Source organism: Micromonospora sp. S4605 (assembly GCF_003176715.1).
GTDB classification, from domain to species: domain Bacteria; phylum Actinomycetota; class Actinomycetes; order Mycobacteriales; family Micromonosporaceae; genus Micromonospora; species Micromonospora echinaurantiaca.
Map to the genome: position 1 here is coordinate 1 of NZ_QGSW01000485.1, position 55,753 is coordinate 55,753.

The following is a 55,753-nucleotide window of genomic DNA, read 5'->3' on the forward strand; positions in this document are numbered from 1 at the left end:
GAGCCGGTGAGGGTGTTGGCGGCGGTCCGGCGGGCGCGGTCGACGGCGGCGGGGAGAGCGGCGATCAGGGCGTCGACGTCGGCCGAGGTGCTGGTGTGGCCGAGGGTGAAGCGCAGCGAGGAGCGGGCCCGGTCGTCGTCGGCGCCCATCGCAAGCAGCACGTGCGAGGGCTGGGCCACCCCGGCCGAGCAGGCCGACCCGGTCGAGCAGGCGATCCCCTGGGCGTCCAGCAGGAGCAGCAGGGCGTCACCCTCGCAGCCCGGGAAGGAGAAGTGCGCGTTGCCGGGCAGCCGGCCGGCCGGGTCGCCGTTGAAGACCACCTCGGGCACCGCCTGCCGGACCCGCTCCACCAGGTCGTCGCGGAGGGCGGCCACCCGGGCCGCGTAATCCTGCTGGCCCTTCACCGTCGCTTCCACGGCGACCGCGAAGGCCACGATGCCCGCGGTGTCCAGGGTGCCGGAGCGGACATCGCGCTCCTGGCCGCCGCCGTGCAGCAGCGGGGTGGCCGGCACGTCCCGGGCGAGCAGCAGGGCACCCACCCCGGCCGGCCCGCCGAGCTTGTGCCCGGTGACGGTCAGCGCGGCGACCCCGCTGGCGGCGAAGTCGACCGGCACCTGGCCGACCGCCTGGATGGCGTCGGTGTGGAACGGCACACCGTACTCGGCGGCGACGCCGGCCAGTTCGCTGACCGGCTGCACCGTGCCGACCTCGTTGTTCGCCCACATCGCGGTGACCACGGCCACCCGGTCGCCGTGCTCGGCCAACTCAGCACGGAGCGCGTCGGGGGTGAGCCGGCCCGCCTCGTCGACCGGCAGCCAACCCACGTCGGCGCCCTCGTGCCCGGCGAGCCAGTCGACCGCGTCGAGCACCGCGTGGTGCTCGACGGCGCTGGAGACCACCCGGTTCCGCCGCGTGTCGGCGCCCCGGCGAGCCCAGAAGATGCCCTTGACCGCAAGGTTGTCGCTCTCCGTGCCGCCACCGGTGAAGATCACCTCGGACGGCCGGGCACCGAGCGCGGCGGCCACCCGCTCCCTCGACTCCTCCACCCGGCGACGGGCACGACGACCCGCCGCGTGCAGGGAGGACGCGTTGCCCACCTCGCGGGCGGTGGTGACGTACGCCTCCAGTGCCTCGTCGAGCATCGGCGTGGTCGCGGCGTGATCCAGGTAAGCCATCACGACTCAGCCTACGACCGCCGACGGATCGGCCGGACGCCGGAGGCCGGCCGGCACCGGGGCAGGGAGGGCGCACTCCCCGCCCCGGTGCCCCGGGCGGCCAGCGAACGCTCGGGCACGGCCGTGACGACGATGTTGTCGCGGTACCGCCGGACGCCGCCGGCGAGGCCCGGGTGTTCGACAACCGGCGGCTGCACCTGCACGTGGCGAATCTCCCGGCGGCCCCGGGGTACTACGAGGTCTGGCTCATCAACCCACGGACCATGGAGATGTTCTCGGTCGGTGTGCTCGGTGACCCGGCGGACGAGCTACTCCCGTTGCCACCGAACGTCGACCTTCAGGCATACTCGGTTGTCGACGTTTCCGCCGAGCGGTTCGACAACAACACCGCCCACTCCGGCGAGAGCCTGTCGAGGGGCACCCTGACGGGCTGATCGGCGGGCCGGCTCAGCTCCCCGGCCCGCCGATCAGCTCCCCACCGCCGGTCCCGCTCGGCTCAGCCCAACCGGCGGCCGAACCAGCCGAACCGCTTGTCGAGCGCCACGACGGCGGAGACCAGCGCGGCGATGCCGAAGATCCGCAGCCACGCCGTCCCGCTGATCGGGGCGGTCCGGAACAGGTCGTTGAGCACCGGCAGGTAGGTCAGCGCCAGCTGGGCGAGGGCCTGTGCCAGCACACCGACGATCAGCCAGCGGTTGCTGAACAGGCCGAGCCGCCACGGCGACCGGGTCAGCGAGCGGCAACTGAACAGGTAGCCGGCCATCACGACGACGAACAGGTTCACCGCCGCGGTGCGCGCCTGCGCCAGCTCCGACCCGGCGTTCAGCTCCCACTCGAACAGCCCCCAGGCGCCGACCACCAGCAGCGCGGAGACCAGCAGGACGCGGACCACCAGCGCGGCGGTCAGCAGCGGCTGTTTCGGGTCGCGCGGCGGGCGGTCCATGATCCCCGGTTCCTTCGGCTCGAAGGCCAGCGTCAGGCCGAGCGCCACGGCGGTGGTCATGTTGATCCACAGGATCTGGCTGGGCAGGATCGGCAGCACCGTGCCGAGCACGACCGCCACCAGGATGACCATGCCCTCGGCGGCGTTGGTGGGCAGCGTCCAGGTGATGAACTTGGTCAGGTTGGCGAAGACGCCGCGCCCCTCCTCGACCGCCGACTCGATGGTGGCGAAGTCGTCGTCGGTGAGCACGATGTCGGAGGCCTCCTTGGCCACCTCGGTGCCGCTGCGCCCCATGGCCACCCCGATGTTGGCCTGCCGCAACGCCGGGGCGTCGTTGACCCCGTCGCCGGTCATCGCCACCACCTGGCCGGCGGCCTGCAGCGCCTCCACCAGCCGCAGCTTCTGTTCCGGCGAGACCCGGGCGAAGACCGACGCCTGGCGTACCGCGGCGGGCAGCTCGGCCGCCGGCAACGTCGCCAGGTCCGTCCCGGTGAGCACGTCACCCGGGCCGGGCGCGCCCGGGAGCAGGCCGAGCCGGCCGGCGATGGCGGTCGCGGTGGCGCGATGGTCCCCGGTGATCATCTTCACCGCCACGCCCGCCCGCTGACACGACCGCACCGCGGCCGCGGCGGCGGCCCGGGGCGGGTCGAGCATCGCCTGCAGGCCGGTGAACACCAGCGTGCCGGGCAGTTCCTCCGCCACCAGCCCGTCGTCCGGGCCGACCGGGCGCATCCCGGTGGCCAGCACCCGCAGCCCGTCGGCGGCCAGCTCGTGCGCGGCGGCCAGCACGGCCTCGACGTCCAGCGGGCCGGTCGAGCCGTCCTCGCGCAGCGCCGCGGTGGACCACTCGACCACCCGCTCGACCGCCCCCTTCACCAGCACCACCCGGCCGTCCTCGCGCCGGTCGTGCAGGGTGGCCATGTACTGCCGCTCGGAGGTGAACGGGACGGTGGCCAGCCGGGGCAGTTCCTCGGCGACCCGGTGCCGGCTCAGCCCCACCTTGGCGCCCACCACCAGCATGGCCCCCTCGGTGGGGTCGCCCAGCACCGCCCAGCGGCCGTCCTGCTCGTCCAGCCGGGCGTCGTTGCACGCCACCCCGGCCAGCAGGGACCAGCGCAACGCCCCCGCCCCGGTCGGGGCCGGGCCACCCTCGGCGTCCCGGATCTCACCCGTCGGGGTGTAGCCGGCGCCGGAGACCTCGTAGCGGCCCTCTGGCGTCCAGAGCAGCTGGACCGTCATCTGATTCTCGGTCAGCGTGCCGGTCTTGTCGGTGCAGATCACCGTCGTGCTGCCGAGCGTCTCCACGGCCGGCAGGCGCCGGACCACGGCCCGCCGGCGGGCCATCCGGGACACCCCGATGGCCAGTGTGATGGTCACCGCGGCGGGCAGCCCCTCCGGGATCGCGCCCACGGCCAGCGCGACCGCGGCGGTGAAGGTCTGGCCGGCGTCCTGGCCGCGCAGCAGGCCGATGCCGAAGGTCACCGCGGCCAGCACCAGGATCGCCACGGTGAGCAGCCGGCTGAACCGGGCCAGCTGCACGGTCAGCGGGGTGTCCAGCACCCGCGCGCCGCCGACCAGCCGGTGGATCCGGCCCAGCTCGGTCTCCGCCCCGGTGGCCACCACGACGCCGGCCGCCGAGCCGCCGGTGAGCAGGGTGCCGGAGTAGAGCAGGTTGCGGCGGTCGGCCACCGGCGTCTCGGCCGGTACGACCAGCTCGTCCTTGCGGACCGGCAGCGACTCGCCGGTCAGCGCCGACTCGTCCGCGCGCAGCTCGGCGGCGTGCACCAGCCGCAGGTCGGCGGGGACCTTCTCGCCGGCCTCGACCAGCACCAGGTCACCGGGGACCACCTCGGTGGAGGGCACCCGCCGCTGGCGCCCGCCGCGCACCAGCCGCGCTTCGGTACGCACCATCGCCCGCAACGCGTCGAGGGCCGCCTCGGCCCGGGACTCCTGAAGGAAGCCGACCACCGCGTTGACCACCACCACCCCGAAGATCACGGCGGAGTCGACGTACTCGGCGAGCAGCAGGGTGACCACGCCGGCGGCGATCAGCACGTAGATGAGCGGGTTGTGGAACTGCCGCAGCAGCCGCCGGAACACCCCGCCCTGGGTGGCCCGAGGCAGCAGGTTCGGCCCGAACCGGCGGAGCCGGTCGGCCGCGTCCGCCTCGGTCAGCCCGTGTTCGACGTCCGTCCCGAGCAGCAGCACGACCTCGTGCGCGGCCAGGGCGTGGTGGTCACCCTCGGGCCTGGGGGCGGGCATGTCGCGCTCCTTCGTCCATCGGCGGGCGGGGGTGCGCGGGGGTGCTCCCCCGATGGTCCCAGTTCCGGCTACGCCGCGGGTCGTTCCCGGGAACGTGGAGGGTCGGGACCGGAACGCGGAAGGCCGGAACCGCGGCGCGGTTCCGGCCTTCCCTTGCTCGAGCCTCAGCTCACTTGCGCTTGCGGATCTCCTCCGCGGCCTGCGGGACCACCTTGAACAGGTCGCCCACCACGCCGAAGTCGGCCAGCTCGAAGATCGGCGCCTCGCCGTCCTTGTTGACCGCGACGATGGTCTTCGAGGTCTGCATGCCGGCCCGGTGCTGGATCGCGCCGGAGATGCCCAGCGCGATGTAGAGCTGCGGGGAGACCGTCTTGCCGGTCTGGCCCACCTGGAACTGGTGCGGGTAGAAGCCGGAGTCCACCGCCGCCCGGGACGCGCCGACCGCGCCGCCGAGCAGGTCGGCCAGCTCCTCGACCAGCTTGAAGTTGTCGGCGTTGCCGACGCCGCGGCCACCGGAGACGACCACGGACGCCTCGGTCAGCTCGGGACGCGAGCCCTTCTGCTCGGCGACCCGGTCCACCACCTTGGCCAGCTTGTCGGTGTCGGCCACGGTGACGGTGAGCTGCTCGACCGCCGGGGTGGCGGCGGCCGGCACCGGGTTGACCGAGTTCGGCCGGAGGGTGACCAGCGGCAGGCCGCGGGTGACCTTGGACTTCACGATGGTGGAGCCGGCGAAGGCCACCTGGGTGGCGGTGCCGTCGGCGTCCAGCGCGACCACGTCGGTCAGGATGCCGTTGTCCAGCTTGACCGCCAGCCGGGCGGCGATCTCCTTGCCCTCCTGGGAGGAGGCGAGCAGCACGGCCGCGGGCTCGACCCGCTTGACCAGCTCGGCCAGCACGGTGGCCTTGGGCGCCACCAGGTAGCCGTCGATCTCCTCGCTCTCCGCGGCGTAGATCTTCGCCGCGCCGTACTCGCCCAGCTTGGCGCTCAGCGCCTCGGCCGCGCCGGCGCCGCCGAGCACCACCGCGCTGGGCGTGCCCAGCTCGCGGGCGAGGGTGAGCATCTCCAGGGTGACCTTCTTGACGCCGAATTCCCGGGTGGCTTCGACGACGACGAGAACCTCAGACATGTCCGGACCCCTCACACGAACTTCTCGGTGGCGAGGAACTCGACCAGCTTGACGCCGCCCTCGCCCTCGTCGGTGATCTTGGCGCCGCCGGAGCGCGGCGGCCGCTTGCTGTGCTCCAGCACGGCGCTGGTCGCGCCGTCGAAGCCCACCTCGGCCGGGGCGACCCCGAGGTCACCGAGGGAGAGCGTCTGCACCGGCTTCTTCTTGGCGGCCATGATGCCCTTGAAGGACGGGTAGCGCGGCTCGTTGATGGTGTCCCAGACGGAGACAACGGCCGGGGTCGAGGCGGTGACCACCTCGTAGCCCTCCTCGGTCTGCCGCTCGACGGTGAGCGTGCCGCCGTCGACGGTGAGCTTGCGGGCGCCGGTCAGCGCCGCGACGCCCAGCCGCTCGGCGATCATGTGCGGCAGCACCTGGACCCGGCCGTCGGTGGACTCGGCGCCGCAGATGACCAGGTCGGCGTTGAGGGTGCCCAGCGCGGCGGCGAGCACCTTCGAGGTCGCCACGGCGCAGGACCCGTGCAGCGCGTCGTCGACCACGTGCACGGCCTTGTCCGGCCCCATCGAGAGCGCCTTGCGGATCGACTCGGTCGCCCCGCCCGGACCCATGGTCAAGATGGTGACCTCGCCGCCGTGCGCCTCCTTGATCTTCAACGCCTCTTCGATGGCGTACTCGTCCATCTCGTTGATGACGTTGTTCGCCGAACCGCGGTCGACGGTGTTGTCGTCAGTACGCAGGTTGCGGTCCGCGCCCGAGTCGGGCACCTGCTTGACGAGTACGACGATGTTCATCGCGCTTCGACGACCCTCCTGTTTGGTGTAGCGATCGCTCGCCCGGTCTGGGGCGCAGCCTCGCGCGTCGGGTGACGCCGGTCAACCGCGGGCTGCTGTGCGGTTGCCCACGACGCCATGTTACCTGCCAGTAGCATCGCACCTCCGGCCACTCAGAGTGACACAGCTCACCGACCGCCCCGGAGCCGGGTAAGCTGGCAAATTGGGAGGTATCGGGACATGCCAGGACAGCGCGTGCCGGGGCGGACGGCTGCGACCCGGCTCGGCTGCCGGCGGACGCTGCCCGAGTCGTACCGCTGCGCCTGCGGCCGGATCCGCGACCGCTGTGTGCGGGCGGCCGTCCGGGCGCTCTGGTCTTCGGCGCCGTCCGCCGGCCCGCTCAGGCCGGCTCGTCCAGCGCGTCCCTGATCCGGTCGATGACCGCCGCCTCGGCCGGCGCGACACCCCGGTGGGCCTGGGCCACCCGGTCCGCGGCGGCCAGCACCACCGAGCGGTAGACCGACACGTCCTGCGGGGCCTTCTCGCGCAGGATCCCCATCGCCCGGCCCAGCGCCGGCAGCACCACCGACTCGACCTCCAGCGCCGAGTCCCGGGGTAGCTTCGGCAGCGGACCGGTGGTCAGCGCCTCCTTCACCACGCCGCTGGCGCCCGACATCGCCCCGGAGGCGGCGAAGCTCTCCCGGAACAGCGCCAGCATGCCGGGATCGGCGTTCGAGACCAGGAAGACCGCGCCGAACGCGCCGGTCTTGAGGGTGAGTAGCTCCTCGGCCGTCAACCGCTGCTGCATGATCACGGAGTGTAGACGTACGGCGTGGTGGTGGTGACCGGGACGAGGCCGAGCCGCTCCAGGATCGGCCGGCTGTCCGGCGAGGCGTCCACCTGCAGCAGGGTCCGGCCGCGCTGGGCGGCCAGCCGGGCCCGGTAGGTGACCAGCGCCCGGTAGATGCCCCGCCCCCGCCACCCCGGCAGCGTCGAGCCGCCCCACAGGGTGGCGAAACCGGTGTCCGGCACGTACCGCACCCAGCCCGCGCAGACCACCGTGTCCGCCGCCTCCGCCACCACCACGGTGATCGACTGCGGGTCGGCGGCGATCTCCTTGGCCAGCCCGTCAGCCAGGTGGCTCCGGTCTGCCTGCCAGACCTCCTCCTCCATCGCCACGATCCGGTCCAGGTCCGCCCGGGCGGTCACCTCACGCAGGCGTACGCCCTCGGGCAGCACCGGCAGCGCGGCGGCGAGCGGCGCGGCCGGGCCGATCACCACGGTCTCCAGCTCCTCCGGCACGAAGCCGGCCGCGCGCAGCCGGTCCGGCAGGTCCGCGGGCTGGTCGTGGCCGTGCAGCTTCCACTCCACCTGCTCGCCCCGGCGCCGGAAGAACTCCACCTGGCGGGCGATCAGCTCGTCCAGCGCCGCGCCGGTCAGCCCGCCGAGGTCCCGGTAGGTGAGGAAACCGCCGTGGTCGAGGCCGAGGATCCGCACCAGGGGGCCGTCCCGCTCCACCGTCACCCCGGCCGGCAGCGGGTCCGGCACGGCGGCGCGCAGCTGGTTGTCGTACGCGTTCCGCAGGGTCGTCACATCAAGATCCGTCACCTGTCCAGGCTAGGCCGGGCCGCCAACGGATAATCGGGGTGTGTGGCAGTCGATCAGGCGGTGGTTCGACCCGCGGGAGTTGCGGTCCGTCGGCAGCACCCCGGACTACCGGTTCTCGCTGGCCAACGAGCGGACCTTCCTGGCGTGGCTGCGCACCGGGCTGGCGCTGGTGGCCGGCGGGCTGGCCGCCGCGCAGTTCCTGCCGCCGCTGCCGGTGGCGCACCTGCGCGAACTGATCGCCGTGGCGCTGCTGCTGCTCGGCGGCGCCGTCGCCATCCACGCCGTCGACCACTGGGCGCGCACCGAACGGGCCATCCGGCTCGGCGAGGAACTGCCCGCCTCCCGCTTCCCGGCGGTGCTCGCCCTGACCATCGGCCTCGGCGCGGTGCTGCTGGTGGCCGCTGTGCTCGCCCGGGCCTTCGGCGACTCGTGAGCGCCGACGACCGGGCGCCCGACCCCTCGGAGCCGCCGACGCCGGCCGGCGCGGCGGGGCCGCCGGCCCGACCGGTCGGAGCGCGTGACCCCGGGCTGCAACCCGAGCGGACCCGGCTGGCCTGGCGGCGGACCGCGCTGACGCTGACCGTGGTCCTGCTGCTGACCCTCCGGCTCGCGTTCCCCGCCGGCCTGGTCGGCGCGCTGCTGGCCGGGGCGGCGCTGCTCGGTTGGGGCGCGGCGGTCACCGTCTGCTGGCCCCGGGCCGCCGCCGCCGGCCCGACCCGCACCGGCGGCCGGACGCTACCGCTGGTCGCCCTGGCCACCGCCGGATTCGCGCTGGTCGGCACCGCGCTGGTGCTACGCGGGCTGTGGTGACCGGCGCCCGTGCGCCATCATTGACGCATGGCCCGGCTGTACGTCCTCCTCTTCCTGGCGCAGATCGTCCTCGCCGTCTGCGCCCTGATCAGCTGCCTGTCCGCCGAGGAGGGCGAGATCCGCGCCCTGCCCCGGATCGCCTGGGTGCTGATCATCCTGTTCTTCCCGCTGCTCGGCTCGATCGCCTGGTTCGTCGCCGGCCGGGAGACCGCGGGCGCCCGCCCCCGGCCGGCCTGGCCGGTGGGGAACGGCAACGCCTCGCGGAAGCCGGCCCGGCCGGTCGCTCCCGACGACGACCCCGAGTTCCTGCGCTCGATCGAGGAGCGCTCCCGGCGGCAGGATTCCGAGCTCTTCCGCCGCTGGGAGGAGGACCTGCGCCGGCGCGAGGAGGACCTGCGCCGCCGCGAGGGCGAGGAGGACCGCCCTCCGGCGTAGCGCCGGCCAACAGCCGCGGGTGAGAACGCGCGGCCGCCGCCGTCACCGGGCTCCCGGCGACGGCGGCGGGCGGTGGATCAGGCCAGGTTCGACGAGCGGGGGTACGCGTCGGCCGGGTCGGTGAGCACGTTCACCAGGTAGGGCACCCCGGCGTCGAAGGCCCGCTGCAGGGCCGGCCCGAGGTCGGCCGCCTTGGCGACCGTCTCGCCGGCGCCGCCGAGCGCCGCGACCACCTGGTCGTAGCGCAGCTCGGGCTGAAGGTCGGCGGCGACGTCGTAGCCGTACATGGCGCGCATCGGGTGCTTCTCCAGCCCCCAGATGCCGTTGTTGCCGACCACGATCACCACCGGCAGCCGCTGCCGCGCGAGGGACTCCACGTCCATCAGCGAGAAGCCGGCCGCGCCGTCGCCCATCAGCACGCAGATCTGCCGGTCCGGGTGGCTGACCCGGGCGCCCATCGCGTAGCCCATGCCGGTGCCGAGGCAGCCGTACGGGCCGGGGTCGAGCCAGGTGCCGGGCTGCGCCGGCTCCAGGTAGCGGCCGGCGTACGAGACGAAGTCGCCACCGTCGCCGATGGTGATGGCGTCACGGGCGAGCACCTTGCGCAGCTCGCCGTAGACCCGGGCCGGGCGGATCGGGTCGGTCTCGGCGGCCATCTCCTCGGCGTCGCGGGCCTTCGCGGCGTCCTCGGCGGTGCGCAGCTCGGCGATCCAGCCGGCGTGGTCGGCCCGGTCGCCGGGGTGCTCGGCCAGCGCGCTGAGGATCAGCCGCAGGTCACCGGCGGGCGCGGCGGCCGGCTGCACGTGCCCGGCCCGCTGGCTCGGCGCGTCGACGATGTGCACCACCGTGGCGTCGCCGAAGTCGCCGAAGCTCAGCCGGAAGTCCAGCGGGGTGCCGATCACCACGACCACGTCGGCGCCCTTGAGGGCCACCCGGCGGGCCTTGGCGAAGGCGAGCGGGTGTTCCGGCGGCAGCGCGCCCCGGCCCATCCCGTTGGTGAAGACCGGCACCTGCAACGCCTCGGCCGCGGCGCGCAGCGCGTCGACCGCGTCGCCGGCGTAGACGTCGGAGCCGGCGATGATCACCGGGCGGCTCGCCGCCGCGATCAGCTCGGCCGCCGTGCGCACCTCGTCCGGGTCGGCTTCGACGGGCGCGATGCCGGGCAGCGCGGGCAGTTCCGCGTCGGCGACCGAGAAGACCGCCTCCAGCGGGAAGTCCAGGAAGACCGGGCCGCGGTGCGGGGTGAGCGCGGTGGTCAGCGCCGCGGTCACCGCGCGCGGGATGTCGTCGGGGCTGAACACCGTCTCGGCGTGCTTGGTGACCGGGGCGACCAGCGGCAGGTGGTCCATCTCCTGCAGGCTGCCGGAACCCCAGCGGAACTGCGGGGCCCGACCGCCGAGCACCAGCACCGGTGAGGCGTTGAAGTACGCGCTGGTCAGGCCCGAGATGCCGTTGGTGACGCCGGGGCCGGCGGTGAGCACGGCCAGGCCGGGGCGACGCTGGAGCTTGGCCACCGCCTCGGCGGCGAAGACGGCGGACTGCTCGTGCCGGACGTCGTAGATCGGGAAGTCGTTCTTGTGCGCGGCGTCGTAGAGCGGGAAGACGTGCCCGCCGGAGAGGGTGAACATCTCCCGCACCCCGTACGCGCGCAGCGCCGCGAGCGCCAGCTCGCCGCCGTGACCTTCGATCCGCTCCGTCATGCCGCTTCCCTTCGTCGCCCGGCCGGAGTCACACGCTACTGGCCGGTAGGCCGAATGTGAACCGCCGCCTGCCGGCGGCGGTTCACCGGCGCAGGGGGTCACCGGCCGGTGAAGTCCGGCTTGCGCTTCGCCACGAACGCGGCCATGCCCTCGCGCCGGTCGTCGGTGGCGAACAGCGCCGCGAAGAGCTGGCTCTCCCAGGCCAGGCCGGAGTTGAGGTCCATGTCCAGGCCGCCGTCGACGGCGAGCTTCGCGGCGCGCAGCGCCTGCACCGGGCCGGTGAGGTACGGGCGCACCAGCTCGACAGCGGTGTCGTAGACCTCGGCGGCCGGGGCGACCCGGTCGGCCAGGCCGATCCGCAGCGCCTCCTGGGCGTCGACCATCCGGCCGGACATGATCAGATCCTTGGCCCGGGCCGGGCCGACCAGCCGGGCCAGCCGCTGGGTGCCACCCGCGCCGGGGATGATGCCGAGCTTGATCTCGGGCTGGCCGAGCTTGGCCTCTTCGGCCACCACCCGCCAGTCGCAGGCCAGCGCCAGCTCGCAGCCGCCGCCGAGGGCGTAGCCGGTGATCGCCGCGACGACCGGCTTGGGGATCCGGGCGATCGCGCCGAGCGCGCTGGACAGGTCGGCCGCCCGCGCCGCCATGTCCACGTAGGACATGTCGGCCATCTCCTTGATGTCCGCGCCGGCGGCGAAGACCTTCTCCCCGCCGTACACGATGACCGCGCGGACAGCCGGGTCGGCGGTGGCCGCCGTCGCGGCGGCGCGCAACTCCTCCTGCACCTGGGTGTTCAACGCGTTCATCGGTGGCCGCTCCAGGCGGATGGTGCCGATCCCGTCCTTGGTCTCCAGCCGCACGAACTCGCTCACGCGCACCCTCACTTCCTCGTCGAAGTCGCGAGCCAACCTTACGGCGCGAGGCGGCGGGGTAAGTAGTCTGGTATCAGCCCCGCTCAGGGAGTCCAGCGATGAGACCAGCGATGATCACGTACTACGACGACAGGTCGGTCCAGGTCACCTCCACCGCCGTACGGGTGGACGGCCGGACGTTTCCGCTCACCGAGATCAGCCTGGTGTGGCACCAGCGTGGCAGCCGGTCCTGGCGGGTGCTGGCCGGTCGGGGGGCGATCGGCGCGGCGCTGGCCGGGCCGCTGGTCGCGGCCGCGCTCGGCATCGCGCTGGCGCTCTGGCTGGACCGCTCGCCCACCGTCACGATCGCGATCGTCGGCGCCTCGGTGCTGGTCGGGCTCGCCGTCGGGCCGGTCGCCGACTTCCTCTTCGAGCACCTGGACCGCTCGTACGCCCGGGGCAGCCGGCAGCTGGAGCTCTGGGCGCGCTGGCGCGGCCACCCGGTACGGCTGCTGCGGACCGGCGACGCGCTGCGCTTCGGCCAGATCTACCGCGCGGTGCAGCGGGCGGTGGAACGCAGCCAGCCGGCGGCGGCCCGCCGCGGTTAGCGCTCAGAACTCGATCGGACCGTCCGGCAGCATGCCCAGCCCGCGCAACAGGCCGAACAGGTCCTGCTCGCCCCAGAACTGGACGATGACGCCACCGGCCAGCCGGTACATCTTGCAGGCGCTCTGCACAGCGGTCGCGCCGGTGGCGTCCCGCCGGTAGGTCTGCGCCAGCGAGACCACGACCCGGTCACCCGCGGCGAAGAGTTCGACGATCTCCTGGTCGAGCACGGTCAGCCCGGGCGAGGCGACCGCCTGCTCGACGAAGTGCCGGCCCCGCACCGCGGTGCCGGAGCCGTGGATGGCCACGTCCTCGGCCACCACCGCGCGTACCTCGGCCAGGTCCTTCGTCACGAAGGTCCGCAGGTAGCGGCGGACCGCCTCGATGTTGCGCTGCTGCTCGGTCATCCGACCGGACGCTACCCGACCCGCGCCCGTTCGGCGGACGGCGGCACGGGCGCCACGTTGCCGGGAAGTGCTAGAGCTTAGTGATGACCCTCTATTACCGGGACGACGCGGTGCAGGTGACCTCCGAGTCGATCCGGGCGGGTGGCCATACCGTGGCGATCGCCGACCTGACGTACGTCTGGCATGACCGCGGACGGACCACGGCGGCGGTCCGGGGGCGGGTGCTCGGCCGGGGCGTGCTGGTCCTGCTGTTGTCGCTGCCGCCGCTGCTCGCGGTGGTCTGCGTGCTCTCGCTGGCCTGGTCGGCGCAGAACCGGGGCGAGTGGCGGCTGGCGCTGGTCATCCTGGCCGCGTGCGCGGTCGCCGCGCTGGCCCTGACCCCGTTCCTGGAGGTACCGCTCGGCTGGCTGGACCGCTCCTACGAGCGCGGCAACCGGGTACACGAGCTCTGGGTGCAGCACCACGGGCGGGAGGAGCTGCTGCTGCGGACGCCGGACGCGCTGCGGTTCGGCCAGATCTACCGCGCCGTGCAGCGGGCCGTCGAGCAGCACGGGCCGGTCGGCTGACGCCGGGCGGTTGTCGCGGCGACGACGCACACTTGGTGCCATGGCGATTCCCCTCCCCCGGCCGGCCGCGGTCGTCGGTCTCACCCGCTCCGCCCTCGACCAGGCTCTCGGTTCGGCCGCGTCGTTCGCCGCCGTGCCCGTCCGCGCGTTCGCGGTGCTCGACGGGGTGGAGGCCCTGCTGGCGCGGATCAACGGCGTGGTGGACCGGATCGAGCAGACGCTGGACCGTACCGACCGGGTGCTCACCGACGCCGAGGCCGCGGTCCGCGAGGTCGCCGTGATCAGCGCCGCCGCGACCGCCGCGATCGACACCGCTACCGAGGTGGCCGCCGCGGCCACGGTGGTGGTCAACGAGGCCGACAAGGTGGCCCGGACGGCCGCCACGGTGGTCGCCGAGGCCGACTCGGTGGCCGGTCGGGCGACAGCCACGGTGGGCACCGCGGCGGAGGCGGCGGCCACCGCCGCGGAGCTGCTGGCCGCGTACGAGCCGGCGCTGCGCCGGGCCGCGCCGATGGCGAACCGCTTCGTCGAGCAGCTCAGCCACGAGGAGGTGACCGCCGCGATCCGGCTCATCGACGAGCTGCCGAAACTCAAGCAGCACCTGACCTCGGACATCCTGCCCATCCTGGCCACCCTGGACCGGGTCGGCCCGGACCTGCACGACCTGCTCGACGTGACCCGCGACCTGAAGCTCGCCGTGGCCGGCATCCCCGGGCTGAACATGCTCCGGCGGCGGGGCGAGAAGCTCACCGACGACGCCGACGGGTGACCGGCCCGGCGGCGGTCAGCAGTCGCAGGTGGCGGTGGCCCGCGGCGCGGTCAGGTCGTCGACCGGGCGGCGGGTCAACCCCGTCGCGGTGACCACCGGCAACCCCTCGCGCACCCAGTACTCGTACCCGCCGAGCAGTTCCTTGACCGCGAAGCCGAGCCGGGCGAACTCCAGCGCGGCCCGGGTGGCGCCGTTGCAGCCCGGGCCCCAGCAGTAGGTGACCACCCGGGACCCGGCCGGCACCAGGCCGGTGGCCCGCCCGGCGATCTCGGCGGTCGGCAGGTGCACCGCGCCGGGCAGGTGCCCCTGGGCCCAGGCGGCGGCGCCCCGGGAGTCGACCACCACCAGACCGGGCGTCCCGGCGGTCAGGTCGGCGTGCACGTCGCTGACGTCGGTTTCGAAGGTCAGCCGGGCGCGGAAGTGGGCGGCGGCGACCGTCGGCTCGGCGGCCGGTACGGCGAAGGTCTGCGTCATGCCCACGATCCTCCGGCGATCTGGGCCGGCCGGGCGAGTGGCGGGAACGACGACGAGCGCTAACATCCCGCCATGTCCCTGCGCGCTCCGGCCGACCGCAGCGTCGCCGTGCTGGCGTACCCGGGGATGTCGGTCTTCGAGACCGGCATCGTCACCGAGGTGTTCGGGCTGCCCCGGCCCGAGTTCGACGTCGACTGGTACCAGCTCACCGTCTGCGCCGAGCGTCCCGGCCCGGTGCCGGTCGTCGGCGGGGCCAGCCTGCACACCCCGTACGGGCTGGACGTGCTGGCCGGCGCCGCGACGGTGATCGTGCCCGGGGTGCCGGACGTCACCGTCGACCCGTCACCGGAACTGGTCGCCGCGCTGCGCCGGGCGCACCGGGCCGGCGCCCGGATCATGTCCATCTGCTCCGGCGCGTTCGCCCTGGCCGGCGCCGGGCTGCTGGACGGCCGGCGGGCCACCACCCACTGGCGGTACGCGGACCTGCTGGCCCGCCGGTACCCACGGGTCGAGGTGGACCCGGACGTGCTCTACCTCGACGACGGTGACCTGCTCACCAGCGCCGGCAGCGCGGCCGGCCTGGACCTCTGCGTGCACCTGGTCCGCCGGGACCACGGTGCGGCCATCGCCAACGCGGTCGCCCGCCGGCTGGTGATCCCGCCGCACCGCGACGGCGGTCAGGCCCAGTTCATCGAGGCGCCGGTGACCGTCGACCCGGACGACGACCGGATCGCCGGGAGCATCGCCTGGGCCCTGGCGCACCTGGCGGAGCCGGTCACCGTCGACCGGCTGGCCCGGCAGGCGCACATGTCGCCGCGCACCTATCTGCGGCACTTCGCCCGGGCCACCGGCACCAGCCCGATCCGCTGGCTGGTCGACCAGCGGGTCCGGGCCAGCCTGCCGTTGCTGGAGGGCACCGACGCGCCGGTCGAGGAGATCGCCACGGCGGTCGGGTTCGACAGCCCGGTCACCTACCGCCACCACTTCGGCCGGGCCATGCGCACGTCGCCGTCGGCGTACCGCCGGGCCTTCCGCAGGAGCACGGCGGTCCGCCCACCCGGTACCCCGTGAACCGGGCCGGGTCCCGCCCGGCCGGGCGGACGGGCGGGACCCGGCCGGGCGGCAGGCTCAGTCCACGTCGGTGCAGACGTCGTGCGTGGTGCCGCGCACCATCGTGATGGTCTTCTCGAACGTCGGGGTGAACTCGACCCGGAACACCCCGTCCACCAGCCACAGGCCGCGCGGCAGCGAGCCGGCGTTCTCCCGGAAGCCGAGCAGCACCGGCCCGACCACGTACCAGGTCATCGAGCCGTCCGTGCCATGGACGACGAGCGCGGAACCACTGGCGTCCGCGAAACTGGTGGCCCCGGTCTCCAGGTTCTTCACCTCGCTGATCAGGGCGCCGGTGTAGATCTCCCGCTTCGGCGAGCCGTCCGGATAGGTCTCCAGCACCAGCTTGCGTACCTCGTCCACCACGGGCTGGACGCGGACGGCGAAGTCGCACCGCGCCCCGGCGGGCAGTTCGAACGGCTCCTGCGGCGCCGGCACCCAGCCGCCGAGCCGGCTCGCCTCGGCGAGCGCGGCCGCCAGTTCGGCCGGCACGGCCGGCGCGCCGGCGGGCGCAGCCGCCGGCTCGGCCGGCACGGTCGGCGGGTTGGCGGGAGCGGCGGACGCCGCCGTCGCCCCACCCCCGACGAACATCGCAGCCGCCAGGACCGTTCCGACACTCGTTCTCCAACGCATGTTCTCTCCATCTGTTCTCGGACGGTCGGACCGGACCAGGGTCGTCGGCACCACTGACCACGTCCTGACCGTCACGGCCCCGGCCGCCCGGCCCGGCCCGGCCGAGCCGCCCGCCGGTACCCGGGAAATCACCAGCCGCTCACCGGACCGGCAACCGTCCACGGCGGCCAGATGGTCTGACCAGGTATGGACTTCCGACTGCTCGGCCCCTTCGAAGCGCGTCAGGACGACCGGCCCGTCGAGTTCGGCAGCCGCCGGCAGGAACGGTGCATCCTCGGCGTTCTCCTGCTCGACCCGGGTCGCCTGGTCAGCACCGACCGGCTCATCGAGCTGCTGTGGCACGGCCAACCGCCCGCCTCGGCCCGCGGCGCCGTGCACACCTACATCGGCCGGCTCCGCGCGTCGCTGGCGCCCCATCGGGTCCGCATCACCACGCGCGGTGAGGGCTACCTCGTGGAACCCGACGGGCACCGGATCGACGTCGAGGAGTTCAGCGGTCTCGTCCACCAGGCGAGCGGCACCGCTGATCCGGCCGAGCGCGTACGTCTGCTCGACGAGGCACTGGGGCTCTGGCGGGGGCCGCTGCTCGCCGACACGGCCGACGACGAACTGCGCGGTCGGCTGGGCAGGCCGATCGAGGAGCTCCGGCTCACCGGCGTCGAGCTAAGGGCCGAGGCGCGGCTCGCGCTGGGCCACCAGGTTCGCGTGATCAGCGAGTTGACCCCCATGGTCACCCGGTACCCGACCCGGGAGCGGCTGGTCGCCTCGCTGATGACCGCGCTGTACCGGGCCGGCCGGCAGGCCGAGGCGCTACAGCTGTACCGGACGACCCGGCGGACGCTCGTGGCCGAGCTCGGCGTCGAGCCGGGGATGCGGCTGCGGGAGGTGCACCGGCGGATCCTCCGTGCCGACCACCGGCTCGACCGGCCCGACCTGCCCGTCTACGAGGTACGCGTGCGTGGCGAGAGCCTGCCGTGGAGCGTCGGCGGGCATCCGGCGTTGGAGTTCTGCAACACCTTCGCCGGCTGGGGACACGAGCCACCGCTGCCGGGGGCGGAGTGGCTCCGCGGCTACCCGACCCTGGCGGTCTGGGCCGGCCACGTGGGACTGATCGACGACGTGGCGGTGCGGCGACTGCTCGATCTGGCCCGGCGGAGCCCGGGCGAGGCCGCCGCCGCGCTCGACGAGGCCCGCGCGCTCCGCACCCGGCTGTACGCCTGCCTGACCGATCCGGAGGACCGGAGTGCCTTCGACGCCGTCGCGCGGGCCGCGGAGGCGGCCGCGAAGGTGATGGTGCTCCGGCGGGAGCCGGACGGCCGAGGGCGGTGGTGGCCCGATCTCTCGGCCGGGCTCCGGCTGCCCGTGCACGCCGCGGCATGGAGCGCCGCCGCGCTGCTGGCCGATCCACGTCGACTCACCGTCCGCGCGTGCCCGGACGAGCGGTGCGGCTGGCTCTTCCTCGACGAGAGCGGCCTACGCCGCTGGTGCAGCCTGGCGACCTGCGGCCGGTCGGCCGGGCAGGCGCCGTGCAGCGCCTGAGCGGGTCCGGAGCGGCCAGGCTGGTGGCGGGAACGGCGCGGTCGAACCGGAGCTGGACGCCCCTGGTCCCTACCTGATCAGGCGGGAACGTACAGCTCGTCGATCTCGGCCCGGCGGGGCAGCGCCACCGATGCGCCCAGCCGCCGGGCGCACGCCGCGCCGGCGGCGGCCGCCCAGCGCACCGCGTCGACCAGGTCCCGACCCTCGCCCCAGGCGACCGCGAGGGCGGCCGTGAACGCGTCGCCGGCGCCGGTGGAGTCGACCACGTCGACCTTCACCGCCGGCACGTGCACGTCGGCGCCGTCCCGGTCGCCGTACCAGGCGCCCTCGGCACCGAGGGTGAGCACCGCCCGGGGCACCACGTCGAGCAGGGCCCGCGGCTCGTCCCGGCCCCGGCCGGTGAGCGCCCGGGCCTCGTTCTCGTTGACCACCAGCAGGTCCACCGCGGCCAGCAGCTCGGCGGGCACCGGCCGGGCGGGCGCCGCGTTGAGCACCACCCGGGTGCCGGCCGCGCGGGCGGCCAGCGCCGCGGCGGTCACCGTCTCCACCGGCACCTCCAGCTGGGCCACCAGCACGTCCGCGTCCCGTACGGCGGCCAGTTCGGCCTCGGTGAGCCCGGTGAATGCGCCGTTCGCGCCAGGGGTGACCAGGATGGCGTTCTCCCCGTCGGCGTTCACCATCACCAGGGCGACGCCGGAGGCCCCGTACACCACCCGCAGCTGGCCGGTGTCCACGCCGGCCGCGGTGATCCTGGCCCGCAGGGTGACCCCGAACGAGTCGGAGCCGATCGCGCCGAGGAAGGCGCAGGCGGCGCCGGCCCGGGCGGCGGCGACCGCCTGGTTGGCGCCCTTGCCGCCGGGCACCGTCACGAAGTCCGTGCCGAGCAGGGTCTCGCCCGGCCGGGGCAGGGCTGGAGCGGTGGCCACCAGGTCCATGTTGGCGCTGCCGACCACGACCACCCGGGTCTGCCGCACGCTGGCCTCCCTACCGCGGCCCTCAGGCCGCGCGAGCCGTGTACCGGTCGCCGGACCGCTGGACCACCAGCGGCAGGCCGAAGGTCTTGGAGAGGTTGTCCCCGGTGAGCGTCTCGCCGAGCAGCCCCTGCGCCACCACACCACCCTCACGCAGCAGCAGCGCGTGGGTGAAGCCGGGCGGGATCTCCTCCACGTGGTGGGTGACCAGCACCATCGCCGGGGCGTCCGGGTCCTGCGCCAGCTCGGCGAGCCGGGCCACCAGGTCCTCCCGGCCGCCGAGGTCGAGCCCGGCCGCGGGCTCGTCGAGCAGCAGCAGCTCCGGGTCGGTCATCAGGGCACGGGCGATCTGCACCCGCTTGCGCTCCCCCTCCGACAGGGTGCCGTAGCTGCGCTCCGCGAGGCCGCCGACGCCGAGCTGGCCGAGCAGCGCGCGGGCGCGGGCCTCGTCGGTGGGGTCGTAGCTCTCCCGCCAGCGACCGACCACCGACCAGGCGGCGGTCACCACCACGTCGGTGACCCGCTCGTCGGCGGGCACCCGCTCGGCGAGCGCGGCGGTGGAGAGGCCGATCCGGGTGCGCAGCTCGGTCAGGTCGGTACGGCCGATCCGCTCGCCGAGCACGTGCGCGACGCCGGTGGTCGGGTGCAGCCGGCCGGCCGCGATGTTGAGCAGGGTGGTCTTGCCGGCGCCGTTCGGGCCGAGCACGACCCAGCGCTCGTCCAGCTCGACCCGCCAGGTGAGGTCGTGCAGCAGGGCGGTGCCGGACCGGCGTACGCCGACGCCGTCGAGGCTGACCACCAGATCCGCGTCCACGGGCGGGGGTGCGGGTGCGGCGCCGCCGGCGCCGGGGATCAGGTCACCAGTCACCCGACCATCCAACCACGCAGCGCCGCGGTGCCCCCCATGGGCGGCGGGCCGGCCGTATGGTGGGGCGCCGTGTCGTTGGTCACCCCACCCGGAGGACGGTTCATGGCCGGTCGGAGCAGGGAGCCGCGCGGATGAGCGCGGTCATCGAGATCGAGGGTCTGCGCAAGACCTTCCACAGTCTGCGGCACGGCCGCCGGGTCGCGGTCGACGGCTTCGACCTGCTCGTGGAGCCCGGTCAGATCCACGGCTTCCTCGGCCCGAACGGCTCCGGCAAGACCACCACGCTGCGCGCCCTGCTCGGCCTGGTCCGCGCCGACGCGGGGCGGATGACGGTGCTCGGCGCGCGGTCGCCGGAGCAGCTGCCCCAGGTGTCCGGGCGGGTCGGTGCGATCGTGGAGAGCCCGCAGTTCTTCGGCAACTTCACCGCCCACCGCACGCTGCGGCTGCTCGCCCGGGCCGGCGGCGTTCCGGTCTCCCGGGTCGACGAGGTGCTGACCCAGGTCGGCCTGTACGACCGCGGCCACGAGCGGGTCAAGGGCTACTCGCTCGGCATGAAGCAGCGCCTCGCCGTCGCCTCCGCCCTGCTCAAGGACCCGGAGCTGCTGATCCTCGACGAGCCGGCGAACGGGCTGGACCCGGCCGGCATCCGGGAGATGCGGGACCTGATGCGGTCGCTGGCCGCCGCCGGGGTGACCGTGCTGGTGTCCAGCCACATCCTGGCCGAGATCCAGCTGATCTGCGACCACGTCACGATCATCTCCCGGGGCCGTCGGGTGGCGGCCGGCCGGGTCGACGAGGTGCTGGCCGGCTTCGACCGGCACGAGTTCCTGGTCCGGGTGGCCGAGCCGGCGCGGGCGGTCGAGCTGCTCGGCGCCGCCGGGCTGGCCGCCACGGCGCACGACGACCACCTGACCGTGGCCGACGTGACCGACCCGACAGTGGTCAGCCGCACTCTTGGTGAGCAGGGCATCTGGGTGAGCGAGCTGACCCCGCTGCGGCCGGACCTGGAGAGCGTCTTCCTGGAGCTGACCGGCACGGCCGGGCATCCGGGGGTGCCCCGGCAGGTGGACGACTCGGTGCTGCCCGCTCGCCCGACACGGGACGCGACGATCGACCTCGAGGCGGGGGTCGGCGAGACCAGAGGAGTGGACGCGTGAACCTGGTCCGTGCCGAACTGGAGCGGCTGAGCGCCCGGCGCTTCGTCCAGCTCATGGTCGTCCTGCTGGTGCTGGCCTTCGGGATCACCGCGGCGACCACCCTGGCCGGCTCGCACCGGCCCACCGCCACCGAACTGGCCGAGGCACAGCGGCAGGCGGCCGAGGAGCGGCGCAACCTGGAGGTCATCCACGAGCAGTGCCTCGCCCGCGAGCGCGGCGTGCTGCCGCCGGAGCAGGCCGACCAGTACTACCCGCCCAACTGCAGCGAGGTGGACCCGGCGCTGCGGGACCGGCTGCCGGTGGCCGCCGACTACCTGGTCGGGGTGTTCACCTTCGCCACGGAGGCCCGGCCGCTGCTCTACTTCCTGATCGCCTTCCTGGTCCTCTTCGGCTTCCTGGTCGGCGCCTCCTACATCGGGGCCGACCTGAACTCCGGCGGCGTGGTCAACCTGCTGCTGTGGCGGCCACGCCGGATGACGGTGCTCGGCGCCAAGCTGGGCACGCTGCTGGGCGGGGTGCTGGCGCTGTCGCTGGTCGCTTCGGTGGTGTACCTGGGCGCCTTCTGGTTCATCGGGCAGGCCGCCGGGCAGCCGGGCCACCTCGACGAGGAGTTCTGGCGGTCGCTGGGGACGCTCTGGGGTCGCGGGCTGGTGCTGGTGCTGCTGGCCACGGCGCTCGGCTTCGCCATCGCCACCCTGGGCCGGCACACCTCGGCGGCGCTCGGCGCGGTCGCCGCGTACCTGGTGGTGTGGGAGCTCGGCGCCCGGCTGGTGTTCGAGATCCTGGAGGTGGCCCGGCCCGACCAGCTGATGCTCTCCAGCCACCTGGCCGCCTGGCTGACCGGGCGGGCGGAGTTCTGGGACAACCGGGCCTGCGCCGGCGTCTTCGACGGCAGCTGCGACGGCTTCTACGCGTTGACCTGGGCGCCGGCGCTGGTCGTACTGGTCACGCTGACCGCCGCGCTCACCGCGGCGGCCTTCGCCCTGTTCCGCCGGCGGGATCTGATCTGAGCTGGCCGGGCACCCGGTCGGGGTGCGGCAAGACCTTGCAGCACCCCGACCAATGGTGAAGAATTCCTTCACATGACGGACGCCGGTTCAGCCGACGGTGGAACCGAAGACCTCGTCGCGGACGGCGTCCAGCGCGGTCCGCAGCGCACCGTTGAGGATCGGCTCCTCGGTCAGCCCGGTCGGCACCACCCGGGGCCGGACCAGGGTGATCGCCGCCACCTCGTGCTGCACCCGCTCGGCCAGCGCCGCACCGCCCGCCTGGCCGACCTCGCCGGCGAGCACCACCAGCGGCGGGTCCAGCACCACGCAGGTGCTGGCCACGCCGAGCGCCAGCCGCCGGGCCAGCTCGTCGAGCATCGGGCCGCCCGCCGTACCGTCCGCGATCGCCGCGCGCACCGCCGTGGTGGCGCTGTCGTCGGGGTAGCCGTGCTCGCGGGCCAACGCGCGCACCGCGTCCCCACCGACGAGCTGCTGGAAGGCCGGCTTGGCCCGGCGGGACACGTCACGCGGGATGGGCGCGCCGGGCACCGGCAGGTAGCCGATCTCGCCCGCGGCGCCGCTGCTGCCGTGGTGCAGCCGCCCGCCCAGCATGATCGCCAGACCGACGCCCGCGCCGACCCAGACCAGCACGAAGTCGGTCACCCCGCGGGCGGCGCCGGACTGCGCCTCGGCCACCGCGGCCAGGTTGACGTCGTTCTCGAAGACCACCGGGGTGTGCAGGTCCTCGCGGAGCGCGCCGAGCAGGCCGCTGTGCCAACGCGGCAGGTTGAAGGCGAAGGTGATGTCCCCGGTGGCCGGGTCGACCAGACCGGGGGTGCCGAGCACGATCCGCCGGACGCTCGACAGCTGGGCCTGCGCGCTGCTGGCCGCCTGGACCACCGCGTTGTGCACCACGCCGACCGGGTCGTCCGTGTCCCGGGTGGACTGCTCGACCCGGCCGATCACCGCGCCGGTGATGTCCGCGCAGGCGGCGACCACCCGGTCCGGGCCGACGTCCACCCCGACCACGTGCGCGCTGCCCGGCCGCACCGCATAGAGCTGGGCGTTCGGTCCCCGCCCGCCGGCCTGCTCGCCGACCCGGGTGACCAGCCCGCGCTCCTCCAGCCGCTCGACCAGCTGGGAGGCGGTGACCTTGGACAACCCGGTCAGCTCGCCGAGCCGCGCCCGGGTCAGTGGCCCCTGCTCGAGCAGCAGTTCCAGCGCGGCGCGGTCGTTGAGCGCCCGCAGCAGGCGGGGGGTGCCGGGCAACCGGGTCGCACTCATGCCACGTCCTTCTGCTTCTATAAACTTTGCTAACTGTAAACCGACCGGTGAGCGGGTAGCCGTAGCGTATCGGCCACCCGGCACCGGAGAACTCGGACGACCCGGCACCGCATCACCGCCGGGACGGCCGCCTCCGTCACGACGTCCGTGCCGTCCGGGCACCGGAAGGGGAGATCACGTGGGGCTCGATCCAGGACTGCGCCGGCTCGCGCTCGGCACGCTGCTGGCCGCGTACCCGGGCCCGGTGCCGCCGGACTGGGCGGTGGACCTGGTCGCCGAGGGGCTCGCCGGACACACCCTGTTCGGCACGAACGTGCACAACCCGGCCCAGGTGGCGGCCAGCACCGCCGCCCTGCGGGCCGGCCGCGCCGACGTGCTGATCGCCATCGACGAGGAGGGCGGCGACGTCACCCGGCTCGCCCACGCCACCGGCAGCCCCTATCCCGGCAACGCGGCGCTCGGCGCGGTCGGCGACGTGGCGCTGACCCGACGCGTCTACGAGGCCATCGGGGCCGAGCTGGCCGCGCTCGGTATCACTGTCAACCTCGCGCCCACGGTCGACGTCAACACCGCCGACGAGAACCCGGTGATCGGCACCCGCTCGTTCGGCGCCGATCCGATCCGGGTCGCCGCGCACTCCGCCGCCGCGGTAGCCGGGCTCCAGGCCGCCGGCGTCGCCGCCTGCGCGAAGCACTTTCCCGGGCACGGCGCCACGATCGCCGACTCGCACCACGAACTGCCCACCGTGGACGTACCGGTCGAGGTGCTGCGCGAGCGCGACCTGCCCCCGTTCGCCGCGGTGGTGGCCGCCGGCACCCGGGCGGTGATGACCGCGCACATCCGGGTGCCCGCGCTGACCGGCGACGGCCCGGCCACCTTCAGCCGGGCCGTCCTGGTGGACCTGCTCCGCGGCGAGTACGGCTTCACCGGCACCGTGATCACCGACGCGCTGGAGATGAAGGGCGCCGCGATCGCCGCGGGCGGGGTGGGGCCGGCCGCCGTCCGGGCCCTCGCCGCCGGCGCCGACCTGCTCTGCATCGGCGCCCAGGTGGACGCCGAGTTGGTCGAGCAGGTGGTCGCCGAGATCATCGCGGCGCTGGCCGACGGCCGGCTGGACCGCTCCCGGGTGGAGGAGGCCGGCGGTAGGGCCGCCGCGCTGGCCGCCTGGACCGGGGCCGCCGGCGGGATCTCCGCCGCCGCCACCGATCTGGGGTACGCGGCCGCGCGCCGCGCCGTCCGGGTGGAGGGCACCCTCACCGAGCTGGACCGGCCGCTGGTGGTCCAGTTGCACGCCGCCTCCACCATCGCGGAGGGCCGGGTGCCCTGGGGACTCGGCCCGCACCTGGCCGAGGCCGAGGAGATCCGGGTGGTCGCCGCGGAGACCGAACCGGCCACCCTGCGCGGGCTCGCCGGGTCCCGGCCGATCGTGCTGGTCGGCCGGCACCTGCACCGGCTGCCCGGCGGTCCCGAGCTGGTCACCGCGCTGGCCGCCGAGCACCCGGTGACCGTGGTCGAGATGGGCTGGCCGGCGAGCTGGCGGCCGGCCGGCGTCCGGGCCTTCGTCACCACCTACGGCGCCAGCCACGCCAACGGCCGGGCCGCCGCCGAGGCGCTCGGCCTGGCCGGCTGACGTCGGGCCAGCGGACCGCCCCGCCGGACGGGCGGACCAGGCGGGCAGCCCCACCGGGCGGGCGGACCAGGCGGGCGGACCAGGCGGGCGGGCCGGGCAGCCCCGGGACCGGGCGGACCCAGGCCGGGCATTGACCGGGCCGGCGCGGGGTATGCGGATCGGATGACCGCCTCCGAACCCTGGTACCGGGCACTGGCCGACCTCGCGTCCCGGTCGCACCGGCTGCCGCCGGACGAGCTGGCGGTGGCGGTCGGCACCGTACTGCGACCACTGGGTGCGACGGCCACCGTCTACCTGGTCGACGCCGAGCAGTGCGACCTACGTCCGCTACCCGAGCCGGATCGCCCGGCGCCGGACGCGCTGCCGATCGACACCAGCCTGGCCGGTCGCGCCTTCACCCACGTCGAGCCGCTCATCGGGCACGGGCCGCCACCCCGGCTCTGGATGCCGATCGTGAACGGCACCGACCGGCTGGGCCTGCTGGAGGTCTTCCCGGCGGCCGGCGTCGACCCGTCCGACCCGTCGTTCCAGGACGGCTGCCGGCTGATCGCCGGCCTGATCGGGCACCTGGTGTCGAGCAAGATCGCGTACGGCGACACCCTGCACCGGGCCCGGCGCAGTCGGCCGATGGCGGTCTCCGCCGAGCTGCTCTGGCAACTGCTGCCGCCGCTGACCTTCGCCGCCCCGGACACGGCGATCAGCGCCCTGCTCGAACCCTGCTACGAGGTCGGCGGGGACGCGTTCGACTACGCCCTGGACGGCGGGATCCTCTCGCTGGCGATCCTGGACGGGGTGGGTCGCGGGCTGCCGGCGGTGCTCACCACCTCGGTCGCGCTCTCCGCGCTGCGCGCAGCGCGGCGGGCCGGCAGCGATCTGCCCGGGCTGGCCCGCTCGGTGGACACCGCCATTGCGAGCCAGTGGAGCGACGCCCGCTTCGTCACCGGGGTGCTGGTCGAGTTCGACACCCGCACCGGCCTGCTCCGGTACGTCGTCGCCGGGCACCCGCCGCCGCTGCTGCTGCGTGGCGGGCGGGCGGTGCGGGAGCTGACCGGCGGCCGGCGCCTCCCGCTCGGCCTGGCCGACCAGGCCGTGCCGGCGCAGACCCGGCTGGAGCGGGGCGACCGGTTGCTGCTGCACACCGACGGGGTCACCGAGGCGCGCGGAACGGGCGGCGATCTGTTCGGCCTGCCCAGGCTGGCCGATCTCGCCGAGCGTCAGATCAGCTCCGGCCTGCCGGCGGCCGAGATCCTGCGCCGGCTGAGCCACGCGGTCACCGAGCACCTGGGCGGGACGGACCGCGACGACGCCACGCTGCTGCTGGTCGAGTGGTCGGCCGAGGCGGCCGCGAACGCCGAACCCTGACCGTCAGTCCGGCGCGGGCAAGCCCAGACCGGAGTGGTCTTCGGCGCCCCCGTCGGTCAACCCGAGCAGGGCATCGACCGAGGTGATCCGCAGCACCCGGGCCACCACCGGCTGCGGCCGGGCCACCCGGAGCGTCACGGCGCGCTCCCGGGCCACCACCGCGGCGTGGACCAGCACGCGAACCCCGCTGGAGTCGAGGAACGCGACGCCGGCCAGATCGACGAGGACTTCGTCGACATCGGCTGACCGCACCGCGTCCAGCAGTTCCCTCTCCAGCGCGTCGGCGGTGGACATGTCGATCTCTCCGGCCGGTCGCAGCACCACCTGCCGCCGCTCCGCGTCCTGCGCCCGCACGTCATTCACCGCCTCACCAGGGAGCCCGGCGCCCGTGCCGGTGCCAGCCGACCATACCCAGCCTGGGGTCGGGTGGCCATTCGCCGGCGCGGTCTTGAACGCGTTCAACTCGTCGTCTACGCTGAGTCCAATCGATTTGAACGTGTTCAAGAGAGGTTCAGGATGGACACGAAGGTCTGGATGTACCTGGTCTACCTGGCGATCAGCATCGGGCTGACCATCTGGGTGGCCCGGGCGCTCTCCCGCAACGGGCTGGTCTTCCTCGAGGAGGTGTTCGCCGACGAGCGCCTCGCCAAGGCGGTGAACAGCCTGCTGGTGGTCGGCTTCTACCTGCTCAACCTCGGCTACGTCACGGTGGCCATGCGGCACCCCGACCCGGTGGGCACGACCAGCGTGGCGATGGAGGAGCTGTCGCTCAAGGTCGGCCTGGTGCTGCTGGTGCTCGGCGTGCTGCACTTCTTCAACGTCTTCGCGCTCAACCGGTACCGCCGCAGCCGGCTCCGCCAGTTCGCCACCCACCCGCCGCTCGCCCCGGTCGGCCAGCTGCCGATGACGCCCGCACCGCACGCCGGCCACCCGGGCGGCCCGCAGCCGCACGCCGGCCCGTACGCCGGCGGCCCCCGCCCGCAGCCCGGTCCGACGGGCGGCGGCCAGCCGGGCACCGGACCGACCCCTCCCCCGTCGGCCCGATGACCGTCCCGCCCGCCGGAGCAGGCGGTCTCCCGGATGCCACCACGCAATCCGGTGGTGGCGTCCGGGGGTTCACCGTCCTGTTCGACGCGCACTGCCCGCTCTGCCGGGCCGCACGCGCCTGGCTGGCGTCCCGGCCGCAGCTCGTACCGCTGGAGTTCGTGCCGGCCGGCTCGGCGGAGGCCCGGCGGCGGTTCCCCGGCCTGGACCATGCCGCGACGCTGCGCAACCTCACCGTCATCGCGGACACCGGCGCGGTGTACGCGGGCGACGGCGCCTGGTTCGCCTGCCTGTGGGCGTTGGCCGAGCACCGGGCGACGGCCGAGCGGCTGGCCCGCCCGCACCTGCTCCCGCTGGCCCGGCGGGTGGTGGCGGTCGCCTCGGCGGTACGCGAGCGGGTCCGCGAGCCGTGGCCGGAGCCGACGCCCGACCCGCCGGGTTACGGTGGCCCCGATGACCGAGCAGACTGCGCCGACGACCGCTGCGGGTGAGCCGGCGACCGCCCGCGGCGAGCAGACGCGGCAGCTCATCCTGGACACCGCGATGCGGCTGTTCCGCGAGCGCGGATACGCCCAGACCACCATGCGCGCGATCGCCCAGGAGGCCGGGGTGGCGGTGGGCAACGCCTACTACTACTTCGGCTCCAAGGACCACCTGATCCAGGAGTTCTACGCCCGTGCGCAGGTCGAGCACCGGGCGGCGGCCCAGCCGGTGCTCGACCGCGAGTCCGACTTCGCCGCCCGGCTCGCCGGGGTGCTGCACGCCGGCATCGACGTGCTCACCCCCTCGCACGACTTCGCCGCCAGCTTCTTCAAGACGGCCGCGGAGCCGACCTCCCCGCTGAGCCCGTTCTCGGCGGAGTCCTCGGCGCCGCGCCAGGCGGCGGTCGCGCTCTTCGCCGAGGTGCTGGACGGCTCCACCGCCAAGGTGGACGCCGAACTGCGCCCCCAACTGCCGGAGCTGCTCTGGCTGGCGTACATGGGGGTGATCCTCTACTGGGTCTACGACCGGTCGCCGGGACAGGCCCGGACCCGGCAGCTGATCGACGGGGCGGTGCCGCTCATCGACCGGCTGGTGGCGCTGTCCCGGTTGCGGGTGCTCCGCCCGGTCACCCGCCAGGTCCTCGACCTGATTCGTACGCTGCGTCACTGAGCGACCGGACCGGCCTTGTCGACTCCGCTCCAGGTCAAGTCCGCTATTCGACACTCCGAGTCGAGCGCTGACATCTTGCCGTCGAGCCTGTCGATACGTAGCGTAATCAGCGTCGCCCGACCCGCGGGGACCTGGGGGAGGCTGCGGACCGTGGATCCGGCCCGGGATCCACGGTCCGCGTCCTGCGCCCGGCGGACCAGCCCGGTCGAGCGGCCCGGTCGGGCGGCTTTCGCGGGTCAGCTCGGGTAGACCCCGAACGACCGCCATCCCCGGTCCGGGAAGCCGGCGGCTTCCGCCACCCGGGCCGAGGCGACATTGCGGAGATCGTGCAGATAGGTCGGTACGGCGCCCTCGTCGAGCACCCGGCGGGCCGCCTGGGCGACCAGGCGCCGGGCCAGGCCGCGGCTCCGGGCAGCGGGCACCGTCCCCACCGCCAACTCGTGGCCGTACGCGTCGTGCCGCTTGATCCCCACCCCGGCGAGGTAGTGGCCACTGTCGTCGCGGACCACCAGCACCGCCCGGTCGAACAGCCCCAGCCAGGTCGGCAGCCCCGGTTCCTCCGGGGAGATCCACTCCCCCACGTCGGGCAGCGGGGCTGGCGCCGAACTCCACCGGAAGACGTCGTCGTGCAGCGCCCAACCCCGGTGGCCGACCGCCGCGGGCAGCTCCGGCAGCAGGCGCTTCGGCCGCCGGGCCAGCTCCCGAACCGCCGCGACCCGGTCCGGCGGCACCGACAGCACGGTGCTCGCGCCGGCCCGGACCGCGATCGCCGGGCGGAGCCGGCCGTCCCAGGCGGGGCGGGCCCGGCGGTGCGAGCCGACCACGTGCAGACCCGGGCCGGCGGGCCACTGCCCGAGCCAGCTGGCCAGATGCAGGTGGAGTCGCCGGTCGAGCACCGATCCACCTCCCTGCGCCGTCATCCACCGGACCGGAATCCGATCACGGTACGCCGGGCGGCTCCGCCCGGCGTACCGAACCGGTCAGCGCCGACCGCGCCCCGCGTCGTGCCCGGCGTGCTCGCCGTGGTCGGCATGCCCGGCGTCCGCGCCCTGCCCCGCGTCGTGCCCGGCGTGCCCGGCCTTCCCGCCATGCCCCGCGTGACCGGCGTGCTCGTCGTGGTCGGCATGCCCGGCGTCCGCGCGCCCCTCGTGCTGCCCCGCGTCGTGCCCGGCGTGCTGGCCGTGGCCGGCGTGGTACTGGTGGGTGACCGCGTGGCCACGGCCACGGGCGATCAGCGCGCGGTTGACCGGCACGGTGACCACGAAGGCCACCGCCAGGGCGCCGGCCAGGCTGGCCCAGAACAGCCAGCTGGTCAGGCCCGCTTCCATGGCGCCGGGGATGGCCAGCATGACGCCGTTGTCGACCACCTCCATCACGCCGATGCTCACCGTGTCGGCGATCAGCGCCACCTTGACCGCCGTGCGCAGCGGGACACCCGAGCGGAGCACCGGGCGGACGGTGAGCGAGTAGCCGAAGAGGAAGGCCAGGCCGACCGCCAGCGCGATGGTGCCGAGGTCGGACCAGCCGAGGGCGGTGCCGATGACCATGCCGAGCACCTCGCCGATGGCGCAGCCGGTGAGGCAGTGCAGCGTCGCGGTGATCGCCAGTCGGGTCAGGTTCGCGTTGCTCATGCCGCCGACCATATACCCCCCGGGGGTATTAGGGGAAGTGGTGCCCGTCACTGCGCCGGTCGAGCCGTAAGGAGATGGCAAGACCTGCGTCGGCGTACGTCTGGCTACGCTGGGCCGGCGCGAGGGAGGTGCCCGGTGACCCAGCGGGTGCTGGTCGTCGACGACGACCGGACGGTCAGCGACGTGGTCTGCCGCTACCTGGAGCACGCCGGCTACCGGGTCGACCACGTCGGCGACGGCGCCGCCGCGCTGGCCGCGGTCGCCGCGGAGCCGCCCGACCTGGTGGTGCTCGACCTGATGCTGCCGGTGCTGGACGGCCTGGAGGTCTGCCGGCGGCTGCGCTCCCGACCGGACGGCGTACCCATCGTGATGCTCACCGCGCGCGGCGACGAGGCCGACCGGATCCTCGGCCTGCAACTCGGCGCGGACGACTACCTGGGCAAACCGTTCTCCCCCCGGGAGCTGGTGCTGCGGGTCCGCTCGGTGCTGCGCCGCTCCGGCGGCGAGCCGGCCGGGACGGTGCCGCAGGTGCTCACCGACGGCGGGCTGGAGGTGCTCACCGGGCCCCGGGTGGCCCGGCTGCACGGGCACGAGCTGGCCCTGACGCTGCGCGAGTTCGACCTGCTGGCACACCTGATGCGACACCCGGCACGGGCGTTCCGCCGGGCGGAGCTGCTGGAGCGGGTGTGGGGCTGGAGCTTCGGCGACGAGTCGACGGTGACCGTGCACGTACGGCGGCTGCGGGAGAAGGTGGAGGCCGATCCCGCGGACCCACGGCGGATCGTGACGGTCTGGGGCGTGGGCTACCGGTACCAGCCGACCGATGCGTGAGCTGGCCCTGATCTTCGCGGCGGCGCTCGCCGCGGCGCTCTGCGTGGGCGCCGCCGGGGCGCTCGCCCTGCGGCTGCTGCGCGGCCGGTCGATCACCGTCCACATCGTGGTGCTGCTGACCGTGACCGTGACCGCGGTGGTGGCCGGCGTGGCAGTGGTCGCCGAGGCGATGTTCCTCTCCGCCCACGACCTCGAGGTGGTGCTGATCACCGTCGCGGCGGCGGCGACGGTCAGCCTGGCCGTCGGCTGGCTCTTCGCCCGCCGGCTCGCCGCCGCCGCGGTCTGGGCCGACCAGGCCCGGGAGCGGGAACGGCGGATCGAGCAGGGGCGGCGCGACCTGGTCGCCTGGGTCTCGCACGACCTGCGCACCCCGTTGGCCGGGCTGCGGGCCATGGCGGAGGCGCTGGAGGACCGGGTGGTGCTCGACCCGGAGACGGTCGCCGAGTACCACCGCCGGATCCGGGTGGAGACCGACCGGATGACCCGGCTGGTCGACGACCTGTTCGAGCTGTCCCGGATCAACGCCGGCGCACTGCGGCTGTCGCTGTCGGCGGTGCCACTCGGCGACGTGGTCTCCGACGCGCTGGCCGGCGCCGCGCCACTGGCCGCCGCCCGGCGGATCCGGCTGGTCGCCGCCGAGACCGGCTGGCCGACGGTGCTGGCCAGCGAGCCGGAACTGGCCCGGGTGGTGAGCAACCTGCTGCTCAACGCGGTCCGCTACACCCCCGAGGACGGCACGGTACGGATCGACGGCGGGCGCGACGCCGACGCCGCCTGGCTGGCGGTGGCCGACACCTGCGGCGGGATCCCGGAGGAGGACCTGCCCCGGGTCTTCGACGTGGCGTTCCGGGGCGAGCCGGCGCGTACGCCGCGGCCGGGCAATGGGCACCGCGCCGGGTCGGGCGGGTTGGGCCTGGCGATCGTGCGCGGGCTGATTGAGGCGCACGGCGGCCGGGTAGACGTACAGAACCTCACCGACGGATGCCGCTTCGTGGTCCGCCTCCCCGCCACGGGAACCTGATCCATCGATCCCGCGTCATATTCATTTCCATACATGTACAACTTTCTTTGGGACGGTAATGGTCATGCCGAATCAGCCGAATGACCGGTACCAGCAGGACACCGAGCGCCTCTGGCGGGCCCCCGGGGCCGCCGGACGGTTCCCGGGCCAGCCGCCGTACCGGGGCAACCGGGCCGCCGACGGCACCGACGCGCTGCCCTGGAGCGAGCTGAACAAGCTACCGGCCGGCGCCTCCGCCCGGCGCGGCCTCAACACCCGCTGACGCACCAACATCATCGCCGCGACGGCCGAGACGCACGGCGCGACGGTGCTCCACTGCTACGCCGTCTACGACCGGATCGCCGCGCTCACCGGCCAGCCCACGGAGTGGGTGGCGCCGAAGGGCAGCCTCTGACCCGGCGACACTCCCGGGCGGTCCAACGGGGGCTTTCGCACACCTGTCGGGTAATTTCTTGGGGTCCGGAACCCGGCCCACGACAGGAGAAGCTCAGCGCATGGGCAAGAAGACGATCCACGTCTCCGACTTCAGCGGCACGGTGCTGCGCCCCGACGACGAGGTGGTCCGCGTCGTCGTGCTGGAGCACCCTGACCTGGTGGCCGGGCCCGTGCAACTGGACGCCACCCCGATCGAGGTGGAGAGCATCGACGACGCGGCGCTGGACGTCGCGGTGGTCGAGATCCACGATCGGCACGGCGGCGGCGAACCGCGCCGGGTGGTGCTGACCGCCAGCGAGTTCGACGCGATGGCCACCGACGTGCCGATGGCACAGCTGCTGAGGACCGCCGAGCGGGTCCGCCCGCCCAAGTCCCGCCGCAGCGCCGAGCGGCTCGACTACGGCACCATCGAGCACGCTGGCAAGCCGCACCGGGGCCGGGTCACCGAGGAGGAGGCCCGGCTGGTGCGCGAACGGCTCGACGAGGTGAACAAGCGCCTCGCCGACGCCGGGATCCGCCAGATCGACCCGGCCGACCCGGAGCACGCCGCCCGGTACGGCTTTCCCACCACCGCCTGACCGGAGCGGTCAGGAGCCCTTCTTCGTCAGGGCCTCCAGCGTGGCGACGAGCCAGGTCTCGGCGGCGGCCTTGTCGACGCCGAGGCCGGCCAGCACACCGCTGCCGTGCTCCAACTCCAGCAGGGCGAGCAGGATGTGCTCGGTGCCGATGTAGTTGTGCCCGAGCCGGAGCGCCTCGCGGAAGGTCAGCTCCATCGCCTTCCTGCTCTGCGCGTCGTACGGAATGAGGTCGGGGACCTCGGCCGCCGACGCCGCCGGCAGCGCGGCGAGCGCGGCCTCGCGGACCTGCTCCAGCGATACGCCCTGCGCGACGATCGCCTTCGCGGCCAGCGCCTCCGGCTCGCTGAGCAGCCCGAGCGTGATGTGCTCCGGCCGGATCTCCGCGTGCCCGGTGGCCCGCGCCTCGTTCTGGGAGGCCATCGCCACGTTGCGGGCCCGCGGGGTGAACCGGCTGAAGCCCTGCTGCGGGTCCAGCGGCGCGTCGGCGGACTTCGGCACGAACCGCTTCTGCGCGGCCTGCTTGGTCACGCCCATGCTGCGGCCGATCTCGGTCCACGAGGCGCCGGAGCGCCGGGCCTGATCCACGAAGTGGCCGATCAGATGGTCGGCCACCTCACCGAGGTGGTCGGCGACGATGACCGCGTCGGCCAGCTGGTCGAGCGCGTCGGAGTGCGCCTTCTTGATCGCCTCGATCAGGTCGTCGAGCCGGACCGGGTTGTTCATGGGAAGTGGATTGGTCATGCGTCAACCGTAAGTTGACGATCCGCCTTCGTCAACCATCGGTTGACGATTGATGGTCGCCGGTCGTCCGGACGCGCGGGTACGGTCTCCGGGATGCCGGGCTCGGCCGAGACGGCGCCGGGACTCCTGGACTCAGTCGCGACGCGCGGCGGCGACGAAGAGCGGGACGGCGACCAGGGCGCGGTCCCGCTCGACCCGGCGCCGCTGGTCGGCGAGCCAACCCTCCGCCTGCGCCGGGCTGACCACTCCCGCCGCGACCGCGGGGCCGGCGAGCCCGGCCAGCAGCGGCAGAACCTCCTCGCCGGTGCGCACCCAGGTGTGCACCTCCACCTGCGGTGCCGCGAAGCCGGCGTCCAGCAGCAGGCCGCGGTAGCCGCGGGCGGCCCGCGGGCTGGCGATGCGGTCGGCCCGGGCCTGCACGATGGCGCGGGTCAGCGCGGGTTCGCCGGAGTCGACCACGATGGCGTCCCAGTCCTGGCCGACCAGCACGATCCGACCGCCGGGAGCGAGCACCCGCCACGCCTCCGCCAGCGCCCGGTCCGGTCGGGCGAGGTCGTGCAGGACCTTGTCCGCCCGGTAGCCGAGGACCGCGCCGTCCGGCAGCGGCAGCGCGCCGGCGTCCGCCACCCGCAGGTCCGCGCCGGGCTGCCGGTCCCGGGCCACCGCGATCATCCGCGGGTCCAGGTCGATGCCGACCGGCCGCGCCCCGAGCGCGGCCAGCTCCGCCACCGCCCGGCCGGTCCCGCAGCCGACGTCGACCACCGGCGCGCCGTCGGTCAGGCCCAGCAGGGCGTACGAGTGGGCGCGGAGCGCCGTCGCGTCCGGACTGTCGTCGCTGGCGTCGAGCAGCCGGATCAGCCGGTGGACCTCGTCGTACGTTGACATGCCGGCCATGGTGCGACTTCATGTCGACATGAAGTCAACCAGCGACCAGCCGAACCTGAGCATCGGCGAGATCGCCGCCCGATTCGGGCTGCCCACCCACGTACTGCGGCACTGGGAGTCGGTCGGGCTGCTCACCCCCGCCCGGGCGGTGGCCGGCCGGCGGCGCTACGGCACCGCCGACCTGTACCGGATCGCGACGATCCTGCGGGCCAAGGAGGCGGGCTTCAGCCTGGACGACGTCCGCGCCGTGCTCGACGAGCCGGACCCGGCCGAACGCCGGCGGATCCTGGCCCGGCAACGGTCCGCCCTGGCCGAGCGGATCGCCCGCGCCCAGGCGTCGCTGGAGATCATCGACGTCGCGCTCCGGTGCGAGCACGAGGACCTCGCCCGCTGCCCGCACTACCGGGCGAGCCTCGCGGCGCGGATCGGCGGGCGGTAGGCCGACCGGGCCGGTCCGCCAGCGGTGTCCGCGACCGGCCGGGCGGATCCCCGCCGGCGCCCGGACGGCCGGGCGGGTGCCCGTCGGCGCCCGCGACGGTCCGCCGTCGTCCTGCCGGGGCCACCGGCCCGGTCGGTGCGCCCGGTCAGGCCGCCCCTCGAGCAGCCGGTCGAGGTGGGTCGCGGTGCTGATCGGCGACAGGTTGCCCGCGAGGCCGTCGGGTGAGCCGCCCGAGGCCGAGGCCGGTCACGCCCGAACCACCGCGGCGGGCGGCGCGACGTCGACGCCGGCGAGGCCGAGCCAGGATGCCAACGCGTCCAGTTCGGCGCGCACGGCCGCGGCCACGGCCGGGGTGAAGCGGACGTCCTGGTGGACGGCGTCCACCCGGAGGAGCGATGCCCGGCGGTCGGCGGTGGCGTCCACCTTGCCGATCAGCTGGTCGTGGTGCAGCACGGGCAGCGCGAAGTAGCCCCAGCGCCGCTTCGCCTTCGGCACGTACATCTCCAGGCGGTAGTCGAAGTCGAACAGCTCCAGCGCCCGGCGGCGGTCGTGGATGAGCCGGTCGAACGGGGACAGCAGCGCGGTGCGCCCGGCGAACGGCTCGCCGACCGCCGCCGGGTCGACCCGCCACGTGCCCGACGTGCCCTCGACCTCCACCGGATCGCCGGCCTCGCCGACCAGCGACGGGCGGGCGACGCCCAGCGACCGCAGCAGCCGCTCGGCCCGGATCCGGCGGGCCTCCGGTGCCGGGACGACCGGCGTACCGGCCGGGTAGACCCGCTCCGCCAGATCCCACCGTCGCTGCCGCCCGACCCGGTCGGCGACGGCGATCTCGCCCCGGGCGGCGAGGAACTCCAGCATCTGGGTGACGTTGCGGTTGTTCGTCCAGCCGGTCGACGGCCACGGCACCACGCTGCGGTCCGGCACGTCCCGGGACAGCAGCGGCCCGGAGTCGCGCAACAGGTCGAGCACGTACCGGCGGAACGCGTCGTTGGCCCGCAACCACTCGCGCCGCCGCGCCTCCTGCGGCCACGCGGCCATCTCGGCGAGGTGGAGCCCGAGGTCGGACATCGGCCACACCATGGCCCGGTGCTCGAACAGGGCCCGATCGCGCTCCAGCGCCCGGCGCAGGTCGGCCGGCTGGTAGCCGGCGCCGAGGCGCCCCCACGCGACGAGGTCCGCGCTGGGCGCCACCGCGGCCGTCGGGTCCAGCTGCAGGAACGTCAGCTGGCGTACGACCGCGAGCAGGTCGGCCGGACGGCGCGCGTCGAGCAGCTGGGCGCGCACGGCGATGCGCCGCGCCTGCACGCGGGTGAGCCGGGTGAGCCACATGGCTGGAGGCTAGTGGGGACGACCGACACCGATCTCGGGTGATCCGCACGACATCCGCGATGTCGCGGTATCGACGACACCCCGACACCTGGTTGTCCGGGATACCGAGCGGATCAGCGCGCGGGAGAATGGAGCCCGGCGAGGGAGGCAGGCGATGAGCGAGGACCGAAAGCACCCCGACCGGTCGACGGACGACGAGTTCGAAGCCAAGCGGCACGGCCGGTTCGGCAAGCTGCCGGCGCGGGTCGCGCCGGAGGACCAGGTCGAGACGACCGACACGGATCCGCCGCCCGAGGGGCCGGGCGAGCCCCAGGTACGCCGCGAGTGGGGCTGAGCGCCCGCCCCGGGGCTGGAACGTCAACTGCGCACCGGTCCGGATGGTCTGGGTCACGGCTGGTTAACTAGTCATTGACAAGATTGCGGATGGCCGATAGTTTCGATCCCATCTTTACAGTGACTAGATGGGATCCGTCATGACACTCCCCGTCCTCCTCATCGCGCTGCTGGGGCTACGCGGGCTCGGCGCGCTCGGCGTCCGTCGGTTCGCCACCTGGCCCGCCGCCGCGGCCCACGCCCTGGCGATCATGCTCGTCATGACGGCGAGCGCGCACTTCGTCCCGGCCGGCGTCACCGTCATGCCGACCCACGACGACCTTGTCCGGATGGTGCCGCCCGTGGTGCCGTTCCGGTCGGCGACGGTCTATCTCACCGGCGTACTGGAACTCCTCGGCGCCCTGGGCCTTATCATCCCGCGAACCCGCCGCGCCGCCGGCTACTGCCTGGCGCTGTTGTTCGTGGTGATGCTGCCGGCGAACATCTACGCTGCCACCGCCGACGTGCCCCTCGCCGGCGAACCGGCCTCCCCGTTGTGGCAGCGCGTCCCGGAGCAGGTTCTCTACATCGCGGTCGCGCTCTGGGCCGCCCGCGGGGCTGGCGCCCGCACCCTTCGCCGGGCACTGCACGGCAGCCCCGCCGCCCCGTCCCGAAGCTGAATTCCGACCCCCGGCGGCTGGGGACGAACCGCTGGTGCGCCGCCGGCGACTCGAACCAGTGAGGGCGGCCGTCCGGCCGGAGGGATTCCGGGTTCCACCGCGCGCCGGGGTGGTGTGGGCTGCGATGGAAGGGTGACCGGAGATCGGAGGCGGTGGGGGCGCGGCCGTGCGGTCGAGCTGCTGCGCAGCGAACAGAGCGAGCAGCAGGCGAGCTACGTGGAACTCTTCTTCGACCTGGTCATGGTGTTCGCCCTCAACCGGCTGGTCGCCTTCGCGGTACAGGGCGCCGGCAGCGCCGACGGCGCCATCGACTGGGCATCCGTCGGGCGGGTCCTGCTGTTGTTCGTCCCGCTGATCTGGGCGTGGACGATCACGGCGTACATCACCGCGCGGTTCGACCCGAAGGCGTCCGGAACCCAGTCGTCGATCCTCCTGACGGCGTTCGCCATGCTGGTGATGGGGACGGCCCTGACGGGCGCCTTCGGCGGCGGCGGGCTCGTCTTCGCCCTCGCGTACGTGTTCGCCCAGACCTGCCGGGTCCTGGTCCTCGGCTGGTCCCTCGGCACGCATCCGCTGGCCGGGCTGTACTACCGGAACCTGGCCTGGTTCGGCGTGGCGGCGATGTTCTGGATCGGCGGCGCGTTGGCCGCCGACGGTGCCCGGGTGCTGCTGTGGGCCGTGGCGGTGGCCGTCGAACTCGGGGCGGCGCGGCTGGGTTGGCCGCTGCCCCGGCTCGGCCGGGAGCGGGCCTCGGCCTGGGCGCCGCGGCCGCACCACCTGGCTGAGCGGTACCAGCAGCTGCTCCTCATCGCCCTCGGGGAGACCATCCTGTCGGTCGGCGCCACGTTCGCCGTCGGCCGCGGTCGGGTCAGCGCCAACGAGATCCTCGGCCTGCTCGCGGCGTTCCTGACCGCGGTGCTGCTGTGGCGGATCTACTTCCATCGGGCCGGAGTGGTGCTGGGCGACGCGGTCGCCGCGGCCCGGGATCCGGCGGAGGTGGGCCGCTTCGCCGGCTCTGCCCACCTGGTGATGATCTTAGGAATCGTCGCCACCTCGGTCGGGCACGGCATCGTGCAGACCCACCCCACCGGGCAGAGCTACCCGCCGTGGCTTGCCATGATCCTCGGTGGTCCGGCGTGCTTCCTGCTGGGCCGGGCCGCCCTGGAGCGGGCCGTCTTCGCCCGGGTCTCGCCCCGGCGCTGGGTGGGCATCGCCGTCCTGCTCGCCGCCGGCGTGCCGCTGCTGTCCGCTCCGCCGCTGGTCGCGGCGGCCGCGGCCACCGCCGTTCTGTTCGGCATCGCGGTGGCCGACACCCGGCGGGCCGCACGCCGCCCACCCGAGGCGCCACACCCCGCCGGCAGCGAGGCCACCTGGCTGTGGCGCAGACGCCGTCCGGCAACCTGACGGTACGGCCCGGTATCCGCCGGTTTGCCGTCATTAATCCCGGGTACCGCCCCGCCATGCCTGGCGCCCAACGGGATGATCAGCGTCCTGCGCGGCGACGACGCGGAGGTCGAGTCTCCGGTGCGTACCTGACCCGGCGCCGACGGCCCGAGGGTGTTCGTGCTGGTGCGCCCAGCCACCGCCCGCCGCCGTCACGGTCGGATCACCACCCGCTTGCCGCGCAGCTCACCCTGTTCGCACCTGCGGTGTGCCTCCCCGATGGCCGACAGTGGCAGCGGCACCGTCTCGCGCGGGGCCAACCGGCCGGCGGCCAGCATCCGGTTCACCATGCCGGCGGCGTCGGCCAGCTCCGCCACCGTGGCGTGGGAGATCACGAAGCCGACGACGGCCCGATCGTTCTGGTAGAGCGCGCCGACCGGCAGCACCGGCCGGGCGGCGCCCCCGGCCAGCAGCACGATCCGTCCGCGCCGGGCGAGCAGGTCGACCACCGACTCCAGCTCGTTGCGTCCGGCGGTGTCCAGGTAGACGTCGACGCCGCCGGGGCAGGCCGACCGCAGCCGGTCGACGAGATCGGGAGCACGGTAGTCGAGCACCTCGGTGGCGCCGTTGCGCCGGCAGTAGTCGGCGTCGGCCGCCGAGGCGGTCGCCACCACCCGGGCGCCGGCCGTGGCGGCGAGCGCCACCAGCGCGGCGCCGACGTTGCCGGCGCCACCCGCCACGACCACCGTCTCCCCGGGCCGGAGTCGGCCGTGGACGAAGAGCGCCAGGTACGCCGTCGCCGCCGGGTGGAGCACGGTCACCGCGGTGGCCGGGGCGACGCCGGCGGGCAACCGGTACAGCCGGTCGACCGGCACCACGGCCTGCTCGGCGGCGCTGCCCTGCCGGCCGTCGTGCCCCAGGCTGTTGCACCAGACCAGGTCACCGGCCCGGAAGCCGGCCGCGCCCGGTCCCGCCTCGGCCACCCGGCCGACCAGGTCGCGGCCGACCACGAAGGGCAGCGGCAGCGGCGTGCGAAAGGCCCCGGAGCGTACGAAGGTGTCGACCGGGTTGACGGTGGTGGCGATCACGTCGACCAGGACGTCGGTCGGGCCGGGGCGCGGTGTCGGCAAGTCGCCGAACCGGATGTCCGCGGCGGGCCCGGGACGCTCGATGTACGCGGCGCGCATGGCCTCATTCTGCGCGGCCTCAGCGGCTCACGGCGGTCTCCCGCTCCACGCGCGACAGCTTCTCCGGGTTGCGCACGTGGTAGGCACCGGTGATGTAGCCGTTCTCGACCCGCACCGCCACCACGCCGTCGATCTCTCCATTGACTCGGACGAGCAGCCCCGGGGAGCCGTTGATCTGTACCACCTCGACCGACCGTCCGGCGTCGCGCTGCCACCAGCCGACGGCCAACAAGCGAGCCACCTTGCCGGCCCCCACGATGGGCCGAAGCAGGGCGTGTTTGATACCGCCGCCGTCGCTGAGGGCGACGACGTCCGGCGCCAGGATGTCGAGCAGGCCCTGCAGGTCGCCGGTTTCCACCGCGCGCTGGAAGGCCCCGAGCGCGGCCCGGGTCTCGGCTGGGGAGGCGACGCCGCGTGGCCGGCGCGCGGCGACGTGCGCCCGTGCCCGGTACGCGATCTGGCGGATCGCCGCCGGGGTCTTGTCGACGGCCTCGGCGATCTCGTCGTAGTCCACGTCGAACACCTCGCGCAGCACGAACACCGCCCGCTCGATCGGCGCGAGCGTCTCCAACACCAGCAGCATTGCCATCGACACGCTGTCGGCCAGTTCGACGTCCTCGGCCACATCGGGCGCGGTCAACAGCGGCTCGGGCAACCACGGCCCGACGTAGGACTCCTTACGCCGGTCGAGCGCACGCAGCCGGTCCAGCGCCTGCCGGGTGACGATCCGCACCAGGTAGGCACGCTTCTCCCGGACAGTGGTCAGATCGACGCCCACCCATCGCAGCCAGGTCTCCTGCAGGACGTCCTCGGCGTCGGCGGCCGAGCCGAGCAGCTCGTAGGCGACGGTGAACAGCAGGTTGCGATGGGCAACGAACACCTCGGTCGCCGAGTCCACGGGGTTCACGCGGTCGGGACGATCGAGCGGCTCGGCTGTGTCCGTCGTTCGTTCGCAGCGCTGGCTCATGCCTGGCTCCTGCCTGTTCGACCTGGATCCTGCCATGCGCACTAGACGCCGCTCCCCGTCGCCTCGTAACAGCCGATGGCGATGACCCACGTCATACACCCGAGCTGTTATCGGCCCCGGGGCGCCGGCGTCTCGTGCTCGTCAGGGCGCCGCGCGAACGATCCGCGCGGCACGCATCACCACGAGTGAGGACGAAGTCATGGCAACCACGAAGGCGCAGGCCCCGGCGGCCGATTCGCGCCGCTGGGCCGCGCTGTTCTTCATAGGGTTGGCCCAGCTCATGATCGTCCTGGACGGGACGGTCGTGAACATCGCGCTGCCGTCGCTCCAGGAGGATCTGGGCATCTCCGACGGCGACCGGCAGTGGATCATCACCGCGTACACGCTGGCGTTCGGCAGCCTGCTGCTGCTCGGCGGCCGGATCGCGGACTACACCGGCCGCAAGCGGACCTTCCTGATCGGCCTGCTCGGCTTCGCCGGCGCGTCGGCGCTCGGCGGCGCGGCGGACAACGTCGAGCTGCTGCTGAGCGCCCGTGCCCTGCAAGGCGGGTTCGCCGCGCTGCTCGGGCCGTCCGCACTGTCGCTGCTGACCGTGACGTTCACCCAGTCCAGGGAGCGCGCCAAGGCGTTCGGGATCTGGGGCGCCATCACCGCCGTGGGCGGCGCGATCGGGCTGCTCGCCGGCGGAGGGCTGACGGACTACCTGGATTGGCGCTGGTGCCTGTACGTCAGCGTCCCGATCGCCCTGATCGCGGTGGTCGGCGGGTACGCGACGCTGGTCGAATCGCGGAGCAGCGGCAGGGCCCGGTTCGACATCCCCGGCGTGCTGCTGGTGACCGGCGGGCTGGTCGCGATCGTCTACGGCACGAGCCAGGCGGAGACCGACGGCTGGGGGTCGACCACGGTCATCGGTCTGCTGGCCGGGGGCGCGGTGCTGCTCGCCGCGTTCGCCGTCGTCGAGAGCCGGGTGGCGCAGCCAATACTGCCGCCGCGCCTGATCGCCAACCGAACCCACGGCGGCGCCTATCTGAGCGTGGGACTGGCCATGGTCGGGATGTTCGGGGCGTTCCTCTTCATGACCTACTACCTGCAGGTCGTCAAGGGATACTCGCCAATGAAAACGGGAGTGGCCTTCCTCCCGATGACCGTGGCGGTCCTGATGTCGGCCGGCGGGCTCGCCACCCGGCTGCTGCCCAAGGTTCCGCCACGGATGCTGATCGTGCCGGGCATGCTGCTCATCGCCTCCGGCATGCTGTGGCTGCGCACCATGGAAACCGACACTTCCTACGTCGAGGGCGTGCTGGTCTCGGGGCTCCTGCTCGGCATCGGGGCGGGCATGATCATGCCGGTGGCCTTCAACTACGCCACCCACGGGGTCGACCAACGCGACGCGGGCATCGCCTCGGCCAGCGTCAACACCGCGCAGCAGATCAGCAGCTCGATCGGAACCGCGCTGCTCAACACCATCGCCACCAGCGCGACCGCGGACTACGTGGCCTCGCACGCCCGGCCCGGGAGGAGCCCGGCCTTCGCCAAGGAGGCGATGCTGGAAGGTTTCGTGACAGCCGGCACCTGGGCCGCGGGGATCCTCCTGGCCGGCGCGCTGATCGTCGCCGTCCTGATGAACACCCCGCGCCCCAGACAGCAGGCAGCCGTGGGCGCCGAGGACGCCGCGCCGGTGCTCGCCCACTCCTGAGCTAGGCGGCGGAGGGCCACTGCGGCGGCGCAGCCGCGCAGACGTCGGCGGCCGTGACCCGGACGGGTCGGGGCCGCCGACGTGTGTGCCGTCACCCATCGTGGTCATCGTCGACGGGGAAGATCGACTCGATGATGGTCGCGGTCCCGGCCGCCGGCCGCTGTTCGTGCATCGTGATGACGTCGCCGGGCACCAGGCGTCGCCTGCCTCGGTTGCTGTCAGCGTTGCTGTCGGGTCGACCCGGGCGGCGAGGGGGCCTCACCCGGGTGTTTCCGCTCGCGTACCGTGTCCCACGCCGCGATCCCGGCCAGCACGGCAGCTGCGGCGCTGGTGGCGATCAGCGGCGGCAGGCGGACCATCACCGGCACCAAAGCGGCAAGCCCGAGAAGCCCGATGACCCGGGACGCGGACACCCGGGCGAACACCTCGTACTCGAGGCGGGACCGCCCGACCAGGAACAGCGCGGGCCCGCCCAGGATGACCGCGAGCCACAGCGGATCCTCGTGTCCGGCCGGATGGTGGATGACCAGTGCGTGGCCGACGCCGGTGGCGAGGATGCCGATCACGATGATCAGGTGGGTGTGGAACTCGGACCGACCGAGGCGGGCTGGGTTGGGGATGGCCTCGATGGCGGCGGGCAGCACCGCCCCAGCGCGGTGGAAGTAGATTCGCCACATCAGCATCGTGGTGGCGAACGACACGACGCTGGGCACCACCCGATCGGGGGTGAACTGCTCGGCGAACGTCAGTCCCGTGAGCAGGATCGTCTCGCCGAGCGCGATGACGATGAACTGCTGATAACGCTCGGCGATGTGCTCACCGGCGACCTTCCAGTCCTCGATCCGGGTGCGGCCAAGTCTCGGAACGGGCCAGCCGAGGACGAGCCCCGTGTAGTCGAGTGCCAACGCCAGCGTCCACAGGGCCCCGCGCGCGGGAGACTGCGGGAAGAGAACCGCCCCGACGATCCAGGGTACGGCGGATACCGCTGCCCAGCAGAGTGCCCGCGCGGGGCTGTGCCCTTCAGGATCGTACCGGCCGAGCAGGAGGACGACGGGCTTGCCGAGCTGGATGGCGACGTAGGTGACCGCGAAGACCACGCCTCGATCGCCGAACGCGAAAGGCAGCGTCACCGCCATGATCATGCTGCCGAACAGGACGAAGACGAGCACGAGCCGGATCGCCCACCTTCGCGGATCGAAGGCGCTGTGCACGATCGCCGCGCGGACCCAGGTCAACCAGAAGGCCAGCAGCAACAACGCCGTCTGACCGAGTTCTGGCAGAACGACCCGCCGCTGCTCGGTGAGGTCCACGACCAGCCGCTCCGAGATCCGGGTGAGCGCGAAGACATAGACCAGGTCGAGAAGGAGATCCCCCTCGCGGCCACGGAGCAGGCCCCGCAAGCCACCGACCGTCATCTTCCGCCCGTTTCCGTCCGCCTCGCACCACTGTTGAGGGCAGTCGTACCACGCCGGTCAGGGCTTCCGACGCGGATAGGCGGACCCCCAGGCGGCTGACCAGTCCGCTACTGCACCCTCTCCGGTGGGCCTCCGCCCGGCGCGGGTGTCGCGCAAGGTCCTCCTCCGGAGCACAAGTCGCGGCGTTCGGGTGAAGCGCCCATCCAGGCCCGCATCCGCGCTTAGCATCGGGAAAAGTGACCCGCGATCCGCGGTCATGGGTGACCGCTCCGGCAGCGGTTCCCGCAACGGCACACGCCGGTTCGGACGCGCCTGCCGCCGTCGTTCGCTCGCCAGGATTTCGACACATGGGGGCAACGGGATGAGCTTCATCACCACCAAGGACGGCACCGACATCTACTACAAGGACTGGGGTACCGGCCCCGTCGTGACCTTTTCCCACGGCTGGCCGCTGAACGCGGACGCCTGGGACGGGCAGATGCTCTTCCTCGTCCAGAACGGGTTCCGGGTGGTGGCGCACGACCGCCGTGGTCACGGCCGGTCGAGCCAGGCTCGTAGCGGTAACGACATGGACGGGTACGCCGACGACCTGGCAGCGGTCATCGAGGCACTCGACCTACGCGACGCCACCCTGGTCGGCCACTCGACCGGCGGCGGCGAGGTCGCCCGGTACATCGGTCGCCACGGCACCGGGCGGGTCGCCAAGGCGGTCCTTATATCGGCCGTACCGCCGATCATGGTGCAGAGCCCGGACAACCCGGAGGGACTGCCGATCAACGTCTTCGACGAGCTGCGCGCCAACCTGCTCGCCGACCGGTCGCAGTTCTACCAGGACCTGGCTCAGATGTTCTACGGCGCCAATCGACCGGGCGCCAAGGTCTCGAAGGGCATCCTCGACCAGTTCTGGCTGTGGAGCATGCAGGCCGGTCTGCTGAACGCGTACGAGAGCATCAAGGCGTTCTCCGAGACGGACTTCCGTGACGACCTGGCGAAGTTCGACGTCCCGACGCTCGTGCTGCACGGCGAGGACGACCAGATCGTCCCCGTAAAGGACTCGGCGCACAAGACCGCCCAGCTGGTCGCAGACGCGCAGGAGATCTACTACCCGGGCGCACCGCACGGCATCACGTCGACCATGCAGGACCAGGTCAACAAGGACCTGCTCGCGTTCCTGCAGAGCTGACCGGACTCGTCGCCAGCGTCCGGGCAGACGTCCGGCGCGTACGACGACCGCTCCTGCCCGGTGAGCAGAGTGGCCGAGCTGAGTCGCCCGGCTCCCAGCCGACCGCCCGAACGGCGCCGAGCGCCACCGCGTCGGGGCGCTCGGCCGGGATCGGCGGCAGCGGCGGCCAAGTCCCGGCCAGCGTCGTCACTCACTCCGAAAACGACACCTGGGCATCCACCCGTAAGGGTGAATGCCCAGGTGATTGCTGGTGCGCCGCCAGGGACTCGAACCCCGAACCCGCGGATTAAGAGTCCGCGTCGATCGATACCCCGCGTGCCCACGCTTCCCACCAGTCCACGCTTCGGCAGGTCTCGGCTGATCCCACCGGACGCACGTACCATAAGTCCATACGACGCCGACCCTGTCCACGGCGACCGAGCACCCGCCGAGCACCTGGATGTACGTCGCCCGGCGCTACGCCGACCGGCGATAACCGCCGCCCCACGATGAAACCCAATGCTTCGGGCCAATGGTTCACCAAGCTGTTCCGGCGGCAGTCACGAACCCGCCGCCGGACCAGCCTGTCACTGCTGTCGCGCTTTCCTCCACGCCGCCGCGAACACCGGCTCCGGTTCCCACAGCCCGTCGTCGGGTCGCTCGACGAGCACGTCGAAGTACCGCAACGCCTCCACCGACCGGGCGCCGCCACATTCGGTTACCTCGAGCCAGGTGGCCAGGTCTTCGCTGCTCATCGGAGCGTTGTAGTCGAGCAGCGAGTCGAAAGCGGCCGCCAGCGTCGGGTTGTTCGCCAGTCCGACCTGGTCGACGAACACACTGGCGACTTCGGCGCTGTTGACCCTTGCTGCGGTGATCGCATCGCACACGCGTCGGGCGGTGCGTTCGGTGGCCGCGAGCCGTGCGGCGTCGTCGAGTAGCACCGTCCATCCGCCGGTGGCCTCCAGCAGAATCTTCTGGCTGGCCGCGTCACCGAAACACGAGATCTCGTTGTCGACGACCCACGACCGCAGCCCGCCCGGCGACAGCCGGCGCAGCACGATCACCCGGTCGGTGACCTCGCCCAGCGGCGGAGCGTCGTCCTTGGTGAACAGTTCGCTGACGCTGGCGTCGACGACCGCGACCAGGGAGCGGGTCACCCCGGCTGCCGGCAGCAGGGTGTCGACCTGGAGCAGTTCGTTGAGCGCGTTGTCGAGCCTGGTTGTCGACAGGTCGCTGAGCACGACTCGGTGCCGGTCACCGGGCGCCCCGCCGCGCAGTTCCCGCCGGTAGCCCGCTGGTCCCCTGGTCACATGCAGGGTGAATCGCGCCCCGATCATGTCCGCTTCCTCCGTCAGCCGTGCCGCGACCCGGTCGATCCCGGTCGCCTGGGTGCCGACGACCACCCACAGGTGGTTGCCCCGTTCGGTCAAGGTGGCCAGCTGCTTCTCGGTCACCGGCGAGATGCGGCCGTCCGTCAGCGTACGGCGGGCCTGCTCGGCCGACAGGGTGGTGACAACGTTACGCCATTCCAGCGCGCACAGCTCTTCCTCGATGGTCTCCGCGGTGCCGAGAAGACGCAGCACGTTGCTGGACCGCAGCCGCCACCGGCCGCCGGTTTCCGACAGGACCCCGAGGCCGCTCATCTCCGACAGCAGCGACCGGAACTCGTCGGCTCCCTGGTCGGCGAACCCTTCCGGCCACCACGCCAGGCACTCGTCCCGCAGCATGTTCGTGGGGATGGCGTGGTCGGCGCCTTTTTCCAGCGCGGAGAGGGCGACGACGAGCGCGATCAGCTTGTACCGCGAGTCGAGGTTGAGGGTTAGGTGCACCGTCTCACGGATCTTCTGTCGGACGGCGTTGGAGCCGATCACGCGTTCCAGGTCCTCGTCGCGGATGCGGTACCGCGGCCCTTCCAGGCCCCGTCGGCTCAACGCTTCCCGCACGAGCTCCTCGCCGACCATCTGCAGCAGCTTCGGCTGGTAGTTGCAGTAGGCGAGGACCCGGTGGATGAGCTCGTCGGAGTCGAAGGAGATGCCGAGGGTGTCCATCGGGGTGAACATCAGATCGTGCGCCGCGGCCGGTGTCAGCGGGCCGATGGCGATCGGGTCGCCGAAGTGCGCGCTGGCGAGCGGCTGGTTGGGTAGGTGCGCGAACCGCTGGACCTGGTGCAGGCCGGCGAACACTGGCTTGAAGTTGCGGTTCGTGGTCATCATCAGGTTACGCAGGCGGGTGGTGTGCTCGAACCCTGTCCGGGCGTCCGCGTCGAAGAACCCGTCGCATTCGTCGAGAAGCAGCAGCAGCCTGCGCTGGTTGTTGCTGCCAAGCCACGTGGTGATCGTCGTCTCGACGTACTGGGCGGCGTCGCGGGCCCGTTTGCGCGGCGAGGTGATACCCCGCTGGGCGAGCCGTTCGGCGATCATGTTCCACAGGTCGTCGATCTTGACCGTGGCGCCGAACCCGCCTGACAGCGGCAGATACACCGCGACCCGGTCCTGGTAGAGCTCGAACTGGCGGGCCGCGGCCTGCAGCAGCGCCGACTTGCCCAGCTGCCGGCCGCCGTAGAGCAGGTTCGCGCCGTACGGGTCGAGAATGCTCTTGCGTTCGTCGACACGGCCGAAGAACATCTCCCTGGGCAGCGCGTCGTGTCCGCTCGGGTGGTACGGGTTGGTCGCCGCGTACGGCAGCAGGATCCGTTCGGTCGTGGCGAACAGCCCGCCTCCGCGGGCGGCGAGGAACGCGATCGCGGCGTCGTCGACGACCATGACCGGCCGGTCGGCGCGGGCCGCGCACTCCTTGGCCAGGACCTTGCGGTGGTCGGCGGACATGCTGCCGAACAGCAAGACGAGGATCGGGTCGATGCTCTGGTCCTGCTCCACCCAGGTCAGCAGCGTGGCGGCGTCCTGCACGCCCCAGCACAGCATCACCTTCAGCAGGTCACCGGCGCGAGACCCGAACGCCGGAACCCGTGCCCCACCGGTCAGCTTGACGCCGGTGAGCTCGACCCATTTCCGGGTCGGGGCGTTACCGAGCTTGTACGGGGTCCTTTCGCCGGTGAACTCGACACCGGCCAGCCGCAGCGCATACCCGAGCACCGACTTCGTCCGCTGGTGGCGCAACGACTGCCGTTCCGTGGTCATCCGGTGCCACTGCTCGAGGCCCTCGACGGCGTTGGTCCGTTCAAAATCGTTGAGCCGGCTGAAGTCGAGGCCGTTGTGGGTGTCCCCGTCCCGGGCAGCCCGGATCAGCGCCGGGGTGACACCGTCGGTGGCGGCGCCGAGGACAGCGAGGAACTTTTCCAGGTCGGTCGAGCGGATGGTGCTGGGTGGCTCCTCTCCAGCGAGGATGTTGAGCAGGTACTCCTCGGCGGTGGCGAGGTCTCCGGTGTCGATGCGGGCGTTGATGAGCTCCGCGGCGTTGTCAGAGACCTTCGGGCCGGTGTTGTTGGCCGCCCGGCTGGCGGCCTCATTGAGCTCGATCGTGACACGGCTTCGCATCGCCTCCTGAGCCTTGCTGGCGTACTCGGGCAGACGGCCTGCGATGTCTTCGAGCTGGCGTCGGACCGCTCCCAGGTCGGTGCGCTTGGGGTTGGCTGCCTCCAGCTCGGCGATGACCCGGGAGTTGTCAGCGTGGCTGAGCTGTCCCAGCCGGGCGGCTTTCTCCACCTGCGTGGCGACATCCGCCCGCAACGCCCGCACCTCGTTCTGCGACCGGGCGATGCTGCCCTCGAGGCGGTCCACCATCTCCTCGACCCGCAGTGGGTCTGCGTCTGCGACCGCGTCGATGATGATCCGCGCCGCGCCGTAGTCCTCGATGGCAAGCCGGGCGTCGAACGCGGCCGCCCACGACGTCGCCACCGCTGACTCGATGTCGGTGATCGTCACCGGCCTGGCGGGGTTCAGTTTCGCGTCGACCGGCAGGGCCGGGCTGCGCAGCAGCTCCCGGTTGAGGACGATGTTCGGGTCCGGTTCGGTCCCGCTGAGACTGGTTCCGTCCAGCAGCTCGACACTGCGGGCGAGGCTTTCCCGGCAGGCAGCCGCCGCGGCGGCGAGGAGAACGTCGTCGCTGTTTCCCGCCGTGTCGCGCAGTTCGATGTCGGCGTCGACCCATCCGGCGCGGACCTCGTTGCGCAGCTCCGCCAGTTGCGGGGGCACCTGAAGGCTGTCTCGGGCCGCGTCCGGGTTCGCCCGGACCGCGTCGACCCAGGCGCCGACGGCGTCGAGGCATTCACGCGCGTGGTCGGTGAGGCGCCGACGAGCCGCACCTTCCAGCGGCCGGGAGTTTTTCGCCCGGATCTGGGCGTCTTCACGCATCAGGTCCTCGACGATCGCCTCCCGGCGAGCGAACTTGCGCAGCCGTTCGACGGCGACGTCGATGTCGACGCGACGGTCGTGGGCGGCGATGTCGAGCACCTGGCCGATGAGCCCGTCGGCAGACCACCAGCGGTCGGCGATCTGCTGCGCGCGGGCGAACCGCACGGTCCGCAGCCGGTCGCGTGCCTGGGCGGCGGCCTCGACGGCGGTGGCGATGCTCTGGTCGGCTCCTGCGATCGGTGCGAGCGCGGCGAGGATCGCGCTGCTGGACAGCAGGCCGCGGGCGGAGGCGGTGCCGATCGCGCCGGCGACCCGGGTCAGGTGCGGCAGTTCGTGCAGAGAGCCGACCAGGCCCTCCAGGATCGTGCCGGCGTTCGGGTCGGCGGTCACCAGCGCCCCGCGGACGGCGGCGGCGAGCAGCGCCAGCTGGGAGGCGCGGTCGCCGTCGAAGTGGTGTACGTGGAGCGCGTCGAGGTCGGCGCGCAGCATGGCCGAAGTGGCGCCGCTTTCGCTGCGGACCGCTTCGGACAGCGTGAGCATGCGCAGCGCCTGGGCGCGGGTGGCGTTCCCCCGGGCGGTCGCGGCGTGGAACGCCAGACAGTAGCGCCGTCTGCGTAGCAGCGACGCCATGAGGCTGTCGTCCGCGGCGTCGTCGGGTTTCCGCAGTGCGCCAGCTGGCCGATGCTGCTCAGACGGCGCCTTCGGCTGCAGACTGATCAGGTCGGCTCCGTCGCTGGGCTGGTCACCGGGCCCGTCCTGCGCCGCCGCCTCGGCGGCGGCGCGGGGCTCGATCGCCTCCGCCCTTGTGGCCGCACCAGTGCCGTTGTCTCGTGTGCTCACGGGGTCGTCATGACCGCAGCCGTTGGCCGTGACCGGCGCGACGCTGCCGGCGGTGCCGTCCGGGGCGGCCGGCGATTCGTTGACAGCGATGCCGTCGGAGACGGCGGGCGCACCGGTCGGCGGGGCGGTCGCTACCGCTACGGCGAAGGTGGTCCGGGCCTCTGACGCCAGCGCGTCCACGCTCTCGGCGGGATCGTCTTGGCGGGCGGCGGCGTTGTGTGCGCCGGTGGTGTCGTCGGTCCTGGCGGTCAGTTTTCCCATGAGTGCGACGACCAGCACCGGGCCGAGCTCCGTGGGCAGGTGCTGCTGCGCGGTGGAGTACAGGTGTGTCGCCTGCGCGATGTCGTCGGCTTCGGCGGCGTCGATGATCTGCAGCAGGGTGATGAGCGCGGTGACGTGGTTGCGCTGGTCGTCGTCCCAGCAGTCGGTGTCGAGGAGTTGCTGGGCGAGCTGTCGGACGCCGGCCAGCATGTCGGCGCTCGTGTCGGGTCCGGACAGGTGCGTCAACCGGGTCAACTGTTTGCGTGCTGTGCGGTCTTTGTCCTGTACGGCTGAGGCACGGTCGAGCGCGGCGGCGAGTTCGGCGCAGTCGTCACCGAAGTCGGGGTCCACGCCGAGGCCGGCGAGGACGGCCCGGGCATGCGTAACGACCGTGCCCAGCTCGGCGACCCGGTCGAGCAGGTGCTGATCGGGCAGCTTTGACGCGGCGAGAGCGTCGAATATCTGCTGGGTGGCATCGTGGGCGGTGTCGACGGTGGTACGCAACCGGACGGCGAGTTCCGCGACGGTCGTGTCCGCGGCCGGGCCCCCTTCGACGTCGGCGTCCGCCACTGCGGTGATGACGTCTGGTCGGTGAGCGCCGGTTTCAGTGGGACCGTGGTGGCTGGCGGCTAACCCTACGGTGGTTTCGCTGCTGTCTGGCATGTCTGCCCCGTCTTCTGTTTCTGTGTCCGAACCGGGGTCGCTGATCGCGTCGGCTCCCAGCACTTCCAGGCGGGCGCAGGCGGCGGCGATGTCGTTGACCACCTCCGCAGGCCAGGTCGGCAGGGCCAGTCCGCTGGTGAGCGCGAGCCGCAGTGCGGCGACGACCTGTGGCAGGTCGTACCAGAACACGAGAACCATCAGCCGGACGGCGTTGGCCTGGCTGGCGTCGTCGACCAGCGCCTTGCGCAACGCGTCGTCATCGCGGTCGGTCAGCCACGCGTCGAGTGGTTCCATCAGCCGCCGCAGGACCGGCCGGGTGATGGTGCGTGCCGCCCGTCTGCGGTCTGCGGTGGTCCAGGTACGTAGCTTGGCCAACCCGTTGGCGGCCGCGATCGGGACGGGTTTCCTCGCCGATGGCACACGCAGGTGGCTCAGGAAGTCGGTGCGCTCCGGGTTGGGGATGCGCCAGACGAGGTCGGAGAACTCCTCCGGGGTCAAGACCTTGAATGCCGCCTCCAGCGCGTCGTTGAGACGCTCGAGCTGGGCGGCGAGTTCGGCCTTCGCGGTGTATCCCTGCCGCTCTTCGTCGTCGGTGGCCTCGGCGGCCAGCTCGGCGAACCCTTCCGAGGTGCAGATCAGCACCGGTGTGTGACGGTGACGGTGCCGCAGGCGACCACTCATCTGGGGGTGTGACTCCTATCCGCGGAGGGCTGTGTGCTGAAAACGGTGCTGGCGGCCGGTGGACGGGCGAGACGTCAGTAGAACAAGCGGGTATGACATCGACGACGTCGGCGAGGGGACGTCGTCGATGTCATGTCAGCGGTAGCCACAACGGACCCGGATCACTTCCCCTGCGGTGTCCTTTGACGAAGGTGAACCCGTCGGGCAGTCTCGTGTCGGCGTGCTGGCCCCATACTCTCCGGACGTGCCGGGCATAGTTCTCCTTCGCCTGGTCGCTGGCGCGGTACCCGCTCGGAAGCGCCCGGCAGTTGGGCGGCACCCAATGCTCGCGGGTGCGCTCCCGCAGCGCCGCGTGCCGCTGTTGCGCCGCGGCGTAGTCGGCGTGCTGGCGGGCCGACTGGCTGGGCCACCATACGAACGTGTCCGGTCCACCGCTTCCCGGCTTGTCGGGACGTCCCGGATTCGGTTCACGGGTGAGCTTGCCGGCGTCCACAAGACGCTCACAGGTGTAGATCACCTGCCACATCAGCGGCGGGTTGTCGAAGTCTGCGCCGAACATGACGCCGAGCAATTGTTTGCCGGTCAGCCTGCGGGAGCCGAACGTGCCCTCAGTGCCGTGACGGCGAAACGCGGCGAGGATCAGCCGCCGCAGCGGGTCGATCCCCTGGTATTTCGCCGGCACCGTCGGCGGTGCCGGTTCGTCGTCTGCGTCCGGCTTGGTGCCGTCAGTCTCCTCGGGTGCCGGGTCGGGGTCGAGGTCGATTGCGAGGGCGGTGGCAAGCAGTCGATGGTCGGCGTCCCAGCGGAACTCGTCACCGTAGGGCAGCGGCCGTTCGAGCAACGTCGTCGTAGCGGCCAGTCTGCGGGCGCCGCGGGCGAGCGAGACCATGACCTTGATCCCCGGGTAGAACGACAGCGGCCAGGCGACAACGGTCAGCGCCCCGTCGCCGTGTTCGACCGTATGGATCCTCTCGTCGTCGGAGAGGTCGTCGCCGTCGTGGTGCAGTTCGATGACGAGGGCGCCGTCGGCGAGCATGGCGGCGATCCGGTCAGGTACCGGCAGGGTGTCGTTGTCGAGGTGGATTGGTCGCAGCGCGACGGTGTACACGGCGATGTTGTCGTCGAGGTGTTCGACAACGACCTCGTCTCCGGCGGGTCCTTCTGTCTCGGTGTCGTCCGGTTCCGGGTCGGTCGTGCCGGGGTCCGGACCGGGTTCCCGCTGATCCATGCAGGTGCCGGTGATCGCTTCGGTGTCGTCAGTCGGCTGCTGGATTTCGGCCGGATCGGTTGCGCCGGTACCGTCATCGGTGCTCTGGGACGGCGGCTGTGACTGGTGGTAGCCGAGCCCGAGGGGTCGTAGCGGGTCGACGTCGCGCAGGTCCGCTGGGACCGGGGACGGTTGCGCCAGCCACACGCCGCCCACCTGCCACAGGTCGTCGACGCGCAGGTGGACTCCGTTCGGTTGCAACCCGTTGACGGCTGCCGTGGCGTGGTCGGCGACGGCGAGGTTGGCGTGCACGACCGCTTCGGCGGCCGCGGTGAGCTCGAACGGGTCGACGTCGACGTCTTCCGGGTCGGTGGCGAAGACCTCGTCGACTCTGCCAGCCAGCCACGGCCATACACCGGTGAACCGTGGTCCGGTCCCTGACCGTGCGATGGTGTGGACCAGGTCGTCGAGGTCTTCCCCGCCCAGCAGGCCGGGGTCTTCCCGCCGGTGGTGGTACCGGTCGACCGGGGTGGCGTAGCCGCCCCATCGACGCAGGTGCGGTGCGACGTCCAGCAGTTTGTCGATCGTGTGCAGCGCCGTCTGCAACGCTACGGCGAGGGTGTCGTCGTCGTGCGGGTCGATCAGCAGACCGCCGAGCGGTCCACCTACCAGTAGTGGTTTGCCGGCGGTGAGCAGATGCTGGGCGTACAGGGCGATGTCGTCGAGGCCGGCCAGCCGAGGACCGGGGTAGCAGACCTGTCCTGTCAGGTGTCCACGCTCGTCGAGGAGCACACCACGCTGGCGCAGCCGGTGAAGTTCGGTGCGTTCCCGGGGTGTGAGTGGTGCGCCGAACGCTTCCGGGTCGACGATCACGCGTTCCGACCGGCAGCCGGTGTCGTCGAGGACCGCCGGTGCTCCGGACAGGCGTGCAGGAACCCACCCATCCGGGTGGACGCCGTCGGCGGCACCGAAGCGGGCGACGACCTCTGCCCACAGCGACTGCTGACCCCGTTCGATGCGCACGAACGTACCGACGGGCAGCGCCGGCTGCGTCGCGGCATCGGTGGTCAGCCGCACAAACAGTTCGGGGTCGAGGACGGCGGCCTGGTAACCGCGGGCCTGCAGGTCGAAGCCGAAGTGAAGCGCGTTGAACGCGGTGGTGGTGTGCAGCGGCGCCCGGCGAACGTGGGCGACCTGCTCGAGGTAGGCGATGATGGTCGCGCGTACCGCGCCGGGGATGTCGTCGACGTCGCGTAGCAGGTCGTCGGTGAACAGCGGTTCGTCGTGGAACGGTCGCCATGTCGGTGTCGCGGTCATCGTCATCGGGCGGCTCCTGCCTGCCGCGCCGCGGCGCGGGCGTTGTCACGGTCGACGTGTCGGCGAAGCCGCCAGACCCGGCCGCCGTCTGTCAGGGCCGCCTCGCCGGCGGCTTCAAGCCGGGCGAGCGCGTCGGTGACGTGGGTGAGCTTCATGCCGGGGTCGACGCCGCGCAGCCGGTGGTAGAGCAGCTGCGGCCACAGCGGTCGCAGCCGACCGGAGCGGCTGTCGCGGTAGGCTTCGTCGCCGCGCAGGACCCGGTGCAGCATCCCGGCGGTCAGGCCGTGGAAGTTGTCCCACAGCAGCGCCCGCAGGTAACGGTCGACCGCCGCCTGGTATGGCGCGCCGTCACGGTCGGCGGCCGGCCGCGGCCGCGGGGTGTTCAACGCGTTCAGCAGCACCGGTGTCGGTGTGGTGTCGGCGCTCGACGACCAGCAGGTGGAGCAGCGGCACGCGGCGGTGCTGCAGGTGCCGTCGGGTACCGACTGCCCAGGCTGACCGAAGTAGTCGGCGAAGCCGACGTTGGCGCACTGGGCCTGCTCGGCGTACCAGTCCCGCAGCGCAGTGAGCTCGGTGTTCAACCGGGCCCGGTGGGCGTTCATCCGGGTGGCGAAGTCAGCGGGCAGCCGGCCGGTCCGGTCGAGCATCCGCACCGAGACCAGGGTCTGGGTGTTGCCGGCCTGGGAGACGTCGACGACGCCGAGGTCGTGCAGGGTCGCCAGCAGCGCCCAAGTGCCGGCGACGTCGTCGGCGAGGCCGTCGTAGCCGGTCACGGCTGCGGCGAGCTGTTGGTGGACGTCGGTGAGCTGGTGACGTCCCGGCCGGGTCGCGGCGAGCTGCTGCACGACCGCAGCCGCGTCGGCGAGGGTGTCGTCGCAGCGGATCGGATCGTCGAGCGGGGTCAGCGTGACCGTCGCCGGGAAGTCGCCGCAGTCGTCGACCGTTCCGGCCGCGTCGAGGGCGGCGAGCGCCCGGATCACCGCGGTGCGGTACATCGTCATCGTCGCCGGTTTGCGGGCGTCGTCGAGCGACATCCACCCGGCGTCGATTTCCTCGCCGATGACGATGTCGGCGACATGGTCGGGGTTGAGCACTCCGCTGCCCCGGGCGGCGGCCACGACTGCGTTCCCGATGCGCTGCAAGGTCGGGTTCGCCAGACCTTGCGAGATCATCCAGGCGACGTTCCGGAAACCACGGCCGGTGCCTAGGGCGAGCCCGTACGACGGTGCGGTGATCTCCGCGGGGTCACAGCCGGCCTGGTCACGGCCGGCGCGGCCGAGTTGCTGGTACAGCCCGGCGAGGTCGGTGGGTGGGGAGACCACGAACACGCAGCGGATGTCGCCACGGTTGACCCCGAGACCGAATGCGCTGGTCGCCACTATCAGCAGCGGAACGTACCCCTCCTCCCCGTTCTTGGGCGCGTCGCGGAACTCGGTGAGGACCGCCGCTTTCTCCGCCTCCGACAGCCGGCCGTGGAAACGGCGCACCCGCCGGGTTTCGCCCTCTCCCACGAACTCGCGCAGGTGCGCGTACAG

General features: G+C 73.0%; 52 protein-coding genes and 1 tRNA gene (1 of these 53 cut by a window edge). 26 read left to right on the plus strand and 27 right to left on the minus strand.

Features of this window, described 5'->3' with window-relative positions:
• Positions 1-1,175 (minus strand): cysteine desulfurase family protein (locus DLJ47_RS34850; protein ID WP_109906565.1); only part of this gene is annotated, 1,175 nt, incomplete at its 3' end.
• 173 nt (positions 1,176-1,348) lie between these two features.
• On the opposite strand from DLJ47_RS34850, the gene DLJ47_RS34855 reads away from it, so the two are divergent.
• Positions 1,349-1,609 (plus strand): anti-sigma factor, encoded by a 261-nt coding sequence (locus DLJ47_RS34855; RefSeq protein WP_109906567.1) that lies wholly within the window; start codon positions 1,349-1,351, stop codon positions 1,607-1,609.
• 62 nt (positions 1,610-1,671) lie between these two features.
• Here the strand turns inward: DLJ47_RS34855 and DLJ47_RS34860 are convergent, their stop codons facing one another.
• The 5 genes from DLJ47_RS34860 to DLJ47_RS34880 all read right to left on the minus strand — a co-directional run bounded on the left by DLJ47_RS34860 (position 1,672) and on the right by DLJ47_RS34880 (position 7,887).
• Positions 1,672-4,380 carry an HAD-IC family P-type ATPase gene (locus tag DLJ47_RS34860; RefSeq protein WP_109906569.1) on the minus strand — a complete coding sequence of 903 codons (2,709 nt, stop codon included), beginning with the start codon at positions 4,378-4,380 and terminating at the stop codon, positions 1,672-1,674.
• Positions 4,381-4,549: 169 nt separating this feature from the next.
• Entirely contained in the window at positions 4,550-5,509 is a 960-nt protein-coding gene (locus tag DLJ47_RS34865) for an electron transfer flavoprotein subunit alpha/FixB family protein (RefSeq protein WP_109906571.1), read from the minus strand.
• Between the two features lie 11 nt (positions 5,510-5,520).
• Positions 5,521-6,300 carry an electron transfer flavoprotein subunit beta/FixA family protein gene (locus tag DLJ47_RS34870; protein WP_109906573.1) on the minus strand — a complete coding sequence of 260 codons (780 nt, stop codon included), beginning with the start codon at positions 6,298-6,300 and terminating at the stop codon, positions 5,521-5,523.
• A gap of 379 nt (positions 6,301-6,679) precedes the next feature.
• Positions 6,680-7,093 carry a hypothetical protein gene (locus DLJ47_RS34875; protein ID WP_199236139.1) on the minus strand — a complete coding sequence of 138 codons (414 nt, stop codon included), beginning with the start codon at positions 7,091-7,093 and terminating at the stop codon, positions 6,680-6,682.
• A complete protein-coding gene (locus DLJ47_RS34880) occupies positions 7,090-7,887 on the minus strand; it encodes a GNAT family N-acetyltransferase (RefSeq protein WP_109906575.1) in 798 nt (265 codons plus the stop codon). The genes DLJ47_RS34875 and DLJ47_RS34880 overlap by 4 nt, the downstream gene beginning before the upstream one ends.
• Before the next feature lie 40 nt (positions 7,888-7,927).
• Here DLJ47_RS34880 and DLJ47_RS34885 point away from each other — a divergent pair, with 40 nt between their 5' ends.
• The 3 genes from DLJ47_RS34885 to DLJ47_RS34895 are packed head-to-tail and all read left to right on the plus strand — an operon-like array spanning position 7,928 to position 9,132.
• Complete coding sequence (locus DLJ47_RS34885) at positions 7,928-8,320, plus strand: YidH family protein (RefSeq protein WP_088995627.1); 393 nt, start codon at positions 7,928-7,930, stop codon at positions 8,318-8,320.
• Complete coding sequence (locus tag DLJ47_RS34890; RefSeq protein ID WP_199236140.1) at positions 8,317-8,697, plus strand: DUF202 domain-containing protein; 381 nt, start codon at positions 8,317-8,319, stop codon at positions 8,695-8,697. Before DLJ47_RS34885 ends, DLJ47_RS34890 begins: the two co-directional genes overlap by 4 nt.
• A 27-nt stretch (positions 8,698-8,724) precedes the next feature.
• Complete coding sequence (locus DLJ47_RS34895) at positions 8,725-9,132, plus strand: PLD nuclease N-terminal domain-containing protein (protein WP_109906577.1); 408 nt, start codon at positions 8,725-8,727, stop codon at positions 9,130-9,132.
• A 77-nt stretch (positions 9,133-9,209) separates the two neighbouring features.
• On the opposite strand, the gene DLJ47_RS34900 is transcribed toward DLJ47_RS34895, so the two are convergent.
• Entirely contained in the window at positions 9,210-10,832 is a 1,623-nt protein-coding gene (locus DLJ47_RS34900) for an acetolactate synthase (protein ID WP_109906579.1), read from the minus strand.
• Between the two features lie 98 nt (positions 10,833-10,930).
• Positions 10,931-11,704, minus strand: a complete 774-nt coding sequence (locus DLJ47_RS34905; protein WP_109906581.1) for an enoyl-CoA hydratase/isomerase family protein — start codon at positions 11,702-11,704, stop codon at positions 10,931-10,933.
• 110 nt (positions 11,705-11,814) lie between these two features.
• Between DLJ47_RS34905 and DLJ47_RS34910 the strand changes: the two genes are divergently transcribed.
• The gene (locus DLJ47_RS34910) at positions 11,815-12,291 is read left to right on the plus strand and encodes a DUF6232 family protein (protein WP_088995632.1); all 477 of its coding nucleotides are present in this window, start codon (positions 11,815-11,817) and stop codon (positions 12,289-12,291) included.
• Positions 12,292-12,294: 3 nt separating this feature from the next.
• Here the strand turns inward: DLJ47_RS34910 and DLJ47_RS34915 are convergent, their stop codons facing one another.
• Entirely contained in the window at positions 12,295-12,696 is a 402-nt protein-coding gene (locus tag DLJ47_RS34915) for a nuclear transport factor 2 family protein (protein WP_109906583.1), read from the minus strand.
• An 83-nt stretch (positions 12,697-12,779) separates the two neighbouring features.
• On the opposite strand from DLJ47_RS34915, the gene DLJ47_RS34920 reads away from it, so the two are divergent.
• Together DLJ47_RS34920 and DLJ47_RS34925 are read left to right on the plus strand one after the other, a co-directional pair.
• A complete protein-coding gene (locus DLJ47_RS34920; protein WP_109906585.1) occupies positions 12,780-13,262 on the plus strand; it encodes a DUF6232 family protein in 483 nt (160 codons plus the stop codon).
• Between the two features lie 40 nt (positions 13,263-13,302).
• Positions 13,303-14,031: a hypothetical protein gene (locus tag DLJ47_RS34925; protein ID WP_109906587.1), complete on the plus strand. Its 729-nt coding sequence runs from the start codon at positions 13,303-13,305 to the stop codon at positions 14,029-14,031.
• Between the two features lie 15 nt (positions 14,032-14,046).
• On the opposite strand, the gene DLJ47_RS34930 is transcribed toward DLJ47_RS34925, so the two are convergent.
• Entirely contained in the window at positions 14,047-14,505 is a 459-nt protein-coding gene (locus DLJ47_RS34930) for a rhodanese-like domain-containing protein (protein ID WP_109906589.1), read from the minus strand.
• Positions 14,506-14,577: 72 nt separating this feature from the next.
• Between DLJ47_RS34930 and ftrA the strand changes: the two genes are divergently transcribed.
• The gene (ftrA, locus tag DLJ47_RS34935) at positions 14,578-15,576 is read left to right on the plus strand and encodes a transcriptional regulator FtrA (RefSeq protein WP_109906591.1); all 999 of its coding nucleotides are present in this window, start codon (positions 14,578-14,580) and stop codon (positions 15,574-15,576) included.
• 57 nt (positions 15,577-15,633) lie between these two features.
• On the opposite strand, the gene DLJ47_RS34940 is transcribed toward ftrA, so the two are convergent.
• A complete protein-coding gene (locus DLJ47_RS34940; RefSeq protein ID WP_233258184.1) occupies positions 15,634-16,248 on the minus strand; it encodes a hypothetical protein in 615 nt (204 codons plus the stop codon).
• Between the two features lie 186 nt (positions 16,249-16,434).
• On the opposite strand from DLJ47_RS34940, the gene DLJ47_RS34945 reads away from it, so the two are divergent.
• Positions 16,435-17,787, plus strand: coding sequence for an AfsR/SARP family transcriptional regulator (locus DLJ47_RS34945; protein WP_109906593.1), 1,353 nt, complete (start codon positions 16,435-16,437; stop codon positions 17,785-17,787).
• Between the two features lie 77 nt (positions 17,788-17,864).
• On the opposite strand, the gene DLJ47_RS34950 is transcribed toward DLJ47_RS34945, so the two are convergent.
• Both DLJ47_RS34950 and DLJ47_RS34955 read right to left on the minus strand, forming a co-directional pair.
• The gene (locus tag DLJ47_RS34950) at positions 17,865-18,761 is read right to left on the minus strand and encodes a ribokinase (RefSeq protein WP_109906595.1); all 897 of its coding nucleotides are present in this window, start codon (positions 18,759-18,761) and stop codon (positions 17,865-17,867) included.
• 22 nt (positions 18,762-18,783) lie between these two features.
• A complete protein-coding gene (locus tag DLJ47_RS34955) occupies positions 18,784-19,626 on the minus strand; it encodes an ABC transporter ATP-binding protein (protein ID WP_109906597.1) in 843 nt (280 codons plus the stop codon).
• Between the two features lie 131 nt (positions 19,627-19,757).
• Here DLJ47_RS34955 and DLJ47_RS34960 point away from each other — a divergent pair, with 131 nt between their 5' ends.
• Both DLJ47_RS34960 and DLJ47_RS34965 read left to right on the plus strand, forming a co-directional pair.
• Positions 19,758-20,783 (plus strand): ABC transporter ATP-binding protein, encoded by a 1,026-nt coding sequence (locus tag DLJ47_RS34960; RefSeq protein WP_109906599.1) that lies wholly within the window; start codon positions 19,758-19,760, stop codon positions 20,781-20,783.
• Complete coding sequence (locus DLJ47_RS34965) at positions 20,780-21,793, plus strand: ABC transporter permease subunit (RefSeq protein WP_109906601.1); 1,014 nt, start codon at positions 20,780-20,782, stop codon at positions 21,791-21,793. Before DLJ47_RS34960 ends, DLJ47_RS34965 begins: the two co-directional genes overlap by 4 nt.
• 87 nt (positions 21,794-21,880) lie before the next feature.
• Here the strand turns inward: DLJ47_RS34965 and DLJ47_RS34970 are convergent, their stop codons facing one another.
• On the minus strand, positions 21,881-23,056 hold the full coding sequence (locus DLJ47_RS34970; protein WP_109906603.1) for an ROK family transcriptional regulator: 1,176 nt from the start codon (positions 23,054-23,056) through the stop codon (positions 21,881-21,883).
• Positions 23,057-23,234: 178 nt separating this feature from the next.
• Here DLJ47_RS34970 and DLJ47_RS34975 point away from each other — a divergent pair, with 178 nt between their 5' ends.
• Both DLJ47_RS34975 and DLJ47_RS34980 read left to right on the plus strand, forming a co-directional pair.
• A complete protein-coding gene (locus tag DLJ47_RS34975) occupies positions 23,235-24,686 on the plus strand; it encodes a glycoside hydrolase family 3 N-terminal domain-containing protein (RefSeq protein WP_109906605.1) in 1,452 nt (483 codons plus the stop codon).
• Positions 24,687-24,848: 162 nt separating this feature from the next.
• The gene (locus DLJ47_RS34980) at positions 24,849-26,048 is read left to right on the plus strand and encodes a PP2C family protein-serine/threonine phosphatase (RefSeq protein ID WP_109906607.1); all 1,200 of its coding nucleotides are present in this window, start codon (positions 24,849-24,851) and stop codon (positions 26,046-26,048) included.
• 3 nt (positions 26,049-26,051) lie between these two features.
• On the opposite strand, the gene DLJ47_RS34985 is transcribed toward DLJ47_RS34980, so the two are convergent.
• A complete protein-coding gene (locus DLJ47_RS34985; RefSeq protein WP_146228278.1) occupies positions 26,052-26,411 on the minus strand; it encodes an STAS domain-containing protein in 360 nt (119 codons plus the stop codon).
• Positions 26,412-26,564: 153 nt separating this feature from the next.
• On the opposite strand from DLJ47_RS34985, the gene DLJ47_RS34990 reads away from it, so the two are divergent.
• Genes DLJ47_RS34990 through DLJ47_RS35000 form a run of 3 tightly spaced genes read left to right on the plus strand, consistent with a single transcriptional unit; the run spans position 26,565 to position 28,244 of the window.
• Positions 26,565-27,095, plus strand: coding sequence for a hypothetical protein (locus DLJ47_RS34990; protein WP_233258185.1), 531 nt, complete (start codon positions 26,565-26,567; stop codon positions 27,093-27,095).
• Positions 27,092-27,583: a thiol-disulfide oxidoreductase DCC family protein gene (locus tag DLJ47_RS34995; RefSeq protein ID WP_109906611.1), complete on the plus strand. Its 492-nt coding sequence runs from the start codon at positions 27,092-27,094 to the stop codon at positions 27,581-27,583. Before DLJ47_RS34990 ends, DLJ47_RS34995 begins: the two co-directional genes overlap by 4 nt.
• Complete coding sequence (locus DLJ47_RS35000; RefSeq protein WP_109906613.1) at positions 27,546-28,244, plus strand: TetR family transcriptional regulator; 699 nt, start codon at positions 27,546-27,548, stop codon at positions 28,242-28,244. The genes DLJ47_RS34995 and DLJ47_RS35000 overlap by 38 nt, the downstream gene beginning before the upstream one ends.
• Before the next feature lie 236 nt (positions 28,245-28,480).
• Here the strand turns inward: DLJ47_RS35000 and DLJ47_RS35005 are convergent, their stop codons facing one another.
• Both DLJ47_RS35005 and DLJ47_RS35010 read right to left on the minus strand, forming a co-directional pair.
• Entirely contained in the window at positions 28,481-29,140 is a 660-nt protein-coding gene (locus tag DLJ47_RS35005; RefSeq protein ID WP_199236142.1) for a GNAT family N-acetyltransferase, read from the minus strand.
• Positions 29,141-29,224: 84 nt separating this feature from the next.
• On the minus strand, positions 29,225-29,875 hold the full coding sequence (locus DLJ47_RS35010; protein WP_233258186.1) for a DUF4396 domain-containing protein: 651 nt from the start codon (positions 29,873-29,875) through the stop codon (positions 29,225-29,227).
• Positions 29,876-30,010: 135 nt separating this feature from the next.
• Between DLJ47_RS35010 and DLJ47_RS35015 the strand changes: the two genes are divergently transcribed.
• The 4 genes from DLJ47_RS35015 (at position 30,011) to DLJ47_RS35035 (ending at position 32,740) form a co-directional block, all read left to right on the plus strand.
• Positions 30,011-30,706, plus strand: coding sequence for a response regulator transcription factor (locus DLJ47_RS35015; protein ID WP_109906619.1), 696 nt, complete (start codon positions 30,011-30,013; stop codon positions 30,704-30,706).
• On the plus strand, positions 30,699-31,727 hold the full coding sequence (locus tag DLJ47_RS35020) for a sensor histidine kinase (protein ID WP_109906621.1): 1,029 nt from the start codon (positions 30,699-30,701) through the stop codon (positions 31,725-31,727). The genes DLJ47_RS35015 and DLJ47_RS35020 overlap by 8 nt, the downstream gene beginning before the upstream one ends.
• A gap of 64 nt (positions 31,728-31,791) precedes the next feature.
• On the plus strand, positions 31,792-31,989 hold the full coding sequence (locus DLJ47_RS35025; protein WP_109906663.1) for a DNA repair protein: 198 nt from the start codon (positions 31,792-31,794) through the stop codon (positions 31,987-31,989).
• Between the two features lie 232 nt (positions 31,990-32,221).
• Complete coding sequence (locus DLJ47_RS35035; RefSeq protein ID WP_109906623.1) at positions 32,222-32,740, plus strand: hypothetical protein; 519 nt, start codon at positions 32,222-32,224, stop codon at positions 32,738-32,740.
• 9 nt (positions 32,741-32,749) lie between these two features.
• Here the strand turns inward: DLJ47_RS35035 and DLJ47_RS35040 are convergent, their stop codons facing one another.
• A complete protein-coding gene (locus DLJ47_RS35040) occupies positions 32,750-33,481 on the minus strand; it encodes a Clp protease N-terminal domain-containing protein (RefSeq protein ID WP_109906625.1) in 732 nt (243 codons plus the stop codon).
• A gap of 132 nt (positions 33,482-33,613) precedes the next feature.
• A complete protein-coding gene (locus DLJ47_RS35045; RefSeq protein ID WP_233258187.1) occupies positions 33,614-34,366 on the minus strand; it encodes a methyltransferase domain-containing protein in 753 nt (250 codons plus the stop codon).
• A gap of 28 nt (positions 34,367-34,394) precedes the next feature.
• Here DLJ47_RS35045 and DLJ47_RS35050 point away from each other — a divergent pair, with 28 nt between their 5' ends.
• Positions 34,395-34,805 carry a helix-turn-helix domain-containing protein gene (locus DLJ47_RS35050; RefSeq protein WP_109906629.1) on the plus strand — a complete coding sequence of 137 codons (411 nt, stop codon included), beginning with the start codon at positions 34,395-34,397 and terminating at the stop codon, positions 34,803-34,805.
• Between the two features lie 246 nt (positions 34,806-35,051).
• Here the strand turns inward: DLJ47_RS35050 and DLJ47_RS35055 are convergent, their stop codons facing one another.
• Entirely contained in the window at positions 35,052-36,137 is a 1,086-nt protein-coding gene (locus DLJ47_RS35055) for a DNA glycosylase AlkZ-like family protein (RefSeq protein WP_109906631.1), read from the minus strand.
• Between the two features lie 154 nt (positions 36,138-36,291).
• Here DLJ47_RS35055 and DLJ47_RS35060 point away from each other — a divergent pair, with 154 nt between their 5' ends.
• The 3 genes from DLJ47_RS35060 (at position 36,292) to DLJ47_RS35070 (ending at position 38,533) form a co-directional block, all read left to right on the plus strand.
• Complete coding sequence (locus DLJ47_RS35060; RefSeq protein ID WP_109906633.1) at positions 36,292-36,471, plus strand: hypothetical protein; 180 nt, start codon at positions 36,292-36,294, stop codon at positions 36,469-36,471.
• Positions 36,472-36,610: 139 nt separating this feature from the next.
• On the plus strand, positions 36,611-37,129 hold the full coding sequence (locus DLJ47_RS35065) for a DoxX family protein (protein WP_109906635.1): 519 nt from the start codon (positions 36,611-36,613) through the stop codon (positions 37,127-37,129).
• 132 nt (positions 37,130-37,261) lie between these two features.
• Positions 37,262-38,533 carry a low temperature requirement protein A gene (locus DLJ47_RS35070; RefSeq protein ID WP_109906637.1) on the plus strand — a complete coding sequence of 424 codons (1,272 nt, stop codon included), beginning with the start codon at positions 37,262-37,264 and terminating at the stop codon, positions 38,531-38,533.
• 191 nt (positions 38,534-38,724) lie between these two features.
• On the opposite strand, the gene DLJ47_RS35075 is transcribed toward DLJ47_RS35070, so the two are convergent.
• Complete coding sequence (locus tag DLJ47_RS35075) at positions 38,725-39,699, minus strand: NADPH:quinone reductase (protein WP_109906639.1); 975 nt, start codon at positions 39,697-39,699, stop codon at positions 38,725-38,727.
• A 19-nt stretch (positions 39,700-39,718) separates the two neighbouring features.
• Complete coding sequence (locus tag DLJ47_RS35080; RefSeq protein WP_109906641.1) at positions 39,719-40,666, minus strand: RNA polymerase sigma-70 factor; 948 nt, start codon at positions 40,664-40,666, stop codon at positions 39,719-39,721.
• Positions 40,667-40,865: 199 nt separating this feature from the next.
• Between DLJ47_RS35080 and DLJ47_RS35085 the strand changes: the two genes are divergently transcribed.
• Entirely contained in the window at positions 40,866-42,362 is a 1,497-nt protein-coding gene (locus DLJ47_RS35085) for an MFS transporter (protein ID WP_109906643.1), read from the plus strand.
• 218 nt (positions 42,363-42,580) lie between these two features.
• Here the strand turns inward: DLJ47_RS35085 and DLJ47_RS35090 are convergent, their stop codons facing one another.
• Positions 42,581-43,777, minus strand: coding sequence for a low temperature requirement protein A (locus DLJ47_RS35090; RefSeq protein WP_109906645.1), 1,197 nt, complete (start codon positions 43,775-43,777; stop codon positions 42,581-42,583).
• A gap of 361 nt (positions 43,778-44,138) precedes the next feature.
• Here DLJ47_RS35090 and DLJ47_RS35095 point away from each other — a divergent pair, with 361 nt between their 5' ends.
• Positions 44,139-44,960, plus strand: a complete 822-nt coding sequence (locus DLJ47_RS35095; RefSeq protein ID WP_109906647.1) for an alpha/beta fold hydrolase — start codon at positions 44,139-44,141, stop codon at positions 44,958-44,960.
• Positions 44,961-45,208: 248 nt separating this feature from the next.
• Here the strand turns inward: DLJ47_RS35095 and DLJ47_RS35100 are convergent.
• The 4 genes from DLJ47_RS35100 to DLJ47_RS35115 all read right to left on the minus strand — a co-directional run.
• Positions 45,209-45,275 (minus strand) — tRNA-Ser (locus DLJ47_RS35100).
• A 251-nt stretch (positions 45,276-45,526) separates the two neighbouring features.
• A complete protein-coding gene (locus tag DLJ47_RS35105; RefSeq protein WP_109906649.1) occupies positions 45,527-51,655 on the minus strand; it encodes a hypothetical protein in 6,129 nt (2,042 codons plus the stop codon).
• Between the two features lie 169 nt (positions 51,656-51,824).
• Entirely contained in the window at positions 51,825-54,224 is a 2,400-nt protein-coding gene (locus tag DLJ47_RS35110; RefSeq protein WP_109906651.1) for a hypothetical protein, read from the minus strand.
• A protein-coding gene (locus DLJ47_RS35115; RefSeq protein WP_233258189.1) for a DEAD/DEAH box helicase crosses the window boundary here: on the minus strand, positions 54,221-55,753 show its end. The gene runs 4,554 nt beyond the window's last position; 1,533 of the gene's 6,087 nt are visible here — the last part of the coding sequence; its start codon lies beyond the right edge, outside the window; the stop codon is at positions 54,221-54,223. The genes DLJ47_RS35110 and DLJ47_RS35115 overlap by 4 nt, the downstream gene beginning before the upstream one ends.

What these genes read in the sequence shown, in the direction of transcription:
- DLJ47_RS34860 (WP_109906569.1), bottom strand. Translation starts at nt 4,380, where the DNA reads ATGCCCGCCCCCAGGCCCGAGGGTGACCACCACGCCCTGGCCGCGCAC.
- DLJ47_RS34865 (WP_109906571.1), bottom strand. Translation starts at nt 5,509, where the DNA reads ATGTCTGAGGTTCTCGTCGTCGTCGAAGCCACCCGGGAATTCGGCGTC.
- DLJ47_RS34870 (WP_109906573.1), bottom strand. Translation starts at nt 6,300, where the DNA reads ATGAACATCGTCGTACTCGTCAAGCAGGTGCCCGACTCGGGCGCGGAC.
- DLJ47_RS34895 (WP_109906577.1), top strand. Translation starts at nt 8,725, where the DNA reads ATGGCCCGGCTGTACGTCCTCCTCTTCCTGGCGCAGATCGTCCTCGCC.
- DLJ47_RS34900 (WP_109906579.1), bottom strand. Translation starts at nt 10,832, where the DNA reads ATGACGGAGCGGATCGAAGGTCACGGCGGCGAGCTGGCGCTCGCGGCG.
- DLJ47_RS34910 (WP_088995632.1), top strand. Translation starts at nt 11,815, where the DNA reads ATGATCACGTACTACGACGACAGGTCGGTCCAGGTCACCTCCACCGCC.
- DLJ47_RS34915 (WP_109906583.1), bottom strand. Translation starts at nt 12,696, where the DNA reads ATGACCGAGCAGCAGCGCAACATCGAGGCGGTCCGCCGCTACCTGCGG.
- DLJ47_RS34920 (WP_109906585.1), top strand. Translation starts at nt 12,780, where the DNA reads ATGACCCTCTATTACCGGGACGACGCGGTGCAGGTGACCTCCGAGTCG.
- DLJ47_RS34925 (WP_109906587.1), top strand. Translation starts at nt 13,303, where the DNA reads ATGGCGATTCCCCTCCCCCGGCCGGCCGCGGTCGTCGGTCTCACCCGC.
- DLJ47_RS34930 (WP_109906589.1), bottom strand. Translation starts at nt 14,505, where the DNA reads ATGACGCAGACCTTCGCCGTACCGGCCGCCGAGCCGACGGTCGCCGCC.
- ftrA (WP_109906591.1), top strand. Translation starts at nt 14,578, where the DNA reads ATGTCCCTGCGCGCTCCGGCCGACCGCAGCGTCGCCGTGCTGGCGTAC.
- DLJ47_RS34940 (WP_233258184.1), bottom strand. Translation starts at nt 16,248, where the DNA reads ATGCGTTGGAGAACGAGTGTCGGAACGGTCCTGGCGGCTGCGATGTTC.
- DLJ47_RS34945 (WP_109906593.1), top strand. Translation starts at nt 16,435, where the DNA reads ATGGACTTCCGACTGCTCGGCCCCTTCGAAGCGCGTCAGGACGACCGG.
- DLJ47_RS34960 (WP_109906599.1), top strand. Translation starts at nt 19,758, where the DNA reads ATGAGCGCGGTCATCGAGATCGAGGGTCTGCGCAAGACCTTCCACAGT.
- DLJ47_RS34970 (WP_109906603.1), bottom strand. Translation starts at nt 23,056, where the DNA reads ATGAGTGCGACCCGGTTGCCCGGCACCCCCCGCCTGCTGCGGGCGCTC.
- DLJ47_RS34980 (WP_109906607.1), top strand. Translation starts at nt 24,849, where the DNA reads ATGACCGCCTCCGAACCCTGGTACCGGGCACTGGCCGACCTCGCGTCC.
- DLJ47_RS34990 (WP_233258185.1), top strand. Translation starts at nt 26,565, where the DNA reads ATGGACACGAAGGTCTGGATGTACCTGGTCTACCTGGCGATCAGCATC.
- DLJ47_RS34995 (WP_109906611.1), top strand. Translation starts at nt 27,092, where the DNA reads ATGACCGTCCCGCCCGCCGGAGCAGGCGGTCTCCCGGATGCCACCACG.
- DLJ47_RS35000 (WP_109906613.1), top strand. Translation starts at nt 27,546, where the DNA reads ATGACCGAGCAGACTGCGCCGACGACCGCTGCGGGTGAGCCGGCGACC.
- DLJ47_RS35010 (WP_233258186.1), bottom strand. Translation starts at nt 29,875, where the DNA reads ATGAGCAACGCGAACCTGACCCGACTGGCGATCACCGCGACGCTGCAC.
- DLJ47_RS35020 (WP_109906621.1), top strand. Translation starts at nt 30,699, where the DNA reads ATGCGTGAGCTGGCCCTGATCTTCGCGGCGGCGCTCGCCGCGGCGCTC.
- DLJ47_RS35025 (WP_109906663.1), top strand. Translation starts at nt 31,792, where the DNA reads ATGCCGAATCAGCCGAATGACCGGTACCAGCAGGACACCGAGCGCCTC.
- DLJ47_RS35035 (WP_109906623.1), top strand. Translation starts at nt 32,222, where the DNA reads ATGGGCAAGAAGACGATCCACGTCTCCGACTTCAGCGGCACGGTGCTG.
- DLJ47_RS35040 (WP_109906625.1), bottom strand. Translation starts at nt 33,481, where the DNA reads ATGACCAATCCACTTCCCATGAACAACCCGGTCCGGCTCGACGACCTG.
- DLJ47_RS35045 (WP_233258187.1), bottom strand. Translation starts at nt 34,366, where the DNA reads ATGTCAACGTACGACGAGGTCCACCGGCTGATCCGGCTGCTCGACGCC.
- DLJ47_RS35050 (WP_109906629.1), top strand. Translation starts at nt 34,395, where the DNA reads ATGAAGTCAACCAGCGACCAGCCGAACCTGAGCATCGGCGAGATCGCC.
- DLJ47_RS35055 (WP_109906631.1), bottom strand. Translation starts at nt 36,137, where the DNA reads ATGTGGCTCACCCGGCTCACCCGCGTGCAGGCGCGGCGCATCGCCGTG.
- DLJ47_RS35060 (WP_109906633.1), top strand. Translation starts at nt 36,292, where the DNA reads ATGAGCGAGGACCGAAAGCACCCCGACCGGTCGACGGACGACGAGTTC.
- DLJ47_RS35065 (WP_109906635.1), top strand. Translation starts at nt 36,611, where the DNA reads ATGACACTCCCCGTCCTCCTCATCGCGCTGCTGGGGCTACGCGGGCTC.
- DLJ47_RS35075 (WP_109906639.1), bottom strand. Translation starts at nt 39,699, where the DNA reads ATGCGCGCCGCGTACATCGAGCGTCCCGGGCCCGCCGCGGACATCCGG.
- DLJ47_RS35080 (WP_109906641.1), bottom strand. Translation starts at nt 40,666, where the DNA reads ATGAGCCAGCGCTGCGAACGAACGACGGACACAGCCGAGCCGCTCGAT.
- DLJ47_RS35085 (WP_109906643.1), top strand. Translation starts at nt 40,866, where the DNA reads ATGGCAACCACGAAGGCGCAGGCCCCGGCGGCCGATTCGCGCCGCTGG.
- DLJ47_RS35090 (WP_109906645.1), bottom strand. Translation starts at nt 43,777, where the DNA reads ATGACGGTCGGTGGCTTGCGGGGCCTGCTCCGTGGCCGCGAGGGGGAT.
- DLJ47_RS35095 (WP_109906647.1), top strand. Translation starts at nt 44,139, where the DNA reads ATGAGCTTCATCACCACCAAGGACGGCACCGACATCTACTACAAGGAC.
- DLJ47_RS35110 (WP_109906651.1), bottom strand. Translation starts at nt 54,224, where the DNA reads ATGACGATGACCGCGACACCGACATGGCGACCGTTCCACGACGAACCG.